This is a genomic window from Billgrantia desiderata (assembly GCF_900108215.1).
Classification (GTDB): domain Bacteria; phylum Pseudomonadota; class Gammaproteobacteria; order Pseudomonadales; family Halomonadaceae; genus Halomonas; species Halomonas desiderata.
In genome coordinates, this window is sequence record NZ_FNVC01000034.1 from 1 (window position 1) to 43,610 (window position 43,610).

The following is a 43,610-nucleotide window of genomic DNA, read 5'->3' on the forward strand; positions in this document are numbered from 1 at the left end:
CCGATACCGGTCTGCACGGTGCGCTCCGGCAGGTAGCCGTTGCGGACGACGGCTCGACGGCCGTCTTCCAGCGTCTTGTCGGCATATAGCTCCAAGAACGTACTCAACTCCGCCTCCACGGCCTTGGCGATCAGGTCTCGGGCCCCTTTGCGCAGCAACTCATGCAACGGATCAGTAGCGCCGGCGTCTGGCTGCGTCACGGCTTGGAGAGTAGAATTGCTCATGGCGTATCCATCCTATGCTGGTTGTGATCTGGCGTGATCAATCAGCAGGATACGTCACCCTCTCGACTTCCCTCCATACACAAGACTTGAGCTTAACTCCGGCCGGCTTGCTCGACCTCCACCACGGGGCGGCGCGCTCGGGAATGGTGAAGCGCTTGTCGGGGAAGAGGTAATGGAAGGGATAGGCGACCAGCTTGGTCACGTTGGCCAACAGTTTCACGACTCTGGCGAAGGCCAGCACACCGATGTTTTTCAACCCAGCTTCCCCATTCAAGAAGACCACTGCTACGACCCGCCCAAGGCCGCGCGGTTCCAAAGCAGGGCGATAATCTAGCACGCCGGCCTGCACTACAGCGAAAAAATAAAGGGCGCCACGCGGGGCGCCCTATGTTGCGTATTCAAGCTCTTCTTGCCCGCCTGTGCTCGATCACCTTATCGAGAAAAAGATGTAACTCTTTCTCGAGCTCGCTCCAATCCAGGCGGTTGACGTCATCGACCTCTCCCGGCAGCCCCATCAGGTTCGCGGAGTATGGGTGGACGCTGTGCCAAGCCGAGACTTCACCCGGACCATAGGGAAACAGCACGAACGAGGGAATGCCCAGCCCATCGGCAATATGCACAGTGGCAGTGCTTGAAGAGAGCTGGGCCGCGGCCGACGCCAGCAAGGCCACGTTGTCGTAGATGGACTGGGTGTCCGGATAAAGGAAGCAGCGCTGCGCATTCCAGCCGGCAGTGATCGCCTGAACCGCTCTTTCGCAACCAGGCGCCGTCAGCAAGCAGATGTCATGATCGACGGCCATACGCTCGACGCGTTCGATCAGTGCCAGCGTAGTCTCCACGCTGAAGGTCTTGGCCCCGCCCTTGCTAAAAGGATTGATCGCCACGTAAGGGCGCGTGCGCTGCTGCAGAAAGGCGGCTACCCGCTGCTCCGAGCCGGAATCGCGAGGTACGGTATAGTGTTTCTCGGGTGTGGCGATACCGCAGCGCTTCAGCAGCTCACAGTAGCGCTCCTCCATGTGCAACCCCCGCGTGGCCTGGCCCAGCTTGATATCCACCAGGCCAACGGAGTCATCCAGGCTGGCGACATGGCGCGCCTTGACGGAGCCCAGCAGGCATATGTCGCGCGCCTTGGCCAACTCGCTGAAGTGCACGAGCAGGTCGACTTCACCCAGCGAAGCTGCCAAACGGCGGATCTTACCCCCTGAAGGGCGCTTGGGAATGGCATGCACACGGTCGACCCCCAACTGCTCGGTGAACAGCGGAGCCATCTCAGGTGTGGCGATCACCTCGACCGATATCCCTTTGCCTAGCTTGCGCAACTCGGGCACGACCAGGGAGAAAATGATGGAATCGCCCCATTTGGCGTCCCAACGCAGAAAAACGACCCGCTTCAGGTCCGATACACGCTCAACCTCAGGCCTGCAACGATCGTAACGCCAACGAGAGAGTGCGATACGCCAGTCGTCCCGTTTCGCCCTGAAAGCATGCAAATACTTTTTCATTCCCGTTCCTGTCACAAGCCGGCTACACCGCTGGTATAGTAAGCGGCATTCCGCTAGGCTGGCCAATTTTGCAGGATTGAGGGTAGCACACCATGTCGTCACTTCCTCCCGTTACCGTCATCTCCCTACCCGGCTCACCACGCAGAGCGCGTGTTCAGGCCGCCTTCGACGAAATAGGGCTGCCCTTCGAATTTCACGATGCGGTTAACGGGGCAGAATTGAATGACGAAACCCTGGCCAGTGTGGACCAGGCCTACGCCGAGAACGAATGGGGGCACGGTCTCAACAAAGGGGAGATAGGCTGCGCTATCAGCCATATTCAACTCTACGAGCGCATGGTGGAACAGGGCCTGGAAGAAGCCATCATCCTCGAGGACGACGCCCAGCCCGTTGAAGGGTTTCGCGAAACCCTGCTCACCCTGCTGGCCAGGTTACCTACTCGAGCCGAACTTGTCTTCCTGTATCACGGCAAGGCCAAGGGGTGGCCAATCAAGCGGCAGTTAGCCAATGGGCATAAACTAGTGCGCTATCGTTACCCCAGTGCCAAGTCCAAGCGATGCATCATAGGTGCATGCGGCTACTGGATCTCGCAAAGCGGCGCCCAACGGCTGGTCGAGATGGCCTACCCCATACGCATGCCGGCCGACTACTTGACCGGATTCATACAACGCAGCCGCCTCAAGGCTTACGGCGTCGAACCAAACCTGTTGACCGAGGCCGGCTTCCCCTCGGAGATCGACGCAATAGAGAAGCGCAACTACGGCGCCCACCTCAGTTAGGCGGTTAGCGTCAGCCGGAGAGCGCAGGGCTGTTTCGTAACAAGCTCCGCGCTCAAAGCCCATAGCCCATAGCCCATAGCCCATAGCCAAAGCTACCTTGGCTAGGTTTACACGCCTATATTGGCTTGTTTCTGCTCCGCATGCCGAAAAAGCGCCCAAATGACAGGCAACAGGAAGGCATACACCATGACGCCGCTGTTGTGGGCCAGGAATACCTGAGAAAGCCCAAAGTCGAAATAGGCGACCGGCAGCAACACACCGGCAACGGCAAAGGAGCGCAGCTCGAGGTCGGGCGCCTTCAGTTGGCGAGCAAACAGGCGCATCGGCACCAGGTACAGGGCCAGCACCGCCAACAGACCGATGATGCCACGCTTGGCCGCGGCATCGAGAAACTCATTGTGGGCATGGCCGAAGTTGGAAACGTGTGGATGCACCAGGCCTTCCTCAACCAGCTCATCCTGGCGTGCGATATAGCCATTGTGGCCCCATCCCTGAAGCGGTCGCTCCAGGAACATATGAACGGCCCCCTTCCACATCTCGAACCGAGCGCCAATCGATGTCGTCTGTCCTGCTTGGGCAGCATAGCTGGTGACATCGAGAACGGCTCGCTCCACGCGATATTGTACTCCTGTTTGAGGTATGGCATAGGCCAACGAACCAAGTACGAAAACGGCTAGAAGCGCCAAGCCTTTCCATTTGGTGGAAAGCACCTCCCCATAGCCCTTGTACAGCACCCAGAACACCACAGGTAGCCCTACCCAGCCACCTCGGGTACCGGAAAGCAACGAGCCCAACACACCACCTACGCAGCCGAAGGTCAACAACAGCAGCCAACGGCCGCGGTGCGGCTGACGAAATGCCCATCCCATACCCGCCAGACACAGAATACCGGTCAACATACTGATGTTGCCGTACTGAATCACGTAGGTGTAGCCAGTGGCACGATCGACGTCCAACGCCATCTTTTGCCAGATAGACCAACCGCCAGTCAGGATGCCACCTACGGCCAACCCAGCCCACAAAGCGCTCGCTCGCGGTGGATAGGCCAATACCAGCATCAACACCGGCACGGCCAGCAGAAAGCGAATGGGCTTGTCCATTCCGCGTGTACCCTGGCCGTCCCACCAAGCCTCGGCGATCCAAACCACGGCAATGGCAACCAGTACGGCGACGATCCACCAATCGCGCCGCTCAAGCGCCGGCCCCTTTGGTAAAAACAACAAGGCGGTACTGCCCAACAGGAGCATGACCGCACCCAGCGAGTAGCCACTAGGCACTACCAACGCAATAGCCATGAGAAGAAAAGCCGCTGTGCTCGTGTAATGGCGCATATTCACGGCTGCGGGATTGGCTACTGTCACATTCACTAGGCACACCTGTCATCAATTTGCGGAATGGCCGGCATGATGCCCATCGACCAGCGTCAAAGCAAGGGTGGCGGCCCTCAGTAAGCATTCGAGCCTGAGAATCCCTTGAAGATCGTCAAGAAAATGATTTTCAAATCCAAACCTAGCGACCAATTGTCGATGTACCACAGGTCGTGCTCGACACGCTGCTCCATCTTTTCAAGAGTGTCCGTCTCGCCGCGCAACCCATTCACCTGCGCCCAGCCGGTGATGCCCGGCTTCACCTTGTGGCGCCTCATATAGGATTCCACCAGTTCTCGATAGTGATCGTTATGAGAGAGAGCATGCGGGCGGGGGCCTACGATCGACATGCGCCCCTGCAGCACGTTGTAGAATTGCGGCAGCTCATCCAGCGAAGTACGGCGCATGAAAGCGCCCACCTTGGTAACCCGCTTATCGTCTCGCTTGGCCTGGGTGACCTGCCCTTCGGGCTCATCGTGCATCTCCATCGAGCGAAACTTATACACCTTGAAGCGCTTGCCGTTGATACCCGTTCGATACTGCTTGAACAGTACAGGTCCCGGCGAGCTGAGCTTCACAATGACAGCCAGCACAAGACAGACCGGCAGTATCAACACCCCGATCAACGCCCCCAGCACGATGTCCTCGAGTCGCTTGATTACCGGCGCCAGGCCGGCCATGGGGCTAACACTGAGATCCAACGCATAGCGCCCCGCCACCTGGCTGGCGCGGTGGTTGAGCAAGCGCATGTCCTTGAGACCGGGCATTAGCCGTACATCCATCATCAACTGCTGGAGGGCACGAAAAATCCTCTGGGCCTCATGGCCCCTTTCCAAGGGTATGCAGATCCAAACCTCCCTGGCCCCGGAGCGCTCCACGCGACTCACCAGCGCTTCCAGCGCCTCCTCGTCCAGCGTATCCCGTAGACGGTGTACGCCCGCAATACTGAACCCTTCCGAGGCGTAACGGCGCATGTCTTTGCCTACATCCAGCACGTGGCCTTGCGGCCCCACCAGAAACACCCCCCGCCTCAAGCGCCCCTGACGATACAGCGCCTTGACTATCTGATATGCCAGCACACGCGCTGCCACCGAAAGCAAAAAAGATCCAAGCAACGTGAAACCCACCCACAGCCGCGAATAGCGATCGGCCACATGGGCGAGAAACAGAAACGACATGACGACCAGCGCAACCCCCAACCACACCACCAGCAGGTGCATCAAAACCTGTGGGAAGCTGAAGCTCCGCCAGTGCTGGTACGCTCCATTCATGGAACAGGCCAAGGTGACCAACGCAGCAATGGCCAGTAGGGCAATGCCGTACTGCATATCGAGCTGCCAAATGCCGAAACGCAGCCGATGGACACCAAGCCCCACCAGTACGACCAAGAGAAAGTCAACCCACGGGCCAATCAGCGAGACCGGATCCCGCATTGCAATACCACTGTTCCTCATCTGGATGTCTCTTTTACCATCGTTCTTCGTTACCGCTTGAAACGATAACAGTACAGACTATATATATTGGTAATTAAATATCTCCAAAAAAGCCTACGCGGTTCACGCAACATACGATACATCCACTCCAGCCCAGCGTCTTGCATCCACTGCGGAGCACGAGAAGAATTTCCGGAAAGAAAGTCGAACAGCCCACCGCAAGTCTTTAGCCAAGTCACGCCATGCAATTTCTCACGCATACGCAAGCACCATAGCTCTTGCCGAGGGCGGCCAAGTCCAACAAAAACAACATCTGGAGAAAGCCTATTGATCTCATCGACAACTTCCGCTTCTTCTTGTGAGCCATCTTGAAAATAGCCATGGTGATAGCCAACTATCTGGATACCAGGATAAAGACTTCGCACACGCTCTACTGCAAGCATCAGCACATCACTATTCGCTCCAAGTAGGTAAAGCGTCAAGGAATGTGAAACGCAGGCCTGGGCTACATCGTGAAAGAAATCGGTCGTTGCGATTCGCTCCGGAAAATGAGCCTCAGTGAATTTATTACCCGCTTTTACCACCGACATTCCATCAGCGTGCACGACGTCCGCCGAGTCGATGCACTCGCGGAACAACGAATCAGTGTGATATTTATGAACCCCCTCACCATTCATCGAAAAAACCAGTTTGGGGTGCGCACACTTGGACTCCACCTCTCTCAAGAAACGCGATATCAGCCCCTTCCGATCATATGCATCAACAGGGACGCCCCCGACAATGGCTCGTTGAACGAAATCTCTCTTTTGGCCTCGCGGCGTAACATCAACTCGCTGCATCGATATATCCCTGCACCATCTTGTCAATCGAAAAATCTTGGGAACGCTTTCGAGATATATCAGATAAGGCTGCGCTCCTCTCAGTGTCAATGCTTAATGTTTTCATAGCAGCAGTCCATTCAGCAGGTTGGTCGGGGGGCAACAACACCCCTGCATCGCCAACCACCTCTCTCATGGCCGGTATATCGCTACACAGTACTGGCTTGCCTGCGGCCATGGCCTCTACCACAGAAAAACCGAAAGCCTCATAACGAGATGGGAACAAAAAAGCATCCCCCCAATGCAAAAACGCATTGATTCTTGAGGGTGGAATCTCGCCAATTAGCTTTACCCGGTCTTCCAAACCCTTCAACTTTATGTAGCACTCATACTCATGCCTCAGCTCACCATCCCCAGCAACAACCAAGATGGCATCATCCACATCAGCAATTGCATCAAATATGACTTTCTGATTTTTCTGTGGATGCAACCTACCGGAAGTGATAAATTTAAACTTTCCTTTATGCCGGTTTGACTGCTCAATTTTGAAAGGCATAGGATCAGGTTCAGCGTATGCCTTCACATCCACCCCATTCCGGATCATCACCAAGCGCTTCTTATACCTGGCAGGATATCGATCAAAGGAATGTAACACTGTATTAGAAACGCAGATGCCAATATGATAAAAACCAAGGACGCCTAAAATTTTATCAACACGTCGACAAAGTGATGGATAGCTGTAAACAGGATTTCGGTGAGACACAACGATACGCGGCACCAAAGCCATACGCCCAATAGCCCCGGCGATGACGTTGGCATAATGAGTATAGGCTATAATTGCGTTCGGCTTTTCGCGGCGCAAATAAGAAAACAAGCGGAGAAAAATTTTTATATAGTCCAGAACACCGGAAGGTGACCGACTCAGCAAAGACACAACACCTGAGCAATTATCGTATACACCCCGCTTACGGTACAAAAAACAGACGGAAGCGTCCACTCCTTGTCTCCTCATGGCTTGAGCGTTACGTATGGCTGCTCCTTGCGCCCCTCCTGCTTCCATCTGTGTAACCACATGAATGATTTTCAAATATCCTCCGCTAACCTGAAAAATTTAGCGCATCCTATCGTACCGCCAAGCCACCAGCAGCATATGACTTATCAAAACAACATATAACAACCCTGAAACAAGACTAAACGCCGCCACTGCAGCGACATCGGAATCGAGTAAAGTCGCCGCGATAAACATGGCCAGCGTTTTCGCCGCCACAGAAACGACAGTATAAACAAGAAAAAATTTGTTTTGTTGAAGGACCGAAACCAACACAACAGCAGGCACCTTGGCAAAATCGAAAAGCGCCCATACAGCAAGCCACCCGGCATAGAGCCCAGCTGCTTGCCATTCTGAACCAAACACAAAACCGAACAGCCATTCCCCATATAGTACTACTATAGCCAACGGCGGCATGGCTAACACCAACATTCCCAATGTCAGCTTTAGAGAGATCGAAAACAACGGCGACTTTTCATTATCAAGCACACTTATTCTCTGGAACAACACTTTCCTTAGCGATTGAGCGACAAGCATCGCAGGTAGTACCATCACTCGATTAGCCAGCCAGAAAAAACCAACGTATGCCGCTCCAAAATACCCGCCCAGCAGTAAAATTGGCACATTTTGTGACAATGAATTTATAAAGTCCTGAGGCGCCCTGTATTTTGGAAAGTCAGCGTATCGTTTCACCAAGGCCATATTACGGCGTATTCCTTTAGCGCCACCAATCACATTTGTCAAGCGCTCTCTGGCAGGATACGCCATGCAAATTACCTTGCTCATGTGATTAAGCACGCCACCAATGACAAGCCCCCAGGCTCCCAGCTTCAATAGCCCGGCAATTATCATGAATAGACTCGAAACTATTGCGCCGACAACGCCTGCTGCAGAGACCATCTTGAAAGCTTTATCGCGGGCCAGCCAATGATCAAATGTATTTGACAGCCCGATCATCAATACACTCACAGGAAGCAGCACAAGATACGCTTCCAGGCCAGGTGTATCAAAAAAACCGGAAAGCCAGCCACTAGCTGGTAGAAAGGCAACCAATACCAGGGAGAATGCGACCGCACAAAATAGTGAAACGAAAAAAACACGGTTAGCCAAGTAGTCTTTCGGCGGCAACATGATTGCAAGGTCATACCTTCCATTGCTAACCGTGCCTAGAATCGTCGAGAGTGAAAGAAAAATGCCCATTATGCCGAAGGCTTCGGCACTGAAAAGCCGGGTCAGGACAGGACTGACGGCAACGACAATCACCTGTGCCAGCGCCGTACCTGTCAGCAGGATGAAAAAATTGCGCGCCAGTTCATTCCGCTTTATCCGCCTCAGCATCAATCTGGACCGCCTTGTACTCTTCGTGGATGAGCAGGCTCAGCCCCTGGGGCCACGCGATACGAACCAGCCATCACCAACAACACCACCTGCATATAGGCGTAAAAGGTTGCCATCATCTCATGATGAATGGCGGCCTCGGTCAGGTTATACAAGGCGAAGCCCGCCGTGAAAACCAAGGCTGCCTGCGCCCAGGTATTGTCAGGATCCTGCCGATACAGGCGCCAATGGTATACCCCTGGCACTACCAGGTAGCCGATCAACGCCAGCAGCCCCAATATCCCCCCCGTGGCCGCCACTTCGAAGTACTGGCTATGGGCATGGCCACGACTGACGCCAAGCACCCATTCCGTTATCACTCCCTGCTCCATCAACTCTGCATTCAACGCTTCACGCTCTGCGTAGCCAAGCCCGATCAACGGCCGGGCCATGAAAGCATGGGAAGCTGCCGTCCACAGCTGTAGCCGGCCACCACTCGACACCGCAGCGCCAATATTGCCATCCCTCAGGTTGGTCACTTCCGCCACGGTATAGTCAACACGGCTCTGCACGTTTGGAAGCGTAGCGTAGCTCCCCAATGCCAGTAGCAGCATGCCGGTGATGCCCGCTGCGATTGTCTTCCCGCCGATCTTGTCACGGTTCAAGAGCAACAATAAAAGCAGCAGGATCGGCATCGCCAAAATCCCCCCCCTGGCAAGGGAGAGCACGCAAGTCACGGCTCCGGCCACGGCGGCTGCCAGCAGCCATCCCTTGCGTTCGCTTCCCCGAATCAGGCTGGCCGCCAAAAAAGCCATGGCACAGCTGAGGTAGCTCAGATTGATGCTGAAGAGAAATCCCTCGGCGCGGTAGGAGCCCATTACTTGAGTTTGGTAAAGCGCGACCCCCAAGGTAGCCAAGCAGCCCAACACCACGCCGGCTTCCATGTAGCGCCTGAACGAAGGCAAGTCGCCGGGTATCAGCAAGTGGCGCAGCATCAGGTAGATGGGCACCAAGGCAGCCATGTGCGCGCCTGGCGCCAGGTAGCGCGACTGCTGATCGATCCAGAAATAGATGGGCAGTCGCGAAAGCAGAAACAGCAACAGCAGTGCAACCACTACCCAATCGAACTGAGTGATCGACAGCGTATGGCGGTTGGCCACCAAATAGCCGATCGAATAAAGCAGCAGCACCGCAACCACGGCATGGCTACGAATCGGCGTGGCAATGAGTAACGCCAGCACCAGAAATAGCGCCCACTGGTTGATCAAGATCGCTCGCTTTCTTGTGAACACTTCTCTTAGTCTCCCATCCCCGCTTTCAAGCGAGCCATTAACGCAGCGAGCGCCCGCAGGCGCTCGCAGAAATCCTACCACACCAGACCCGATGCGCACGGCCAGCATGCCATGCCGCACCCTACTGCACTTCAACCTAACGCGCCCCAAAACCGGTAAACAGGATACGCACCGTCTTGAGGGTGATCAGCACGTCCAGCCACAGCGATACGTGCTTGATGTAGTAAAAATCGTACTGCAGCTTCTTGGTCATGCCCTGGACCTCTGCTGCGTAGCCCTGCTCCACCTGGGCCCAGCCGGTAATGCCAGGGCGTACCACGTGGCGGTAGCTGAAGAACGGCACGTCCTCTTCGTACCACTCGGAGAGCGAAGCCGACTCCGGGCGCGGGCCAATGAAGCTCATCTCCCCCTTCAGGATATTGAAGATCTGCGGCAGCTCATCGATGCGGTACTTGCGGATCACCTTGCCCACCCGGGTGATGCGCGGGTCATCCTCGGAGATGGTGAAATCCTCTCCGCTCATGTCGTGATACATGCTACGAAATTTGAACATCAGGAAGGGCCGGGCACGATAGCCCACCCGCGGCTGCATGAAAAACACCGGCCCGGGGCTGTCCAGCTTGATGATCACCGCCGTCACCAGCATGATCGGCAACAGCACCGGCAGCAGCAGCAGCGCCCCCACGGTATCGACCAAGCGCTTGAAGCGCAGATACATGAGTGAAGGAAGCAAGCTTCCGAACTCATTCTCGGAGAGGCTGTCGATCTGTACCCTGCCTGAGAGCGACTCATGGATCTGACGAATGTGGTAAACCGGTATATGGCACAAGGTGCAGGTGGCCAGGAATTTCTCCCATTCCGGCGGCAGATCCTCGGCGCGTAAGTCAGCCACTACGCCATCGAAGCGAATGCCGTGCAGATCGGGTTCCTCCAGCATGCGCAGGTCGATACGCTCGGTGCCCAACAAACGCTTGGTGTTACCGAACGGCACCAAGGCCAGCTTGAGCTTGCGGTAGCGTCGGCCGATGAAATAGCCCAGGTAGAACCATACCAGGCTTGTTAGGTAGCCACCGAACAGCACCTGCCTGGTATATCCTTCCCGGGTGAAAAACAGCAAGGCAACGGCTATCAGAAATGCGACGGAAACCGTAGGCAGGATATAGGCTGCCAGTTGGGTACCGGGGTAGGTCCCCAAACGGCGCAGCGTCAGGGCGGAAGCCATGAACGCTAACCCAACAGCGATGATGGTGTTGCTCCGAACATCCGGGAGATAGAGCCAGAATTCCCATCCCCAACGCTCCAGCGACGGCAACAGGATGACCAAAGGCAACCCCAGCAGCACGTGAATGCCCAGCCCCAGCAACAACACCTCATACCAGCGGGAGTGCCGGCGCTCGTACTTACGTTGCATAGTTCATCGCTGCCATAGGATCCTACTCATCGTATGCACGTCGTCGCCAAGCTTCACGCTCTCGACAAGGCGCCATATCCTCTCATACTCGAGCTACGGAAACGACGGCAAAAATCACTTGCGAAGCGCACTGATGGTATGGTGCATCAGGAACCACCCGGAGCGCAGGGGGTCGAGCCCCTCTTGATCCCGGTAGATTCGGTAGACATCACGCATCTTGGCTAATTTGTTGGCTGAGAGACTCTCCCCTCCTGTATGGTAGACAGCATGTAAACCGGGGTATTTGCGAGCCGGCCCACCCAGCCGGGTGAGAATTAGCCATAGCCCCCAATCCTGACCTCGCCTCACGTCGGGCATGTATACCTTCCCTAGCGCCTCCTGGTCGTAGGCACTCGTCAGGCAGCCAATAGGACAGCCATGCAGCAAATCCCGGTAGCTGACCAGCTCGGGCGCCATGAAGGTACCCAGCGGTGCTCCCGATACCCGCTCGCGTCGTTCGTAATCACCATAGCTGAACGTCACTCCTTCTCTTTGCATAAAACCGATCTGAGCCCCAAGTTTACCGGGCAACCACAGATCATCACTATCAAGGAAGGCGATATACCTCCCTTCAGCTGCCTCAATGCCAAGGTTACGTGCTTGAGCCACGCCAGAACGTTTTTGCTTGATATAGATTAGGTGCGTGTGCCTGATTTGCAATTCTTCAACAATTTCTCGAGTATCATCGTCCGAGCCATCGTCAACAATAATATGACTTAGCACAAGGTCCTTCTGCTTAGAGACCGACTCAATTGCAGCTCGCAAGCTTTGGCTGGAATTGAAAGAAGGCGTTACGACACTGACATGCATATAAGCTTTCAAAGCTCCTATCAATGCATTAGCTCTTTCGGTGATTCCGAACCGACTAACGGATTTCTCAATATATCTCGCATGTAAGTAAAGGCCTTCTTATAATGTTCCTTCACAATGGCCGCTTCGAGCTTGTGGCAGCTGTCCACCATCCTCAAGCTTAGAATCAACTTCTCTCTATTCTGCTCTTTCAGACCCCGTCTCTCAATCAGCGAGTCACAACATTTTTCCAAGCGCGCAGACGTTGCATTCGACGGCATACCAATACCAATAGGCTCCAGCTTCCACCGCCCCCAACTCATAACTAGGTACCCCTCGTCGCTATCAACCACATTAGCACGACTCAAATCAGGATTGTAAATAAACAAAGGAAGCTGTGACAAAGCCTTTACAACCTTACCTCTATTTCTCATAAAGCTTTTGAACACCCTGCGTTCTTCAGCAGAATCCACTGCCAAAGAAACTCTTTCAATGAAATTTTGAGTCAACCTTCCAGGCAGCGTAGGATGCGAGGTCAAGTAGGAAGAAACAAGTTTTTTGGGCGGCGCAATACACCAGTAATCTGAAATAATATCCAAAGACATATTCTTCCACATAGAAGGAGACAATGCCGTTGCACTCCCATAGTCATAAATTCTACAAATGAAATCACCCTCGGTAAAAATGGCTCGGACTTCGGGAGCCTTTAACTCTTGACGACTAATATTCTCGAAAAGAAAATCTTCGTGTTCAAAAAGAGTAAGCATACCCTTGGGTATCACTTGATGTTGGTAATATGCCTCTGCGATCCCCTCACCAAATTCCTTATTTTTAACGGAAATCAAAAAAGACGAAATCTTGTTTACCGTTGGATCTTGCCAAGTTGACGAGACCTCTACCGACTGATTTTCTCCTAACTGCAAGTGGACTCCCAATTGTTCGACTGCAATTCGCTCTCTGACAGGCTTATCGAAAAGCACCCTCATGGTTTTTTTCGACTTATGCTCAGGTTTTACAAGTTGCTTGTGACGAAAAACAAGAGGATCTATTTGGAATTTCTTCTTCCACAACCCGACTCCCGTTCCGACAACACTCGAAAGCGCACTAAGAGTTTGCCTTAACAACAAAATAGCCAAGATAGAGAAGAGTAAATTTCCTCCCTGCCCGGAGACAAATGGATATAGGAGAACGAAAAAAGAAAGAAGGAAATTTATTGTTGAACATGTAGCCAAGTAACCTGAAAGATTATAAATCAAAACATGTTTCAAGCCCTTTGTTTCGTATGGGCTGCTCAACTTGAAGGCCGCATAAGCAATCACGTACTGCAGAGTAAAAGCTGCCAGCAAGGTATAAAGAAGGTTGAGGTTTATAAAGCTCAAGAGTGCCATCGCAACAATGACTACAAGAGTATCTGCAAGCACACCACCAAATTTTGCATAATAGCTACTCGCGTCACTCTGTGAGCGGCTCGATACGGCTATCTCATTGGCTCCTTGTAAAACCTGCAAGCTGCCCGTCTCTGACAGCCATCGTATCCACCTCTCCAGTAGAAGAGAAAGTATGTAAAAACCTACGGCACCAAATGCCAATATAATAATCCATTGACTTTTTTGATGCGGCTCGATAAAAAATCGAAAATATGCTGGTATTCCATCGGAAGCAGCAAGCAGTAAAACCTTTAATGGCAGGAAAGTAGTTAAGATTTGAACGAACCTTAACGTCGACGAAGAAAGAACTAGAAGAAAAGTCGTAAAAGGCCTTATCTTGAAAAAAACAGAGTTGATTTTTGCTATCCAGGCTATAGTCACAGCCGTTTGCGAAAATAGATTCATGATAAATAAAACCAGCCCTTAATCGTACCGGCTTAAATGAAGATGGTTAAAAAATCTTTCGAAAAGCTCATTCTACCATTTGGTCTAAGAAAGAATACATCCCCAACATGCTGATTTTTTGTGACTTTGAGCCCCTCCATTGTATAACTTTTAGAAAGCAATGGAGGTATGGAATTCTTTACAATAGAGGCAAAGACAAAACCATGCTTATGATCCATAATCGTCATAATTTTATTGAGAGTTTCAGGAGAAATATCATCCACCTCCTCTCCTAAAAGGGTATAGACAGGATGCGCCATAGCGGCATTGGCTCTCCTGAATCCTTTCTTTACCATACTCTCCAGGTCGGCTCGCTCTTCGTTTGATAATGCAGAAATCTTTCTCAGATCGCTTCTCTCCAGCTTTATCGTCTCCCGAAGAGGCATCAATTCTTTACATTGCTGATGAGGAACCAATTTTTTGTTGAGTTCAAGGGCCACCTCATTATAAGGCAGCGAGTCCATCAAAGCATCTACTTCAATCAACGAACCACTAAGACGGCTTTGCCTGACAAGCTCATCGAAAGGGGTATTCAGTGGGAAAGGCTTCTCTTGTGGCAGATCCGTTGTACTGTACCAATCTTCGAATTTAAACTTCCATCTCTCATCAAACCGATCAGAAATCCATACATTAGGTATTCCTAGAGACTCGGCAAAAATCAAGCCATGCAAACTTTGAGAAATCACTACCTCTGAATCAATCAAATCCCTAATTTCAGATAAATTATCTGTCAAGATATTAAAAACACAGACGTCATCCATTTTTCTGTATTTTTTAAATACAGGGTGATTAATTGACGCATGGTGGGGAATAATACAAGCACGGTACCGCCTGCTGCCACTAATTGGAGAAGAACAGATTTTATTCAATAAATAGCCAGGATCCCCAAGCGGGACATCAGGTACCTTATAGCCAAGATTCGTCAGCGCTTCTACCGTCTTCTTTCCTCTCAGCGCTCGGATCTTGCTTGCATCTATCGGGGGGATGGGCTTCTCAGCATTTATCATCCCACTTCCCCAGACATAAGAATGCATACTCGCGTCAAAAAAGATACTTCCTATACCTAAAACATGTGCCTGAGATTTATTGCAATAAACAGATGGAAGACCAGAAACTCTTTCAATGATGTATGGGTTAATAGCGTCCCCAAGATTACGAATTTTGTTATACATTCGATAAGGAATGACTTTCATTTCGCTCCCTCCGCCTCATCCATTGCCATTTTCACATAAAATCCGTGAAAGGCCGTATCGAGAGGGACTCTTTCCGCCTTTCTACTCCGCTTTTTAAAGAAACTTTCAGCCGTATCCGAACTCTTGTAGCACATCCTTACATAAGCATTCAGCGATTCGTCGAGTAGCAAGGGGTAACGCTCTTGAACGGTTGTATGTTTTCCAGACTGAAAAATATTAATAGTTTTATGAGAAAAAGCATTACGCTTTGCGTCATAAAAATTAATGAAAGCTAGGCCAAGAGCAATTTTTGGATAATAAACTTCTATTGCCGATGTCACCCTACCAAGTTCTTGATCAAATAAAACAGCATGTCCCTTAGGATAGGAAACCATATGGCCAGAAAAGACAGGAGACAAGTATTTATTTAAGCTACTCAAGTAATCAGAATGCAATGCATCATCGTCATCAAGTCTAACTGTTGCATACACTGTATCCCGCCCTTCTACAGCGCTCTTAATATAACCATTTATTTCCTTGTTCATATTTCCATCGGGACTCAAAAAAAGTGTATCTACCCAATTAAACTTTTCGGTCGCCTCTGAGAGTGATTCCTTTGCATCGTCCGGTAGCTCACTTGAAGTAATTACCATCAGCCTCACATCGATGTCGCTCTGCTTAGAAACTTGCGCAGCGATGCTAGGGAGCATGACGTTATTAAAAAAATAAAAGTGCTGGTCTAGACGATCCTTCGAAAAAAGCTTTCTCCTATACTCTTCAAAATCTGAGTCCTTGGCAATATTCCAAGCCTTTGACTTCAAGAGCACACTGTACCTTACAACAATAAATGCTATTTTTTTCAAAATAAATCCTTAACAATAAACCATGGAATAGATCGATAATCAATGGGTAAGTGATGTATCGCTAACTATCGCCTCCAGGGCCGCCCTAATCTCATTAGGACATCGAGCATCCGCCTCGACTCCCCATGGTATGAAAAATTCCGAAACCGAATTAAACCCTACGTCAGTTTTCATTATTTCGGCATCTTCTCGGGATACCGGCAGCCAAACTGCAGCTTTTCCAAAAGCTGATAACAAGTTCGCTTCAACAGCTTCTTTTTCGAGCTTTCCACTAGGAAAGCGGCTTCCATCGGTGTGCCCGGAACATGCCCAGACCTTTTGAGCTTCCCACCTAGGCCATCTATCAAGCAGTTTTCCGCATGCAATGACATCCGTCACAATAGAATGCTTGGCCTTTAAAGCATCTTCTGCAGCAATGATATCAATCTTACCCTGTGAAGATAGAACCTGATAGTTCGGGGCTACCTGCCTATGAAGAGACTTCTCGTACCGAGGCCAATGGAAAACAGCTACTCGATACTTACCCTCTTCCGCTATGGCACTGACCAAGGCTTGCTGCAGCTCTCCCACTCCCTTTTTCAGCGCCAAGTCACCTACAAATAGAAAGTCGTACTCTTTGGGTTCGGGATTCTTCATCAACAGATTGGGTGGCGCAGCAAAGCGTCTGAAGCTATCTGCAGGCAGTATCTTCAATTCTCCGTCTGCAGCATGCTGATGCCACCATTTCTGGGCTTCCCGGTAGACCCGGCGAGTACCATAGAAGATCGTCTTGACGTGTGTCGGCCCAGTTTGGGTCAGCGAGTCCTCCTGGCTAAGGGAGAAGGACAACGGCACCTCCTCATGCACTACCTTGATCGCTCGCTTGCCGTGAACCGCTTGAATCCGCCAGATGTATTCGGTGTCGGCCGCCGCCCTTACTCGATCCCAGGCACCCAATGTATCAACCAGTGAGCGTCGGAACATCAACGATGATTCATTCTGGCGCTGCAGATTCGGCCCAGGAATCACTCCCACGCGATTGATATAGAGGTCGCGCGATGCTCGGCACCACGAACTCATGCATGCCACTAGAGACTCATCTGCAAGCAGCGCCTTGACCTGAACCTCGATCTTTTGAGGATGCGACCAGTCATCGGCATCGTGCACAGTGATGAATTCTCCTGTCGCCTTTTCCAGGGCAGTCAGGCGAGCCCCATAGGCGCCCGTGTTTACCTCATGGCGGATCGGCACGATGCGTGGGTCCTGCTCGGCATAGGCCTGTAGCACGCTCCAAGTATCGTCAGGACTACAGTCGTCAACTGGGATGATTTCGATATTTCGCCAAGACTGCGCGAGAAGCCCACGGATCGCCTTTTCGATGGTAGCAGCCGAATTGTAGGCCGGCATCAGGACACTTACCTTGGGGCCATCGTGGGAAGTCACACCATCTCGGGCTCGTAGGTTATGGATCGCCAGAGGAGCGCTATCATCCAGTAGTGCCAGCTCAGCGAAACCATATCTGGCGAACATGCGGTTGATCCATGTAAGCCGCTCAGCATCGCTCGCCCCTGCCGCATGCAGTACGTTCGAATAAGCAAGGCAGTAGTCCGATGGCGCAACCTCATGCTTACGCATCGCATGCTCGAGACACCGGCGGGCCTCTTCGGCGCGGCCTAGCCGATTCAGGCAATCCACCTCCAAGAGAATTTGCCCCTTCTCCCAGCCCCGCTTTTTATCCAGGGCCCGCATCAACAGAGCATACTGCAGAGCAAGCTCATACTCTGACCGCGCCGAATGCCAACGCGCCAACACCCAGGCAGCGTCGGCCCGTACACCGGCCAGCATGGAGCGGGAAGTGACGATGGAATGCAGGTCTTGAAGAGCATGGGTGGAGTACCCACCCCAAAGCTTCTTTTCCAACGCTAACGCCGGGTACGGAGCCGGCTCGAGATTGAGCCCCAAGGCATCCTGTACCGAGAGCGGAATGGTCCGGAGTGCTCGGTTCAGTACTGGATGCAAGATTCGACGCTTAACGGCTGACCTTACACGGTGATAAAACGCTAAATTCATATTTGGGTCTCTAGATGCTTCATCCAAGTAACAACTTATCTATCCGATTGGCTATTAAAAGAGACAATTTACCTTGCCAATCGGGCCGCTCCAACTCGGACATAGTGGTAAGATCATAGAGAGTAGACTTCACCGAAGAGAGACTGAGCTGCTCAAGAAATATTTTTCGATTACGCTCCCGCTCCACGTGTTCATTCTCTTTATCAAACTGAATTCTTAAAGTTTTTTCCAATGTCTCGGGAGTAACGGGAACAATGGCTCCCTCATTCGCGAGCCACTGCATGGCTGGCGTAACACAAGCAAATACGATCAATCCCATAGCTAAGGCATCCACCAGTTTTGCAGGCAACTGAAATTGTGCAACCAGCGAACTGCTCTCCTGGAGAAGAACCGCGTAGTCCCCCATAGCCACAACATCGGGGATATCTTTATATAGCTGTCCGGGTATGAAACGGCAGGTCAGCCCCTCGACCTGCTGAAGTTCAGCCTTCAGGCTCGCATCGGGAAAATCTCCTACGATCACGAACCAGACATCTTCTCTGCCTAGTGCGGCAATAGCGTGAGCTGTGTCCAATAGACCTTTGTGCCTTCGCGGCGTACCGAAGAAGAGTACAACCTTGACATGTTCCGGTATGCTCCAAAGGCGTCGGGATCGAGTTCGGCGCATACAGCTTGGCACAAAGTGGAGTTCATCGCGCACATGGGGTATAAGCTTTCCACCGTAGCGCTGCTGCAGAGCGGGATTGGAGACGGTGACTGCACCGAAGCGCGAGACCTGACCAACCGCCAGGCGCGTCCAGAAGCTAGCGTGCAGTTTCTTGAGCGGAGGTAAGCCCCCCTGTTCATCCAAAGCCTTCTCGAGGGGCAGAGGCTCCGTTGCCGCTACGAAGCCGAGTTCCTCATCGTCGACATCCCAAACTACCTGTGCCCCCCATACCAAGGCGTAGAGCATTCCAAACACGAGGTTAGGAAAGCGCGGCTTAGAGAGATGCACAAGATCATAGGGGTGTGCCGCTACCAACTGCAGCGCCTGTGCTACGAAGTCGGCCTCGTTCTGGACAATAATACTCTGACACGGTATGTCGCTGCCCTGCATAGGGCTCCATAACTTGAGGCCCCAACGAGGAAAAATCGCCCCAAGGATCTCAACGTGGGGTGATACGCGGCGATAGGCCTCGGCCAAGGTCAACACTCGACCAGCCGGATTGTGGGCTAACTCCCATCCACATACACCAACCCGAATGAGCTCCCCCCGCTGACGCGCCTCAGAACGCTGCTTCAGATATCGTCTTCGCGCCAAGGTGAGATTAGCTTCGAGATGCGGATACAGCTCACTCTGATTGTCCAACGCCTGCGCGCTGGCCAAATAATGGCGAATGGCTCGCGCATACTCACCATCATGTACCGCCCGGTTGCCTTGGGCCAGGAAGGAGGCATGACTCGATGTCATTCCGCCACCAGTACCCGATCCATCAGCGACTGTGCCGCCTCGATCAGGGCCTCCAGGTGCTCCTCACCTGTGAAGCTCTCGGCATAGACCTTATAGAGCGCCTCGGTCCCGCTCGGCCGTGCGGCAAACCAGCCATTCTCTGTGATAACCTTCAGTCCACCGATGGCCTCCTGGTTGCCAGGGGCCGCTACCAGCACGTCACTAACGGGATCCCCCGCCAGGGAGTCGATGGAAAGGGCCTCGGGTGACAGGTGCTTGAAGGCGGCCTTCTGCTCCGGGGAACAAGGCGTATCAACACGACGATAGCGAGGTTCCCCATGGCGCAGCACGAGCTCCCGGTAGTACTCACCCGGCGTCTTGCCGGTCACCGCGGTTATCTCTGCAGCGAGCAGGCAGAGGATGATGCCGTCCTTGTCGGTGGACCAGGGCTGCCCGCTGCGCGTTAGGAAGCTGGCACCAGCGCTCTCCTCCCCGCCGAAGGCCAGCCAGCCTCGATGCAGGCCCTCCACGAACCACTTGAAACCCACCGGCACCTCGTAGAGCTCTCGGCCGTGCCTGGCCACGACCCGGTCGATCAGCGACGAGGAGACCAGCGTCTTGCCCACCTTGAGCGTGTTCGACCATTCCGGACGGTGGCCCAGCAGGTAGTCAATGCATACCGCCAGGAAGTGGTTGGGGTTCATCAGCCCGAAGGTATCCACGATGCCGTGACGATCCGCATCTGGATCGTTGCCGAAGGCCAGGTCGAAGCGATCCTTGATCGCCAACAGGTTGGCCATGGCCGCCGTGCTGGAGCAGTCCATCCGTATCTTGCCGTCGTGATCCGGCGGCATGAAGGCGAAGCTGGTATCCTGCTCAGCGTTGACGATGGTCAGGTCCAATCCGTAGCGCTCTGCCACAGCCTGCCATACCGGCAACGCTGTACCCCCCATTGGATCCACTCCCAGCTTCAAGCCCGAGGCAGCAATGGCCTGCATATCCACAACACGGCCCAGCTCGGCCACATAAGCCTCGACGAAATCGTAGGCCTGAGCCTGCTCTTGCGCATTGGCCAGCGACACCCGCTTCACTCCCTTCAGCCCTTGTTCAAGATAACGATTGGCCTGCTGCTCAATCCAACTCGTTACCCCCCCTTCCGCGGGGCCGCCGTGGGCTGGGTTATACTTGATGCCGCCATCCTCGGGCGGATTGTGCGAAGGCGTTATGATCAGGCCATCGGCGAGCTGCTCGGCCTGCTGGGTGTTATGTTGCAGGATGGCCCGGCTTATCAGGGGCGTGGCCACCACGCCCGCCCGGCTATCGATACATACCTCAACGCCATTGGCGGATAGCACCTCCAGCGCCACCTCCCAGGCCGGACGAGAGAGAGCGTGGGTGTCATGCCCCAGAAAAAGCGGCCCTGTATAGCCAGCCTGAACTCGATAATCTGCCACTGCCTGGGCGATGGCACAGATATGGGCTTCATTAAACGTTCCCAGCAGAGAGCTACCTCGATGCCCGGAGGTCCCGAAGCTTACCCGCTGCTCGATCTTGCCTGGATCGGGCCTGATCGCATGGAATGCCCGCAGTACTGCCTCTATAGACATCGTCGCCTCGTCCTTCTTCATCCGTTCAATCGCTGCCAAACAGGTCGCGGGTGTAGACCTTGTCGGCCACATCGGCCAATTCCTCTACCATGCGGTTGGCAAGGATCACATCACACTGAGACTTGAACTCGGCGAGGTCCTGGATCACCCGTGAGCCGAAGAACTGCTGCTCATGCAGCACCGGCTCATAGACCACCACCTCGATGCCCTTGGCCTTGATCCTCTTCATCACACCCTGCATAGCGCTGGCCCGGAAGTTGTCTGAGCCAGCCTTCATGATCAGGCGGTACACCCCTACCATTTTGGGCTTACGCTTCAGCACGGATTCGGCGATGAAGTCCTTGCGGGTGCGGTTGGCCTCGACGATAGCCTGTATCAGATTGTTAGGTACATCTTCGTAGTTGGCCAGCAACTGTTTGGTGTCCTTCGGCAAGCAGTAGCCGCCGTATCCAAATGAGGGGTTGTGGTAATGATTGCCGATGCGCGGGTCCAGCCCCACCCCATCGATGATCTGGCGAGCATCCAGGCCGTGGGTCTCGGCGTAGGTATCCAGCTCGTTGAAGTAGGCCACGCGCATGGCCAGGTAGGTATTGGCGAACAGCTTGATCGCCTCCGCCTCGGTGCTGTTGGTGAACAGCACCGGCACATCCTGCTTCACCGCGCCCTGCTTGAGCAGGTTGGCGAAGGCCTCGGCCCGCTCCGAGCGCTCGCCGACGATAATGCGTGAAGGGTACAGATTGTCGTAGAGCGCCCTGCCCTCACGCAGGAACTCCGGCGAGAAGATCAGGTTCTCGGTGCCGAACTTTTCCCGGGCGCTGGTGGTGTACCCCACCGGCACGGTGGACTTGATGACCATCACCGCATCAGGATTGATATCCATCACATCCTGGATCACCGCCTCGACACTGCTCGTATTGAAGTAGTTGGTTTCTGGGTCGTAGTCCGTCGGCGTGGCAATCACCACGAAGTCCGCCCCACGGTAGGCCACCTCCTTGTCAAGGGTGGCAGTAAAGGCCAACTTACGGTTGGCTAGGAAATCGGTAATTTCCGCATCCTCAATGGGCGATGCCCTCTCATTGAGTAGAGCCACCTTCTCGGGCACGACATCCAACGCCACTACTTCATTGTGCTGGGCCAGCAACATTGCATTGGAAAGGCCTACATAACCGGTGCCAACGATTGAAATTTTCATTCAACACACCATTAAGTCTTTAATCGATGTCTTGCAAGAAATTCCTTTTACATGACACCACTCTTCCCAGCCTTGCACTTCGGTCCAACCGCTCAGAAACACAAAATCCAACCCCATCGCCGCGGCAGCTTGCTGGTCGTACTCGCTATCGCCCAGGAATAAAGATGGTGACCTAATATTACCGTTGGCCAGTTCGCGGGAGAGAATATCTTCTTTGGTATCGGGGCTTCCAAATATTCCGCCATCGAATAGATCCGCCAACCCTCGCTGAGTGAATACATCACGCAGCTCAGCCTGATCGCCACCGGAAACGATCAGCCAGCGAGCGTTGGGGGTCTGCTGCCGCAGCGTTTCTAGTCCCGGGGCTATCTCACAGCTAAAGAGCCCTTGACGCACATGGCCGGCATAATCCTGTAACAGGGACTCCAGATTGTGACCATGCTGATCGGAATGCATCGGCGCGATCTGCTCCAAGAAGTGGGCAAACTTTTTATAGCGTGATACTCCCCCGTTGGCGACGTGGTAATCGACCATGGCTTGGGCGGCCGCCGCCCCGTAGGAAAGGGTGGCCTGATAGAAGGCCTTGGTCTTGACTTTGTTTGAATCCAGCACGACGCCGTCGCAGTCAAAAACAAGAGTGGTATAGTGGAGTACCGATAGCCCCTGGCTCATGGTGTCACCAGCCCTTTTTCTACTAGACACTCTGCGATCACAAAGTCTTCAGGCCAATCAATATCGAAACTGGTATACTTATCCATTTCATAAAGATAGGGTCGCCGACCAATTCGATCATCCAGCTGACGATAGACTTCAGCAGAGGCAAGAAAAGTACCGCTATTCACCTCATGGACGGGTTTCAGCGTCTGAGTACGCGGCCATTTCTCCACTTGACGATCATAATTCATGGGTTTTTCATCTTGCCAAAGAAAACCATAAATAGCTGTCGTAGTCATCAATGAATCATATCCACGATGCAACTGGTCAAAATAAACGCGGATCAATTGGTCATAATGGCTATTAGTAATAAATGGAGACGTCACGTGAGTCCAAATAATATGGCCTTCAGGGATTAGCTGGTGCGCATGAGCGACCAGTTGATCCGTGCTTGTGTCGCCCGATGACAGTTCTTCAACTCTTCTATGCAAACGGAGTCTAGCTTCTTGCAAAGACTCAGCATATGCCAAGATATCCGCATCGTTGGTGGTCAGAACAATTTCATCAATCAGCTCAGCAGCCAATAACTGACGAAGCTTTATCTGGATTAGTCCAAATTCATAGCCTGCGAATTTCTTGATATTTTTTCTTACCACCCGCTGACTACCGGCTCGACAGGGTAAAAAGCAAATAACTTTATCTGTCATAAAACCATCCCATACACACTCTGTTTGATGACATCGTAGCGCGACGGCGTGATTGCGATGAGAGGGAGCGTGTCATTAGCCTCCTGAAACTGTTGCACCACGCGGTTCATTTCCGCATTGCGTGGATCCTCGGCCGGATAGCCATCGAAGCCAGCCAGATAGAGCGTACGGGCCCCACCGCTGGCGGCAATAGCAAAAGCATAGGCCATCACAAGCGAGGTTGGAGCGGTACAGTGCGTGTCGGCAAACTCGAAGTACTCGGCCTGCACGTTCAAGCCAAAATCCAGCACTTCCTTGCTACCCAGCGAGTCACGAACATCCGCAGGCAGCATGGAGTAAGGGGTGATTAGCGGCTGCGGCAGCTGAGTATGTGATTCACAGTCCGCTAACAGGCGCACAGGGTGACAGGCCACGCGCAAATCAATCAGTTCGGCCTCGATGGCGCTTTGGGTATTAAGGGCCAGCACAAGTGGCTTCTGAACGCGAATATAGCGCTCTAATGCCCTGCGATGGCGCGCCACGCCCGGGCCGGTACCCAGCAGCAGCACCTCGCGACCAGCAAAACGTTCCCGCGGCGACCACTGCCCCTTGGGTTCGCCGCGATAGAAGTGACGGGCAGCATCCAAGGTGTTGATACTGAACTTCTTCCCGCCCTCCACTCGCAAGTGCTCGATTACCGCCAGCACGTCCTCCTCGCTGTAGCGGGAGTCACTGAGCATCTCCTGGATATAGGTGGGGTGAATTCCGTACTTACCGGCTAAGTAGTAATAGGGATTGGTGCCCCAACCATAGTGGGCCTGCATGGGCCTGAAGTGCTCACGCAGCAGAATCATTAGGGGCACCATATTGACCGATTTGCCGCGGCGCTCGGCAATCTCAATGGCCAACTCCTCGGTACGGGCATTACCCGGCCCACGGCCCATGCCGGTGACGGTCGAATCCACCCAGGTCACGCCCTCATCAATAGCTCGCATGGTGTTGGAGAGCGCGAGCCCCAAGTTATCGTGGGTATGGATGCCCATGGGGCCCGTCCACTCGCTGCGGAACCACTGGATGATCTGCGCGGTCTGGTCCGGGCTCATGCTGCCCATGCTGTCGGCGAAGTAAAGCGCATCCATCGGGTAAGACTTGGCCAGACGAGCGAGCGCCTTCACCTCATCTTCGGTGCGGTCCGCTACCTGCATCAGATTGAAGCCAACCTGATAGCCATGTTTTTTCAGCCAGATAACCGCAGGCAAAGCCTTCTCGAACTCATGGACGTGACAGGCGATGCGCACCAGATCGACTGGTGAGTCAGCAGCAGCATTGGGGAACAAGCGCTCAAGTACTTCCTGCTGGGTCGCCTCCCCTACCAGCTCGCTGCCGTTGACCATCACGCCAATTGTCAGCCCGTCCGGGATCGTCAGGCTGCGGATAAACTCATCGGTGGTAAAGGCACATGGGCCCTGAAAGCCTTGGTTTTTCAGCGTGCGGAAGCCCAGCTCCACTACGTCCACCCCGGCGGCCTGCATGGCTTCAAGATACTGGTGGATCAGATCGTGGGAAAAGTCCCAGGCGTTGTAATAACCGCCATCACGCAAAGTGCAATCCAGAAATATCATATATCAATTCTCATGTGTCAAATAATTCGCAATGTTTAACCTTATAGCATCTTTGAAAGAAGCGTCACTCACCCTCAAAGCACGAACAAAAACTTTATCAACTAGCATAGTTACCTCAGGCTCACCAGCAGGGGGGCGAACCAGTCTAGCATATATCCTTGTTGAATCATCGACGATTTTAGACACCGACACAATTTCTTGAAATGCAACGATATCATCACTACCCAGGCCAATAAAAAAACCTTTCTGAATGCAAAATATCGCTTTATCTATACAGTCTTTTCGAACAATACCAGAATGAAAATAACTTAATCCAAACAAAACAAGATATATTCTTGACAAGTTCGTACATGTTTTATAGAAACCTCTCATGAAGTGAATTAAATCATGTTTCTCATACCAAGCAGTGGTGTCTTCCAATATTGATCTACAGTGATCAAACTTCCCTAGATACAGCAAAGAATTTGCATAAGCAGTCATTAATGAAACATAAACATGCATTCTATCTTTTCTAATGTTATCTGAACACCCTATCTCTCGAAGTGCTAAATCAGTAAAATGACCCATACTCCCAAGTTCATTTTCTAGATCTAAACAACTTCCAAGCTCACAAAGCCGATACAGCAAACAAACATAAGAGTTTATTTTATCTGCAGCACTCAGACCTTCATGATATGCCGCCTCTCTAAATATTAGCACTTGCTTCTGAATGCTATCGTCTCTACTCCCTCTTTTATACAAATATTTTTTAAAATCTGAAAAATCACCACCTCTAATCTTTTCAAGCATAAAAACCTCGAAATTATAATGCTGGACTTTCCAATTGGCAGTCAAACAAATGTTTACCAATCACAAAGCCCGCAGCTCATCATAAATACTTTTTAATCTGCTACTATTAAGCCAAGATTAATATTCAACAAATACCATCAACTTACACCCAACTTAAACATATAATTCATCAGCTAGATTCTCAACTTCCTTAGAAATGAAATCAAATGAAGACCTAGAGGCAACATAACGCATCATATCAAGACCTTCATACCATTCCTTACTTCCAAAAGTTTCTCTTAGATGCCGCAATCCATTTGATACCGAAGAAAATGAGTCGTCGTTAATTAAGTATGGGTAATCACTGGTCAAGTAAAATCGACTATCCCCTTCGCTTTTAGGAATTAAAATATTGGCTCCGCAAGCCCCTGCTGTAAACCCCTTTAAGAACGGCTTAAATCCGTCAATTTCACGCTTTTCACGAACTGCATAATGACAATTATATTTATTAAGGGAGGATATCCACTCGCGACCCCGAGTCTTAGTATTCGTCAATATGAAACCAACTTCGTCTTGTAATTTATTGCGCCACTTAGCATTCGCCAGCTCGCCAAAATAAGCAACCCTCAACTTATCTCTTGGTATATTTATCTTAGGGATGTCTGGATCTACGTGATGAGTTATCATATGACATAACTTATCGGGATATTTATTTTTATAATGTATGAACTGTCGAATCGAAGATGCTATAAGAACGTCGACCTCGCTTACAATTGATTCCTTTTCAGGATCATCAACATAGTCTATGCATATGATATTCCCTCCCTTTTTTAAAAGGGATATTTCTTCATCTGATACATTTTTCAAAAAACCTTTTGTCAATATGACAACTGAGTTTTTTAAAGCATCTAAACTATTTTCATTAACGTAATCAACCTCGACATTTCTCAATCTTTCCTTAACAATGCTTGACAGCTGTTTTCCGCGCATCACTGTAGATGCAACGTTATGAGCCGCCATCCTGTATACCCATACAATTTTTTTATTCGATAAAACTAATCCTGAATTCAATGCTTTATTAAATACGGATTTATTATCTTTATTTCTTTCTGCACCTTCTGTTTGCAATGGGGTTTTTTTATGTTTTAATTTCACGAAATAATCATTTTCTCTTGTGTTGCCAAAGGTCCTAGAAAGCACTTTTGGACGAACTCTCTCTTTCCACATCAGGTAGGAAAGCGCTGGTTGATCACGATTGCCATTCCCCTTGACAAAGTCCCACCATTTCTCCATTAACTTTCTTACTTTTAAGTCGCCATGGCTCCTCCACAAGAAGCATGCTTCGATCATGCCCGTGTTACTTGGCATCCCTTCGTTATTAAAGTACTCATATTGCTGTATCATTTCATCAGGTGCATGGCGAAGATTGCTAATGATAGCCTCTATCTCAGAGTAAACATCATTCCGATCAGGGTGGCGCCAAGCAACGAAACTGTTTCCCATGAGCCAGTTATTGATTAAACGAGAGAAATCAGAAGTAATCAATATGTTTGAGTCGACGTAGCACGAATACTCATAATCTGATAAAAAATTGTGAGGAAGCATTTTGTACTTCCTGTTTTCTATAACGGGATTTCTCTCTGTTTTCTCTACAACCCTTACATCCCATCCCGGCACAGTTCTGTGTACATCAGTAAAGCATATAAAATCAACCCCATATGCTTTACTCAAGACAGGAGGTAAATCATCATATTCACCAAAAAGCGCTGTATAAATGCAAACTTTACCTGGCTCGCTTTTCTTTTCGGTTTTATTTGCAGTTAACTCTACAAAAAGCTGATCATTACACCCCTTTCCATTTGTAATCCTAAAAGGGTTGGTTTCGGAAAAACCCTCATTAAGCCTAGCAGTTTCCCAGTAATACTTCCATACTTCTTTAGCTTCTCTATAACTCTCTTTCTTAAGAAGAACCCTTCCTTTTTTCTGCAACAGAATTTTATTGTTCGGGAAAATCTTTATTGCTTCATCTATGAAATAGTTGGCTTGGTCCAAAGCGCCACTTTCAATCATGCAATTGATATTTTGATAAATATCTTTTAAATGGGTTGAGTTATTTTTTTTATCCCCCAGCAGTTTTACCCAAGACTTTGCACTTTCCCAACATTTGCCCTTTCGCCGACTCTCTACGGCTTCGCGCCGAAGCCCCTCGATATCAACCTCTCTTACCGGATAGGCTACGTTGTTGGCACCCTCAAGCTTTTTTTTAGCTAATAACATATTAAAATATGCTAACTCACGTAGCGCCTTATTGCTACCCATCAATTCCTGATATATTTCAATCGCTTCCCGATATCTCTTTTCTCTAAAGCTTTTATTTGCTCTACTCAGAACTGATTCGTTCATTTTCTGCCCCCTTCAGAATAAAAACCACCCTTCATCTCCTCGAATAAACGTTATCACTTTGATCTCTGTGTCTAATAGTAGCACCATTGTTCTTCACATAATCATCGCCAGTTATAAGACCTTTTTGTCCGACAATGACTCTATTGCCAAGCCCAACAGACCCAGTCATTCTCTTTTTTATGGCAATTACTGAATTAAAAAACTCAATAGATTGGATATCAAATAGTGACTGATAAAAATTTTCGTCTTCTATCGCATCATTGTATTTCTCTAAATACTCTTTTATATCTAGCTCCACCCCCCAATGCTCAAAATTCAGAACATCAAGTAAGTCCTTGAAGAAAGACATTGTAGAAAAAGGGTGGTAAAGACCTCCGGAAAATTCTTTCCAGTAGCTGCAATGGACATCCTCGACTATAAAAACACCCTCCCTCTTTACGTGGGGAAAATATTTCACAAAATTCTTAATGCAGTCGACAGAATCATGTGATCCATCGTCAAACACAATATCAAAGCTATTTGAAATAGAAACTATTTTATCGTAGGTGTTGGCATTTTTAGCATCGCCAGTTACCACTTCAATATTTTCGCCTTTATACACCAACTCGCTGCATTTCTCGTTGATATCGCATCCAACTATTTTCTTAGCATTAGGGAAATAATCTTGCCATATTTCTAGAGATCCACCGTTTTGAATTCCAATCTCAAACAATGTTATATTAGACTTTCTGTAGGACGACAGCAGCTTATTATAGATTTTTAAATAGGACCTCCATTTGTCAGATATTTTCCCCTCCTTTTTATGTAAATATAAACTCTCCAAACTAGGCCAGCCCCCTAGATATATTTCCTCATGCATCGCCTTATAAAGCCCATCCTTAAAGAGAACAGGGGCGACCTTTAACTCGTCACGGTGAGCATTTAACACCTCCAAACTTAACTCGCCGTGTTTTGCAGCCCGGTACTTATCTCCGACCAACATGAATGCTTCAGATACGTTAGAATGCACCCCTGACAGGAGCAAACTAATGATGAAGGATTTATTGCCCAAGTATACTTTTCCGAAATCTATGTTTTTGCATACAGCTATTGCTTGTTCTTTCTCCCCCTTTTGAGCGTGCGCAGCACTAATCAGCACCGCTAAGAGTGGGTGATTTTTGCATCCCGATACAGATGAAGATAACTCAATTAGCCTATCCCAATCGCCTTGCTGCCAAAAATAAATAGCTCGCTTATAGCACTCGTTATTAGTTACGCAAATAGATTTATCTTCACTCATTCCATGCTCTCCAGAAAGGGGCGAGCTGTCGCTTATACTAGAACTTTGGGGCATGCATAAGCATCAAGGCTTCTCGGTCTTTTTCCGACAAGCTAGGTTCCGAAGATATGAGTGGCCATTCAATACCCAAATCAGAGTCGCTCCATAATACCGACACTTCGTCGCCAGGAGCATAGTAGTCCGTGCACTTATACTGAAACTCAGCTTCTTCACTGGTGACATAAAAGCCATGAGCAAAGCCCGGTGGTACCCAAAGCATCTGCTTGTTTTCTGCACTGAGGTGTACGCCGACCCACTGCCCCAACGTGGGGCTGCTCTTGCGCATGTCTACCGCCACATCGAAGACTTCACCTTGGGTGACCCGCACCAATTTACCTTGTGGCTGGTTCAGTTGGTAGTGGAGCCCGCGCAATATCCCCTGCTTGGACTTGCTATGGTTGTCTTGTACGAAGGTATAGGCTCCGCAGTGCTGCTCGAACTCGCTCTGACGGAAGGTCTCCATAAAGAAGCCACGCTCGTCACCAAACACCTTGGGTGTCATCAGCACGACTTCGGGTATCTCCAGGCGTTCAAACTGCATGCTTCTCTCCCTTTTCGGCTTTGACAGGCGACGACTTATGCACCGGCGCGGCGCAATAGATACTGCCCATACTCGGTCTTGCTCAGCGCGTGGCCGGCGCTCACCAACAGCTCCTTGGTGATCCAGCCATTTGCCCAGGCGATTTCTTCCAGACAGGCGACTTTCAAGCCTTGGCGGTGCTCGATGGTCTGGACGTACTGGGCGGCTTCCAGCAGGCTGTCGTGGGTTCCGGTATCCAACCAGGCAAAACCACGGCCGAGTTTCTCTACCTTGAGATCACCACGCTCCAGATAAGCATTATTCACGCTAGTGATTTCCAACTCACCACGCTCGGAGGGTTTCACCGCCTTGGCGATCTCCACCACGTCATTGTCGTAGAAGTATAGTCCCGTCACCGCATAGGAGGACTTGGGCTGTTTAGGCTTCTCCTCAATGGATACCGCCCTGCCCTGCTCGTCGAATACCACCACCCCAAAGCGCTCAGGATCCTTGACTAGGTAGCCGAATACGGTCGCACCGCTGGACTGCTCACTCGCGCGCTTGAGCTGATCCGAGAAATGCTGGCCATGGAAGATGTTGTCCCCCAACACAAGACAAACGGGGTCATTTCCAATGAACTCTTCTCCAATGATAAAGGCTTGGGCGAGGCCATCGGGACTGGGCTGCTCGGCATACTCGAAGCGCAGGCCAAACTCCTCACCGCTGCCCAGGAGTTTTTCGTACTGCGGCAGATCTTCCGGGGTGGAAATGATCAGGACTTCACGAATCCCCGCCAACATCAGTACCGAGATCGGGTAATAGATCATTGGCTTGTCGTAGATGGGCAGCAGCTGCTTGGAGACCCCACGGGTGATAGGATGAAGACGGGTGCCGGAACCGCCGGCCAGAATGATTCCCTTGCGTGCCATGCTGCACTCCTTGTCGTCAAACAAGTATCAGTAACAATGTTGTTTACGCTGCCAGGAATTCCTGCAGCGTCAGCTGGAGCTGTTGTTGCCAGTCAGGCAACTCAAGGCCGAGCGCCGCCTCCAGCTTGCCGAGCGAAAGCCGAGAGTTCAACGGCCGCTGGGCAGGCGTAGGATAATCCTGGGTAGGAATCGCAGCCACATTGGAGGGATGAATCGCCAAGGCTTCGCCTCGCGCCAAGGCAAGCCGAAAAATCTCGCAGGCGAAGCCATGCCAACTGGTTTCATCACGAGGCGCCAGGTGGTAGGTGCCCGAGGGAATCTGTCTCTCCATTGCCAGCCCGGTCAGCTGAGCGATCAAGCGTGCCGGGGTGGGTGCACCGATCTGGTCCGCCACCACGGAAAGCGCTTCACGTTCACGCCCCAAACGCAGCATGGTCTTCATGAAGTTGTTGCCGCGCGCGCTGTAGACCCAACTGGTGCGGAAGATCAGATGCTGGCAACCGCTGGCCTCGATGGCCTGGTCGCCTTCCAGCTTGGTCTGCCCGTAGACACTGAGGGGGGCCGTTGGATCACGTTCCAGCCAGGGCTGATCGCCATTGCCGGGGTAGACATAATCGCTGGAGTAGTGCACCAGTGGCACCTCTTGGTCGGCCGCATAGGCCGCCAGCTGTGCCGGTAATTCTGCATTCAGCCGCCTGGCCAGTGCCGGTTCGCTTTCTGCCTTATCGACGGCGGTATAGGCCGCCGCATTGACGATCAGCTCGGGGCGCTTGGCTTCCAGCCAGGCAGCCACCGCTCCCTGATCGGCCAGATCCAGCTCATGGCGCCTAGGTGCCAGCACCTCTCCCATCAAGCACAGCTGACGCTCCAGTTCGAAGCCAACCTGGCCATTGGCACCGGTCAATAAGATTCGCATCGCTATGCCCCCATGCCCAGCCGCTGGCCCTGGTAACTGCCATCCTGCACGCGTTGCCACCAACCTTCGTTGGCCAGATACCACTCCACCGTCTTGCGCAGGCCGGTTTCGAAAGTTTCCTGCGGCCGCCAGCCAAGGTCCCGCTCGATCTTGCCGGCATCGATGGCATAGCGCAGGTCGTGCCCCGGGCGGTCGGCCACGAAGGTGATCAGGTCACGGTAGTGGCCCGAGGTTTTGGGACGCTGCTCCTGCAGCAGGTCACAGAGGGTCTGCACCACTTCGAGATTGGTCTTCTCGTTGTGCCCCCCGATGTTGTACGTCTCCCCTACCTGGCCTTCGGTCGCCACCTTGATCAGGGCGCGGGCATGGTCTTCCACATAGAGCCAGTCACGGATCTGCTGACCATCGCCATACACCGGCAGTGCCTTGCCCGCCAATCCATTGAGGATCATCAGTGGGATGAGCTTCTCTGGGAAATGGTAAGGCCCGTAGTTGTTGGAGCAGTTGGTGATCAGTGTTGGCAGCCCAAAAGTACGCTGCCAGGCGCGTACCAGATGATCGGAGCCCGCCTTGCTGGCCGAGTAGGGCGAACTGGGCGCATAGGGGGTCGTTTCGGTGAAGAGTCCTTCCGGACCTTTCAGGTCACCGTATACTTCGTCGGTGGAGATATGGTGAAAGCGAAATGCTGCCGCCTTCTTTGGGGCACTCTCCTGCAGCCCCTTCCAGTAGCCTCTAGCGGCTTCCAACAGCACAGAGGTGCCGACCACGTTGGTCTGGATGAATTCAGCAGGCCCATCGATTGAGCGATCTACATGGCTCTCGGCCGCCAGGTGCATGACCACATCCGGCTGGTATTGCTCGAAGGCTTGGTGCATGGCCTGGGCATCGCAAATATCCGCCTGCAGGAAGGCGTAACGGGGACTTTCGGCCACACCCTCCAGAGACTCCAGGTTACCGGCGTAGGTGAGCTTATCGACGTTGACCACCCGGTGGTCAGTGTTAGCGATCAGCTCACGCACCACTGCCGAACCGATGAATCCGGCGCCACCGGTTATCAAAAACGTCTTCCCCATGTCATTCTTCCCTTTCTTTCGTTTCAAGCTGCTCTGCGTCTTCTTTGGAAAGAAACAGCTCCTTGATCAGCTCGACCTGGACTTCGGCTTTGCGTAACTCATCTTCCAGCAGCGCCTGGCGCTGCTGAATCCCTTCGTTTTCGGCCTTCAGCTGGCGGTTTTCCTGCTGCAGGTTACCGTTACTTACCTGCAGCTTCTCTAAACTTTGGCGCTCATTTTTGAGCCGCTGGTTGGCCTCCTCGGCACTCTTCAGCGACGCCTTCAGGTCCTGGATCATCTTCCACTGCGTATCACCCTTGGCGTGGTAGACCAGCTGACCCGCCTGGCTCACCACGTGCTCCAGGCGATAGCCAGTCTCCTCCAGGGCCTGGAGAAGCACAGGCCTGGCCTCCTCTACCTGCGGTGTCAGGCTACCGATGGTCAAGGAGAGATGTGCGAACCGCTGTGGAAAATCGTGTTCACGGAGGGCACGCAGCACCTGTTTCTCTTCTCCGGGGGTCTCGATCACCAGCCAGTGCTGTTTATCTTCCGCCAGGGTCACCCGCCCGAGCAGTTGGGCCATGTCGAGCGCCTTTACCTGTAGCTGGGCGACCTCGCGCAGCCCCGGCCACTGAGTCGGTAGTGTCTTCAAAGGATGCAGGGTCGCCAGACCTGAGACGTTATAGCGATGCAGCTTGGCAGTGCCGCCCTGGCCGGCCACAGCGGCCTCGATCACCTTTACACGAGGATCAGCCTCGGCTCGCTGCCTCAAGCCCTGAGCGGCCTCTGGATTCGGCTCCACCAGCACGATCTGCTCGGCCGCCGTTTCCAGGTACGTATCCAGCTCACGACATTTGCCGGCTCCCAGGTGCAGGATGATGCCATCCACCCTGTGCAGTGCCGATATCAGATGTTGCTCCATCAGGCTGCTCCGCTTTTCTTGCTACCCAGTGCCTTCATGCATGCGCGTAACGGCGCCGTCACCTTCCAGGACTTCGATCCACGCAGGTCCTTGAGCTCCTGCCTGGCCGACTTGAGCTTGGCGATCAGTTGCTTGTTCTTCTGGGAGAAGTTGTGCAGCTTCTCGTTCTTGCTCTGGATATCGCGCTCCAGCTTCTCGACCCTGTGCCCCCGTTTGTTACCCAGCAGGTACTGCTCCAGTTCTTCCTGGGTCTTGTGGAGCTGTTCGATCACCAGGTCGTTCTCCTGCTGGACGTCTTCCAGCTTGGCCTTCAGTTCCTGGTAGTCCTCTCCCTCAGCCTCTGCCTTGCCCTGCGGAACCTGCTTAAGGATGTCATGGGTGCTATCGAGCAGATCGAACAGCTCTGCTGAGTCGAGCAGGGGCAGCGAACTCGCCTCGAGCTCCTCAGCGAGGCGCTGGGCCGGCGGGTGCTGCAGGGCCTGCAATGCCAACAGCCGATTCACGGCCGACTGTTGCTGCGTTGACGGGTCCGGCTCTGCAGTCGCCTCAGGTTTCTCCGGAGTGACCCGGCCCAGGGCGATTCCGCTGCGCACTGCGAGATGCTCGAAGAGTGCCTTCGGCTTGCCGTTGAGGGCTTCTTGTCCCGCCAGAGTGATGCGCTGATAATGCTCCCGGTACAGTTCCAGCAGCGATTCCACCTGATTCATCCAGTTCGCCAGCGCCTGGGAAGGCGCACGATCCTTACCGATGCAGTTGGCTATCTGACGCTCCGGGGTGTCATAACAGATCAGGGCATGGGCTTTCGGCTGCGCCTGCAGCAACGCCTTGGCCTTGGCCAGGTTATCCACGAGCTCCTCGTGCCACGGCTGTCCGGCATCGCGCATCGCAGTCAACCAGGCATGACACTCCGTACCCGACAAGTTCACCAGGATCAGGCGCTCAGCCTTCACGCTCCCTTTAGTGCCTTCCAGAACCGTTCCAACGGCAGCACTGGTCATTGCAGTTCTCCTGTCAATCATTTAATTGATTTTGAATCGTTTTATGTAGCGGTAACTCAACGCCGCTCTGCCCGGCTTCGAAACAGCAAGCGCAGGGCCTCATGGGCCTCCACGGCCCATAGCCTGACTTGCAGGATCGAAGCCATCAGGCGGTAGAGCCAGGGCTGGCGTGATTTCAGCAGAAATCGATACCAGGCCAGAAGCGGTGGCGTGAAGGTGCGGAAGAGCCACAAGGCGCGCTGGCGGGAGGTGCCGGCGGTGAGCTGCCCGCCCTTGATGCGGCGTGCCTTGGTGGCGATGGCGGCCCAGCTATCCCGTGCCGGATGCTCGACCATGGCCTCTGCTACGTAGTGTAACGATGCGCCCTCAGCAACGGCACGCCTCACGAAGTCCGAATCGCCCCCGGAGAAGCGCTTGGCCTCGAAGCCGCCGAGCCTTCTAGCCAGTTCGGCGGGTACGGCTAGATTGGCGGTTACCGCATAACCACGTGAGACATACCAGGCTTGGGGGATTCCCTTCACCAGGTCGTACATCTCGTATATCGATGGATGAGCGCCGCTGGGCTTCATCTCGACAGCCCCAGCCAGAACGACATCATTACCTTTCAGACGATCTGCCTGCCGCATCAGCGCTTCAAGCCATTCTGCGCGAGGCAAGCAGTCGGCATCGGTGAATATCAGCCACTCGCCCCGCGCCGCCAGCAAGGCCTGATTGCGGGCTGCGTAGGAACCGGGGGTGGCACAGTGCAGAATGCGAGTGTTAGCCGGCAGCTCGGGGGGAGGGGCAAAGTTCGTCGATCCGTTGTCGACCAGAAGCACCTCAAACGTTTCCTGGTTCAGCGTCTGGGATTGCAAGCATTTAAGCAAGGTAGGGATCAGGTTCCAGTGTTCGTACACGGGAACAATGATGGTACAGAGTGGTGTCATGTCGTTACTTCAAAGGAAACGGATACGCTGCTGCCAGGATTCTTGGATGAAGAAACATACAGCAGCGAGCCGGCGGATCAACGCGCAAGCCGCGCCAGCAGTGCTTGCTGATAGCGTGGCACCTGGGGGAAGCGTGGGCACGGTCTCAGCAGCTCCTCCAGCTCATCGGCCGTAAGCGCCAGCACGTCGTGTCCGCGATAAACGATAGGTTGCCCCGCCGGTGCCACTCCCATGAGAAAGTTGAGATTCATCAGTCGTGCCAGCTCCTCCTGGGAGAGGAAGAAAGCCTGCAGATGGGTCGCCTCGGGCCCAGTGGGGCCCAGCACTTCCCCGATTAGGTAGTTGAGCTGATTGCGGGCGCGAATGGCTTCCTCCATCACCGGCTGCCAAGCGTCGACGTCGACGAAGCGTCCCAGCACGAAGAGCGTCCGAGCCTGGTTATAACGAATGAATCCCAGCCACATGTCGTCCTCGCCACTTGCCTCCAGCGCCTTGTCGAACTGACCCAGTGCCGCGCGCAGGTGCATGATCACTTCCTCCCTGCAGTCGGGGGCTAGCTCGCAACCCCGTCGGCTCAGCGCCTCGACACCGTCGAGCGAAAGCAGATCCTTCTCGCCGAGTTGCAGGCCTTCGCGTATCCGGTGCATGCCCTTCTTGTTGTAGAAGAGGCCGAGATAGTTGTGATAGACCGTGCGCGTCACCGGGTTGCGCAGGATGGGCCCGCGTACGTCGAGCAGTTCACCATGTACCTTGAAGTCCCCTTCCGCAACCAGTCGCTGGTAAGTCACCACACCCTTAAACAGTTTGACCACCTCGTTGATCTGGATCGCCGCCCCCTTATTGACCGAGTGCAGCACCGCCTTGCGCCTATCAGCCATCGTCAGCAGCGCGTTCATCCTTGCCTGGTATTGCTGAGGATCGATCGCGGCAGCACTGAATACCGCTGGAAACAGCACAATCAGGTCCACCATGTACTGGAGGGTATCGGCGAAATCCACTGCGGTGGCGGATTCCCTCTTGAGCTTCCTCTCGATGCTGGAAAAGAGCGCATCCTGAAGTGATCGCTCATCATGTGCATTGAAACGCTTGAGCAGTTCCGGCACTGAGGTAACGTAATACTCGTTGTCGAGGATGTTGCCGTCCATACGAGAGATCTTATTGACGCTGTCGATCGATATATACGTTTGAAGAGCGATGAACAGCGCCAGCATCGAGATGCCAAACGACACCATGGACACCGTGAACGACACCAGATCGACGCCTTGCCGCGCCTGGTAGATCCATATCGAAAAGGCGATCGCCGCTGCCAGGATCAGCAGTATGACTGTCAAGTAGATGATCTGGGCACGGGTCGGCCTCATGTCTCACTCCTGCTCAGGCATTCACTCATCGAGTGCAGCCTCCCGGAGCGAGTGTTGCTCCAGTTCCGGGTGGGGGTCGTTAACTTTCCGGGGGAATTATTGCCGCGCCAGGCAAGACTGATGCCGACGCGAACGCGTTCGAGCAGCAAGTAAGCGCGCATGGAATTGGTAACGAAAACTGAACAAACGGCGCCCGCGGCTTCTAAGAAAAAGGGGTTAACGCCCGATGGAAAAATACCTGAACCCCTTGATCGCCATTCTGCGGGGCTCGAACATGTTGCGCCCGTCGAAGATGAGCGGTTCTGTGAGCTGCTGCTTGATCAGCTCGAAATCCGGCGCGCGGAAGCTCTGCCATTCGGTCACGATTGCCAAGGCATCGGCGCCACGCAGGGCGGTCTCCTTGGTGCCGCACAGGGTGAGGTCGTCGCGATTGCCGTAAATGCGCTGGGTTTCTTCCATGGCTTCCGGGTCATAGGCCTGCACCTTGGCACCGGCTTGCCATAGGGCTTCCATCAGCACGCGGCTGGGGGCTTCGCGCATATCGTCGGTGTTGGGCTTGAAGGCCAGGCCCCAGATGGCGAAAGTCTTGCCGGCCAGGTTGCCCTGGTAGTGCTTGTGTATCTTCTGGAACAGGGTGGTTTTCTGTTCCTCGTTACGGGCTTCCACGGCCTTGAGCACCTTGGCGTCGAAGTCGATATCGCCGGCGGTGCGGATCAGCGCCTGTACGTCCTTGGGGAAGCAGGAGCCGCCATAGCCCACACCGGGGTAGATGAAGTGGTAGCCAATTCGCGGGTCGGAGCCGATGCCCTGGCGCACCATCTCGATATCCGCCCCGAGGCGCTCGGCCAGGTTGGCCATTTCGTTCATGAAGCTGATCTTGGTGGCCAGCATGCAGTTGGCGGCGTACTTGGTCAGCTCGGCACTGCGCACGTCCATGACGATCATCTTGTCTTGCTGGCGGCTGAAAGGGGCATAGAGTTCGCGCAGCATGTCTTCGGCGATGCGGCTCTCGGTACCGATGATGATGCGGTCCGGCCGCTGGCAGTCGCTTACCGCACTGCCCTCTTTCAGAAACTCGGGGTTGGAGACTACGTCGAAGCGCAGGTCCTTGCGGCCACGGGACTCAAGCACGCCATCCACCTTGTCTCGCACTTTGTCGGCTGTGCCAACCGGCACGGTGGATTTGTTGATAATGACCAGGTCACGCTCCATGTGCTGGGCAATGGTTTCGGCCACGGTCAGCACGTACTTGAGATCGGCGCTGCCGTCTTCGTCCGGCGGGGTGCCAACGGCAATGAACTGGACCTGACCGTGCTTGATGCCTTCGGCGGCATCTGTGGTAAAGCGGAGCCGCCCGGCGGCATGGTTCTCCTTTACCAGCGGTTCCAGCCCCGGTTCGTAGATAGGAATATCGCCCTGATTCAGGCGCTCCACCTTATTGGCATCCACGTCTACGCACACTACGTGGTGGCCAACATCGGCCAGCACGGCCCCCTGTACCAGGCCCACGTAGCCAGTTCCGAATACGGTAACGTTCATCGCCGTTCCTTTATAAGGTTCCTTTCAAAGAGATATAGCTGGCATGGTGCGGATGTACGAGGAGTACGGTCCCTATCACACCGTGGCTAAAGCAGTCGTGTCTTCAGCCGCTTCGGCAAGGTGGTCGCCACCCAGCGTTACGCTCATTTCATGCTCAGCCCCTTCGGCCCATGCCAGCAGCTTGGCCTTGAGCGCAGCCTGGGCGTGGGCGTCGCCGTGTACCAGGCGCACTTCCCGGGGTGGGTGGCGCATGCGGCGTACGAAGTTGAGCAGGTCGTGCTGATCGGCATGGGCCGAGTAGCCGTTCACGGTTTCCACGCGGGCGCGTATCTCGATGCGCTGGCCTTCCAGTTCCACCCAGCCGCCGCTGGGCCCGTAGCGCTGTATGTCGCGCCCCGGGGTGCCCTGGGCCTGGTAGCCGGTGAAGAGCACGCAGTGGCGTTCGTCGGGCAGCATGCGCTTGAGGTAGTTGACCACTCTGCCGCCGCTGACCATGCCGCTGGCGGCGATTACCACCGCGGGCCTGCCGCTCTCGGCCAGGTAGGCCACGGTGCGCTCGTGGGCGGTGTGGTCGTCTACGGTGTAGAGGTTCTCGAAGCTGAGCGGGTGGCGGCCGCTGCGCAGGCGGCGGTGGGCTTCGGCATCCCACCAGGGCTTGAGCTCGCGGTAAACTTCAGTGAAACGCGCGGCCAGGGGCGAGTCGACGATGATTTCGAGCTCGCGCCAGCGTTCGCTGCGTGCGTCGTGTATCAGCCCTTCCAGTTCGTAGAGCAGCTCCTGGGTGCGGCCTACGCTGAAGGCGGGTATCACCACGGTACCGCCGTTCTCCAGCGCTCTGTCGATGGCGGCCTTGAGCCGCTGGCGGCGGTGCACTCTGTCTTCGTGCAGGCGGTCGCCGTAGGTGGCTTCCAGCACCAGCACGTCAGCCCGGTACGGCGGCTTGGGCGCGGGCAGCAGCGGTGCATGGGGCGCGCCCAGGTCGCCTGAAAAAACGGTACGCTGGCCCTGCCCATTGGCCTTGTCGTGCGTTTCCACTTCCACGTAGGCAGAGCCGAGGATGTGACCGGCGCGCTGCAGCTTGACGCGAATGCGGTGGCGCTCGTCGTCGAGTACGGTGTGCCACTGCTTGTACTCCAGCGCTACCAGGCGCCCTTCCACTTCGGCCAGAAAGCGTTCGATCAGGGCCCGGTCGCGGGTGAAGCCGACCCTAAGCGCATCTTCTATGACCAATGGCAGTAGCCGCTGGGATGGCACCGAGCAGAGAATCGGCCCCTTATAGCCCGCCGCCAGCAGGTAGGGCAGCCGGCCGATGTGGTCGATGTGCACATGGGTGACCACCAGCGCCAGCACGTCTTCCACCGGGAAGCGCACGGTGTGTTGCTCGAGGCTTTCGAGGTGATCGGCATCCTGGCCCTGAAACAGGCCGCAATCCACCAGTAGGGCGCGATCCGCTGCTATCTGCAGGCGGTGGCAGCTGCCGGTGACACCCGCCCCGCCGCCGTGGTGGCTGATACTGGGAAACTGACCCGTGCTAGCAAGGCTTTCCATGCCGAGTGGCTTATACCTGGTAGAAATCTCGATACCACTCCACGAAGCGCTTCACGCCCTCTTCCACCTGCATCTTGGGCCGGTAACCGGTGGCCTTGAGCAGCGCTTCGGTGTCGGCCCAGGTGCGCGGGACGTCGCCGGGCTGCATGGGCAGGTATTCGCAGATGGCTTCGCGCCCGGTGGCGTTTTCCAACGCGCGGATGAAGCTCATCAGCGAGACCGGGGCGCCGTAGCCGATATTGTAGAGCGCGTATGGGGCGGTGCTCAGGTCGGGCCGGGCGGTGGCGGTGGCGCGGTCGGGGTTGGGCTGGGGTATCACATCAGCGATACGCACGATGCCCTCGACGATGTCGTCTATGTAGGTGAAGTCCCGCGACATGTCGCCGTGGTTGTACACCTGGATCGGCTTGCCTTCGAACATCGCCTTGACGAACTTGAAGATGGCCATGTCGGGCCGGCCCCAGGGGCCGTATACGGTGAAGAAGCGCAGCCCCGTCATCGGTACGCCGTAAAGATGGGCGTAGGTGTGGCTCATCAGCTCGTTGGCCTTCTTGGTGGCCGCGTAGAGGCTGACGGGGTGGTCCACGCTGTCGCTGGTGGCGAACGGTGTCTTGGCGTTCATGCCGTACACCGAACTCGAGGAGGCGTACACCAGGTGCCCTACCTTGTGCTGCCGGCAACCCTCCAGCACGTTGAGATGGCCGATGAGGTTGGAGTCGGCGTATACATGAGGGTTTTCCAGCGAGTAACGCACCCCGGCCTGGGCGGCCAGATGGATCACGCGGTCGAACTCGTTCTCGCGAAACAGCGCAGCCATCTTTTCCCGATCGCCGAGATCGAGATGAATGAAGCGGATGTCGTGGTAATCGGCCAGGTCGTTCAGCCGCGCCTGCTTGAGCGAGACGTCGTAGTAGGTGTTGAGATTGTCGATGCCGACGATCTCATGCCCCTGCCCGCTCAGGCGTTTGGCCACTGCGTGGCCGATAAAGCCGGCAATGCCAGTAATCAGCAGTTTCACGCGGTTCGTTTCCTTACGTATTCAGGTGCCTCCACGCAGGTGCGCTGCGCTAGGAAGAGCCTTTTTTGTTAGCTGAACAACGGAATTTTTACTTTTCGGCATTCGGCCTTTAACTAGCCTGGCCGAGCGTAGGTCCTGAACGGTAGCTCTCTTCGCCAGCTGCCCGCCCAGGCACGCTACCGCCCAGGGATTGTTCCGGGCGTTTCCCTGGCCCTGGTCACGTAGCGATATCATGTGCCGGGACGGGGCGTGCGCAAACGCGTACGAAAAAGCCACAGGCGCTCCAAGCCCTGGGCAGTGCTTTCTCGGTCCCTCGTCGAGCTGGGGCTCGACACTTCAGGCAGCGCTACGAATCGCCTGCTAACGGTTCGTACGGCACTCCCCTTCTCCCTGCCGGATATTGTTATTGGAATAGCCGAATTCTACGGCACTTGCGCGGGATGCTCTACCGCTACTTGCGCGCAAATTATCTTGACAACTCAAGCAGTTGTTCAATTAGTTCTGGATCATGAGGGCGCTGCCAGTCTTTCGTGTTACAAACCCATGCCATACAGCTGACCGACGCTGGATCAACGGCAGCGCCACACTGCCAACCGATGCAGCAGCGCAAGCAGGATCAAACCGGCGGAAAGCCAACCGAGGCCGAGCAGTAAGGTACTGAATCCGCTTGGCAGGGTATGGGGCGGACGATAGCTCATGCCGTGTTCGGCCAGGCGTGCCACGAGGTAGGTGAGCGCAGCGACGAGCGCCAGCGCGGTACTGGAGCGCCATTCGGCCAGATGCCGGGTGATACGCCAGGGCTCGCCGACAGGCTTGGCCTTGGCGGTTGCCCCAGCCTTGGCAGCGGCTTTTGCGCTGGCCCTGGGCTTGGGTTTGGGTTTGGCGGTTTTGGCGGCCCGGCTACCGCGCCCTGCCGAGCGCCGGGACCTGGCACTCCCCTTGCCGACGCCAAGCGAGAGGCCGGAAGCCACCCAGCGCAGCAGGCGGGAAAGCGCCCACCCCAGCGTGAACAGGACGGATAGCGCCAGGCTACCCATCACCAGGAAGTAGGTCATAGACGACTGCAGATCAGGCAATGCGCCCAAGGGTCTGCAAGGTGCGCAGCAGGACTGTCACGCTTTCCCTGGGCTGTGCGTATTCGTTCATCAGCGACTTGAGCCGCTGCTCGAAGACTTGCTGCCGCTGCTGCTGCTCTTCCGCTTCCAGCTCCGCCAGGCTACGCACCGGCGGCCCCGTGGGGATATCGAGCTTCGGATTGGGCTTTTCCAGCTCGCGCAGCGCCTCGGCAAAGGCGTCGTCCAGTTCTCGAAACTTGCGCAGTTTTTCGCGCTCATCCATGGAACGGTTGGGTTTTTGGTTTCTCATGTGTATCCGTTTTTACTCAAGTACCGGCTGGCCTCCCCAGCGGCACCTGCTGTCGAAGAGCCCCAGTATACCGCTAAACCCCTGTATAGCGAAGAAACGACGTTGCGCTAAGCTAAAAGCAGAGGCTGCCTGACGTAAAGGAGCTGCGTATCATTCCCAGTACGTACTATGCACAAACAGTCAAACTCGATAACCGAACTTGCCTTTGCATCCCCCCACAGCGCATAAAGAGGTGCATAAAAGCCATAAGAAAAGCGGGCGTTATGCCTGCCGGGCTCTGCCCAGGCGCCAGTGAGGGCACCAGTGTGTTGGCAGACGCAGCAAACGAGACGTTGCTGCCGAATCAAGCAAGGGACAGTTATGTTTAACGAGATGATGCGGGCGGAGATCTGGCTGCAGGATCATTTGGAGAGCCAGCAGGGAATCGAAGACCTCGCCAGCCGACTCGGTTATTCGACCTCACAGGTCCGGCGCAGGTTCAAGCAGTGCTTCGGCCTGTCCCCAAGTGCATACCGCGACAGTTTACGCCTGGAGAAGGCAGCTCGTCTGCTGGCCTTGACTCCACTTTCGATACGAACCATTGCCAGCCAGTGCGGCTACCAGAACCATTCCGCGTTCAGTCGTGCTTTCCAACGATACCACAATCAGACACCGCGCCAATACCGCCAGGCGCTACGTTTGAAACTACGCCACAACCCTTTTTGCAATGAAGGCGGTCGCAAACCGCCAAGGTTTGAAATACATCATTCGGAGGTATGCCATGCCTTGGGAGTTATTGTCAAATCCTGTGTACGGCAAGTCAGGCGGCAGTCCTGTCTGACTGATCGGTCAAGGGCTCGCCGTCCTTGAACTGGACGTTGTTC

General features: G+C 53.8%; 38 protein-coding genes and 1 pseudogene. 2 read left to right on the plus strand and 37 right to left on the minus strand.

Annotation, left to right across the window (positions count from 1 at the left end):
* From C4S71_RS20915 to C4S71_RS20925, 3 genes and pseudogenes are all read right to left on the minus strand, one after another.
* Positions 1-224, minus strand: a pseudogene (locus C4S71_RS20915) (IS256 family transposase); the annotation flags it as partial.
* Between the two features lie 37 nt (positions 225-261).
* Positions 262-480 (minus strand): hypothetical protein, encoded by a 219-nt coding sequence (locus tag C4S71_RS20920; RefSeq protein ID WP_200825340.1) that lies wholly within the window; start codon positions 478-480, stop codon positions 262-264.
* A 142-nt stretch (positions 481-622) separates the two neighbouring features.
* Positions 623-1,726 carry a glycosyltransferase family 9 protein gene (locus tag C4S71_RS20925; RefSeq protein ID WP_103970431.1) on the minus strand — a complete coding sequence of 368 codons (1,104 nt, stop codon included), beginning with the start codon at positions 1,724-1,726 and terminating at the stop codon, positions 623-625.
* A 92-nt stretch (positions 1,727-1,818) separates the two neighbouring features.
* On the opposite strand from C4S71_RS20925, the gene C4S71_RS20930 reads away from it, so the two are divergent.
* Complete coding sequence (locus tag C4S71_RS20930) at positions 1,819-2,505, plus strand: glycosyltransferase family 25 protein (RefSeq protein ID WP_103970432.1); 687 nt, start codon at positions 1,819-1,821, stop codon at positions 2,503-2,505.
* 107 nt (positions 2,506-2,612) lie between these two features.
* Here the strand turns inward: C4S71_RS20930 and C4S71_RS20935 are convergent, their stop codons facing one another.
* The 34 genes from C4S71_RS20935 to C4S71_RS21080 form a co-directional block, all read right to left on the minus strand.
* Positions 2,613-3,872 carry an O-antigen ligase family protein gene (locus C4S71_RS20935; protein WP_235014751.1) on the minus strand — a complete coding sequence of 420 codons (1,260 nt, stop codon included), beginning with the start codon at positions 3,870-3,872 and terminating at the stop codon, positions 2,613-2,615.
* A 77-nt stretch (positions 3,873-3,949) separates the two neighbouring features.
* Positions 3,950-5,305 (minus strand): undecaprenyl-phosphate glucose phosphotransferase, encoded by a 1,356-nt coding sequence (locus C4S71_RS20940; RefSeq protein WP_103970459.1) that lies wholly within the window; start codon positions 5,303-5,305, stop codon positions 3,950-3,952.
* 50 nt (positions 5,306-5,355) lie between these two features.
* Positions 5,356-6,144 carry a WecB/TagA/CpsF family glycosyltransferase gene (locus C4S71_RS20945; RefSeq protein ID WP_200825341.1) on the minus strand — a complete coding sequence of 263 codons (789 nt, stop codon included), beginning with the start codon at positions 6,142-6,144 and terminating at the stop codon, positions 5,356-5,358.
* Positions 6,131-7,210, minus strand: coding sequence for a glycosyltransferase family 4 protein (locus tag C4S71_RS20950; RefSeq protein ID WP_103970434.1), 1,080 nt, complete (start codon positions 7,208-7,210; stop codon positions 6,131-6,133). The genes C4S71_RS20945 and C4S71_RS20950 overlap by 14 nt, the downstream gene beginning before the upstream one ends.
* A 24-nt stretch (positions 7,211-7,234) precedes the next feature.
* A complete protein-coding gene (locus C4S71_RS20955) occupies positions 7,235-8,509 on the minus strand; it encodes an oligosaccharide flippase family protein (RefSeq protein WP_103970435.1) in 1,275 nt (424 codons plus the stop codon).
* Entirely contained in the window at positions 8,509-9,756 is a 1,248-nt protein-coding gene (locus C4S71_RS20960) for an O-antigen ligase family protein (RefSeq protein WP_160113423.1), read from the minus strand. Before C4S71_RS20960 ends, C4S71_RS20955 begins: the two co-directional genes overlap by 1 nt.
* A gap of 160 nt (positions 9,757-9,916) precedes the next feature.
* Positions 9,917-11,191: an exopolysaccharide biosynthesis polyprenyl glycosylphosphotransferase gene (locus tag C4S71_RS22830; RefSeq protein ID WP_103970437.1), complete on the minus strand. Its 1,275-nt coding sequence runs from the start codon at positions 11,189-11,191 to the stop codon at positions 9,917-9,919.
* 114 nt (positions 11,192-11,305) lie between these two features.
* Positions 11,306-12,052: a glycosyltransferase family 2 protein gene (locus tag C4S71_RS20970; protein ID WP_146064636.1), complete on the minus strand. Its 747-nt coding sequence runs from the start codon at positions 12,050-12,052 to the stop codon at positions 11,306-11,308.
* An 8-nt stretch (positions 12,053-12,060) separates the two neighbouring features.
* The gene (locus C4S71_RS22395; protein WP_146064637.1) at positions 12,061-13,851 is read right to left on the minus strand and encodes a hypothetical protein; all 1,791 of its coding nucleotides are present in this window, start codon (positions 13,849-13,851) and stop codon (positions 12,061-12,063) included.
* 32 nt (positions 13,852-13,883) lie between these two features.
* Positions 13,884-15,083 carry a polysaccharide pyruvyl transferase family protein gene (locus C4S71_RS22400; protein ID WP_146064638.1) on the minus strand — a complete coding sequence of 400 codons (1,200 nt, stop codon included), beginning with the start codon at positions 15,081-15,083 and terminating at the stop codon, positions 13,884-13,886.
* Positions 15,080-15,925: a glycosyltransferase gene (locus C4S71_RS20975; RefSeq protein ID WP_160113424.1), complete on the minus strand. Its 846-nt coding sequence runs from the start codon at positions 15,923-15,925 to the stop codon at positions 15,080-15,082. The genes C4S71_RS22400 and C4S71_RS20975 overlap by 4 nt, the downstream gene beginning before the upstream one ends.
* Positions 15,926-15,964: 39 nt before the next feature.
* Positions 15,965-17,974, minus strand: coding sequence for a glycosyltransferase family 2 protein (locus C4S71_RS20980; RefSeq protein WP_103970440.1), 2,010 nt, complete (start codon positions 17,972-17,974; stop codon positions 15,965-15,967).
* A 19-nt stretch (positions 17,975-17,993) separates the two neighbouring features.
* Complete coding sequence (locus C4S71_RS20985) at positions 17,994-19,424, minus strand: glycosyltransferase (protein WP_103970441.1); 1,431 nt, start codon at positions 19,422-19,424, stop codon at positions 17,994-17,996.
* Positions 19,421-21,031 carry a phosphoglucomutase (alpha-D-glucose-1,6-bisphosphate-dependent) gene (gene pgm / locus C4S71_RS20990; protein ID WP_103970442.1) on the minus strand — a complete coding sequence of 537 codons (1,611 nt, stop codon included), beginning with the start codon at positions 21,029-21,031 and terminating at the stop codon, positions 19,421-19,423. Before pgm ends, C4S71_RS20985 begins: the two co-directional genes overlap by 4 nt.
* A 4-nt stretch (positions 21,032-21,035) precedes the next feature.
* The gene (locus C4S71_RS20995; RefSeq protein ID WP_103970443.1) at positions 21,036-22,202 is read right to left on the minus strand and encodes a nucleotide sugar dehydrogenase; all 1,167 of its coding nucleotides are present in this window, start codon (positions 22,200-22,202) and stop codon (positions 21,036-21,038) included.
* Entirely contained in the window at positions 22,203-22,874 is a 672-nt protein-coding gene (locus tag C4S71_RS21000; protein WP_103970444.1) for an HAD family hydrolase, read from the minus strand. It abuts the gene before it with no gap.
* On the minus strand, positions 22,871-23,563 hold the full coding sequence (locus C4S71_RS21005) for an acylneuraminate cytidylyltransferase family protein (RefSeq protein ID WP_103970445.1): 693 nt from the start codon (positions 23,561-23,563) through the stop codon (positions 22,871-22,873). Before C4S71_RS21005 ends, C4S71_RS21000 begins: the two co-directional genes overlap by 4 nt.
* Positions 23,560-25,164, minus strand: a complete 1,605-nt coding sequence (locus C4S71_RS21010; RefSeq protein ID WP_103970446.1) for an aldolase catalytic domain-containing protein — start codon at positions 25,162-25,164, stop codon at positions 23,560-23,562. The genes C4S71_RS21005 and C4S71_RS21010 overlap by 4 nt, the downstream gene beginning before the upstream one ends.
* A gap of 3 nt (positions 25,165-25,167) precedes the next feature.
* Positions 25,168-25,953, minus strand: a complete 786-nt coding sequence (locus C4S71_RS22405) for a hypothetical protein (protein ID WP_146064639.1) — start codon at positions 25,951-25,953, stop codon at positions 25,168-25,170.
* A 153-nt stretch (positions 25,954-26,106) separates the two neighbouring features.
* The gene (locus C4S71_RS21015; protein ID WP_103970447.1) at positions 26,107-28,335 is read right to left on the minus strand and encodes a glycosyltransferase domain-containing protein; all 2,229 of its coding nucleotides are present in this window, start codon (positions 28,333-28,335) and stop codon (positions 26,107-26,109) included.
* A gap of 31 nt (positions 28,336-28,366) precedes the next feature.
* A complete protein-coding gene (locus C4S71_RS22410) occupies positions 28,367-29,614 on the minus strand; it encodes a class I SAM-dependent methyltransferase (RefSeq protein ID WP_146064640.1) in 1,248 nt (415 codons plus the stop codon).
* Between the two features lie 37 nt (positions 29,615-29,651).
* Complete coding sequence (rfbC, locus tag C4S71_RS21020; RefSeq protein WP_103970448.1) at positions 29,652-30,194, minus strand: dTDP-4-dehydrorhamnose 3,5-epimerase; 543 nt, start codon at positions 30,192-30,194, stop codon at positions 29,652-29,654.
* Positions 30,195-30,229: 35 nt separating this feature from the next.
* Positions 30,230-31,102: a glucose-1-phosphate thymidylyltransferase RfbA gene (gene rfbA / locus C4S71_RS21025; RefSeq protein ID WP_103970449.1), complete on the minus strand. Its 873-nt coding sequence runs from the start codon at positions 31,100-31,102 to the stop codon at positions 30,230-30,232.
* A 43-nt stretch (positions 31,103-31,145) separates the two neighbouring features.
* The gene (gene rfbD, locus C4S71_RS21030) at positions 31,146-32,018 is read right to left on the minus strand and encodes a dTDP-4-dehydrorhamnose reductase (RefSeq protein WP_103970450.1); all 873 of its coding nucleotides are present in this window, start codon (positions 32,016-32,018) and stop codon (positions 31,146-31,148) included.
* Between the two features lie 2 nt (positions 32,019-32,020).
* Positions 32,021-33,091, minus strand: a complete 1,071-nt coding sequence (rfbB, locus tag C4S71_RS21035) for a dTDP-glucose 4,6-dehydratase (RefSeq protein WP_103970451.1) — start codon at positions 33,089-33,091, stop codon at positions 32,021-32,023.
* 1 nt (position 33,092) lies between these two features.
* A complete protein-coding gene (locus C4S71_RS21040) occupies positions 33,093-33,992 on the minus strand; it encodes a class I SAM-dependent methyltransferase (RefSeq protein ID WP_103970452.1) in 900 nt (299 codons plus the stop codon).
* Positions 33,992-34,990 (minus strand): kinetochore Spc7 family protein, encoded by a 999-nt coding sequence (locus C4S71_RS22660; protein WP_200825342.1) that lies wholly within the window; start codon positions 34,988-34,990, stop codon positions 33,992-33,994. The genes C4S71_RS21040 and C4S71_RS22660 overlap by 1 nt, the downstream gene beginning before the upstream one ends.
* A gap of 56 nt (positions 34,991-35,046) precedes the next feature.
* Positions 35,047-35,916, minus strand: coding sequence for a glycosyltransferase family 2 protein (locus C4S71_RS21050; RefSeq protein ID WP_103970453.1), 870 nt, complete (start codon positions 35,914-35,916; stop codon positions 35,047-35,049).
* Positions 35,917-35,993: 77 nt separating this feature from the next.
* Positions 35,994-37,277: a hypothetical protein gene (locus tag C4S71_RS21055; protein ID WP_103970454.1), complete on the minus strand. Its 1,284-nt coding sequence runs from the start codon at positions 37,275-37,277 to the stop codon at positions 35,994-35,996.
* Positions 37,278-37,493: 216 nt separating this feature from the next.
* Positions 37,494-38,816, minus strand: coding sequence for a UDP-glucose dehydrogenase family protein (locus C4S71_RS21060; protein WP_103970455.1), 1,323 nt, complete (start codon positions 38,814-38,816; stop codon positions 37,494-37,496).
* 75 nt (positions 38,817-38,891) lie between these two features.
* Positions 38,892-40,364, minus strand: coding sequence for an MBL fold metallo-hydrolase RNA specificity domain-containing protein (locus C4S71_RS21065; protein ID WP_103970456.1), 1,473 nt, complete (start codon positions 40,362-40,364; stop codon positions 38,892-38,894).
* Positions 40,365-40,374: 10 nt separating this feature from the next.
* Entirely contained in the window at positions 40,375-41,382 is a 1,008-nt protein-coding gene (locus C4S71_RS21070; RefSeq protein ID WP_103970457.1) for an NAD-dependent epimerase, read from the minus strand.
* Between the two features lie 569 nt (positions 41,383-41,951).
* On the minus strand, positions 41,952-42,437 hold the full coding sequence (locus C4S71_RS21075) for a hypothetical protein (RefSeq protein WP_086508903.1): 486 nt from the start codon (positions 42,435-42,437) through the stop codon (positions 41,952-41,954).
* Between the two features lie 13 nt (positions 42,438-42,450).
* Positions 42,451-42,720 (minus strand): hypothetical protein, encoded by a 270-nt coding sequence (locus C4S71_RS21080; protein ID WP_086508904.1) that lies wholly within the window; start codon positions 42,718-42,720, stop codon positions 42,451-42,453.
* Positions 42,721-43,122: 402 nt separating this feature from the next.
* On the opposite strand from C4S71_RS21080, the gene C4S71_RS21085 reads away from it, so the two are divergent.
* The gene (locus C4S71_RS21085) at positions 43,123-43,596 is read left to right on the plus strand and encodes a helix-turn-helix domain-containing protein (protein WP_235014754.1); all 474 of its coding nucleotides are present in this window, start codon (positions 43,123-43,125) and stop codon (positions 43,594-43,596) included.
* Positions 43,597-43,610: the final 14 nt, after the last annotated feature.

What these genes read in the sequence shown, in the direction of transcription:
- C4S71_RS20925 (WP_103970431.1), bottom strand. Translation starts at nt 1,726, where the DNA reads ATGAAAAAGTATTTGCATGCTTTCAGGGCGAAACGGGACGACTGGCGT.
- C4S71_RS20930 (WP_103970432.1), top strand. Translation starts at nt 1,819, where the DNA reads ATGTCGTCACTTCCTCCCGTTACCGTCATCTCCCTACCCGGCTCACCA.
- C4S71_RS20940 (WP_103970459.1), bottom strand. Translation starts at nt 5,305, where the DNA reads ATGCGGGATCCGGTCTCGCTGATTGGCCCGTGGGTTGACTTTCTCTTG.
- C4S71_RS20945 (WP_200825341.1), bottom strand. Translation starts at nt 6,144, where the DNA reads ATGCAGCGAGTTGATGTTACGCCGCGAGGCCAAAAGAGAGATTTCGTT.
- C4S71_RS20955 (WP_103970435.1), bottom strand. Translation starts at nt 8,509, where the DNA reads ATGCTGAGGCGGATAAAGCGGAATGAACTGGCGCGCAATTTTTTCATC.
- C4S71_RS22830 (WP_103970437.1), bottom strand. Translation starts at nt 11,191, where the DNA reads ATGCAACGTAAGTACGAGCGCCGGCACTCCCGCTGGTATGAGGTGTTG.
- C4S71_RS22395 (WP_146064637.1), bottom strand. Translation starts at nt 13,851, where the DNA reads ATGAATCTATTTTCGCAAACGGCTGTGACTATAGCCTGGATAGCAAAA.
- C4S71_RS22400 (WP_146064638.1), bottom strand. Translation starts at nt 15,083, where the DNA reads ATGAAAGTCATTCCTTATCGAATGTATAACAAAATTCGTAATCTTGGG.
- C4S71_RS20980 (WP_103970440.1), bottom strand. Translation starts at nt 17,974, where the DNA reads ATGAATTTAGCGTTTTATCACCGTGTAAGGTCAGCCGTTAAGCGTCGA.
- C4S71_RS20985 (WP_103970441.1), bottom strand. Translation starts at nt 19,424, where the DNA reads ATGACATCGAGTCATGCCTCCTTCCTGGCCCAAGGCAACCGGGCGGTA.
- pgm (WP_103970442.1), bottom strand. Translation starts at nt 21,031, where the DNA reads ATGAAGAAGGACGAGGCGACGATGTCTATAGAGGCAGTACTGCGGGCA.
- C4S71_RS20995 (WP_103970443.1), bottom strand. Translation starts at nt 22,202, where the DNA reads ATGAAAATTTCAATCGTTGGCACCGGTTATGTAGGCCTTTCCAATGCA.
- C4S71_RS21000 (WP_103970444.1), bottom strand. Translation starts at nt 22,874, where the DNA reads ATGAGCCAGGGGCTATCGGTACTCCACTATACCACTCTTGTTTTTGAC.
- C4S71_RS21005 (WP_103970445.1), bottom strand. Translation starts at nt 23,563, where the DNA reads ATGACAGATAAAGTTATTTGCTTTTTACCCTGTCGAGCCGGTAGTCAG.
- C4S71_RS21010 (WP_103970446.1), bottom strand. Translation starts at nt 25,164, where the DNA reads ATGATATTTCTGGATTGCACTTTGCGTGATGGCGGTTATTACAACGCC.
- C4S71_RS22405 (WP_146064639.1), bottom strand. Translation starts at nt 25,953, where the DNA reads ATGCTTGAAAAGATTAGAGGTGGTGATTTTTCAGATTTTAAAAAATAT.
- C4S71_RS21015 (WP_103970447.1), bottom strand. Translation starts at nt 28,335, where the DNA reads ATGAACGAATCAGTTCTGAGTAGAGCAAATAAAAGCTTTAGAGAAAAG.
- C4S71_RS22410 (WP_146064640.1), bottom strand. Translation starts at nt 29,614, where the DNA reads ATGAGTGAAGATAAATCTATTTGCGTAACTAATAACGAGTGCTATAAG.
- rfbC (WP_103970448.1), bottom strand. Translation starts at nt 30,194, where the DNA reads ATGCAGTTTGAACGCCTGGAGATACCCGAAGTCGTGCTGATGACACCC.
- rfbA (WP_103970449.1), bottom strand. Translation starts at nt 31,102, where the DNA reads ATGGCACGCAAGGGAATCATTCTGGCCGGCGGTTCCGGCACCCGTCTT.
- rfbD (WP_103970450.1), bottom strand. Translation starts at nt 32,018, where the DNA reads ATGCGAATCTTATTGACCGGTGCCAATGGCCAGGTTGGCTTCGAACTG.
- rfbB (WP_103970451.1), bottom strand. Translation starts at nt 33,091, where the DNA reads ATGGGGAAGACGTTTTTGATAACCGGTGGCGCCGGATTCATCGGTTCG.
- C4S71_RS21040 (WP_103970452.1), bottom strand. Translation starts at nt 33,992, where the DNA reads ATGGAGCAACATCTGATATCGGCACTGCACAGGGTGGATGGCATCATC.
- C4S71_RS22660 (WP_200825342.1), bottom strand. Translation starts at nt 34,990, where the DNA reads ATGACCAGTGCTGCCGTTGGAACGGTTCTGGAAGGCACTAAAGGGAGC.
- C4S71_RS21050 (WP_103970453.1), bottom strand. Translation starts at nt 35,916, where the DNA reads ATGACACCACTCTGTACCATCATTGTTCCCGTGTACGAACACTGGAAC.
- C4S71_RS21055 (WP_103970454.1), bottom strand. Translation starts at nt 37,277, where the DNA reads ATGAGGCCGACCCGTGCCCAGATCATCTACTTGACAGTCATACTGCTG.
- C4S71_RS21060 (WP_103970455.1), bottom strand. Translation starts at nt 38,816, where the DNA reads ATGAACGTTACCGTATTCGGAACTGGCTACGTGGGCCTGGTACAGGGG.
- C4S71_RS21065 (WP_103970456.1), bottom strand. Translation starts at nt 40,364, where the DNA reads ATGGAAAGCCTTGCTAGCACGGGTCAGTTTCCCAGTATCAGCCACCAC.
- C4S71_RS21075 (WP_086508903.1), bottom strand. Translation starts at nt 42,437, where the DNA reads ATGACCTACTTCCTGGTGATGGGTAGCCTGGCGCTATCCGTCCTGTTC.
- C4S71_RS21080 (WP_086508904.1), bottom strand. Translation starts at nt 42,720, where the DNA reads ATGGATGAGCGCGAAAAACTGCGCAAGTTTCGAGAACTGGACGACGCC.
- C4S71_RS21085 (WP_235014754.1), top strand. Translation starts at nt 43,123, where the DNA reads ATGCGGGCGGAGATCTGGCTGCAGGATCATTTGGAGAGCCAGCAGGGA.